Consider the following 57,671-nt stretch of genomic DNA (forward strand, 5'->3'; position numbering starts at 1 on the left):
CCGCGCAGGACGTCATGAATGCGTTCGACGGTGCCGTCGTCGTGCCACCACGTGAAGTACCAGTACACCGTCGGCCAGGGCGGGAAGTCCTTCGGTAGCTGCCGCCAGGCACACCCGGTGCGGACCACGTAGAAGATCGCGTCGACGATCCGCCGCCGCGGATGCTTCTCCCGCCGACCGCCCTTCGGACCCACCCGGGCCGGCGGCAGCAACGGCTCCACCAGCGCCCACTGCCCGTCCGCCAGGTCTGACGGATACCCACCCCAAGGAACCACTCACGCAGAGCTCAACGAGCCCGCCGGCCCCGCGGCACGGCAGATCTCAAACGCGGTCTCAGGGAAATCCGTGAGCGGCGAAGGCGGTCAGGCGGGGACGGCGCGGTGGACCCGGGTGGTGGTGAAGACTGCGGCGGTCACGGCGATCGCGGTGAGGGCCAGCAGGCCGGCGGCGTAGGAGTGGTAGCTGCCGTACACGGCGCCCAGCGTCAGCGGCTGGACGAAACCGCCGAGGCCGCCTGCGGCGCCGACCACGCCGGTGACGGAACCGACCTGTTTGGCGGGGGCGAGTCGGGCGACCAGGGTGAACGTTGCGCCGCTTCCGGCGCCCAGGGCTGCGGCCATGGTCAGGAAGGCCATGGTGCCGAGCGGGGCCAGGGGCGGGGTGAAGCTCTGCAGCAGGGCACCGAACGCGGTGGCGGCGAGGGCCCAACTCAGTACCTGTACGGGGCCGGTGCGGTCCGACAGCCAGCCGCCGACCGGGCGCATCAGCACGGCGAGGAGGACGAAGCCCGCCATCCGGTTCGCGGCGTCGGCCTGTTGGAGTCCGTAGGCGGTCTTGAGGAAGGTCGGGAGGTAGACGGAGAAGGCGACGTAGCCGCCGAAGGTCACGGCGTAGAGCGCCGAGGCCCGCCAGGTGACGCGCAGTCGGAGGGCTTCGCCGAGGCGGCGGGCCAGGGGTTCGGTGGGCGCCGTGCGGTTCGGGGCGTCGCGCAGCAGGGCGAAGGCGAGGACGACGTAGACAGCGAGGGCGATCGCGGTGAGGACGAAGGGGGCGGCGATCCCGTGGCTCTTGACCAGATTCACGGTGGTCAGGGCGCTGATCGCGGTGCCGCCCATGCCGGCGCCGAAGATGCCGATGGCGGTGCCGCGTCGCTCCGGGGGGAACCAGGCGTTGACGAAGGGGACGCCGACGGCGAAGGCGGTGCCGCCGATACCGAGGAAGAAGCCGCCGATGAGCAGGGCGGTGAGCGAGGAGTGACCGACCAGGCCGAGGTACAGCACCGGCACGATGGTGGCGGCGGACACCAGCGGGAACATCAGCCGGCCGCCGTACCGGTCGGTGAGTGCGCCCACCGGGATGCGGCCCAGCGAGCCGACGATCACCGGGACGGCAACCAGCAGCGACTGCTGGAACGAGCTGAGGCCGAGGGAGTCCTTGAACCGGGTGCCGAGCGGGCTGATCAGCGCCCAGGCCCAGAAGTTGAGGGCGAATCCGAGGGTTGCCAGGGCCAGCATCAGCGTGCGCTGTCCGGAGGTCGGTGCGGCGGATCTGTTCCCGGTCGGACGGGTGGGCATGGCGGGGTCTCCGTTCATCGTGCGGGGAATCGGGTGACGGTGGGCAGGTGACGGTGAGCCAGGTGCCGGTGAATCAGGCGGAGGGAGGAGAGCCAAGAGGCCGATGCCGTCAGTCAATTCACCTCCGGGCCGGCTCCCGACGGCACGGGCGCGATGGTACGGGAAGGACCGGGTCCGGTAGGCGCGGCGGCGGTCGTCGCACAGGTCGGCGTGCGGACGGCACGCGCTGTCGGCGGGCCGTCGGCGGGCCGGCCGAGGGACGGTGGAGGTACTGGCGGTGCCCCCGCTGCCGCTCTGGTCAGCACGGCACAGCACGGCGCCCGGTGGCGCGACCTGGTGGTCGGCCACCGGGCGCAGGTGCCACGGCAGTTGGTCCCGGTCGGTCAGTCGGCGACGAGTTCCGCCGACCGGACCGTCCGGGTGCCGGGCGAGACCGCGAGGCGGACCACCGCGCCGGGCGGGAGGGCGTGGGCGTCGGCGGGGAGGGCCCAGGCGCGGGTGCGGTCGGTGTGGCCGGTGTCGACGGCGAGGAAGCGGGGAGCCTTCTCGCGTCGGCGGGGTTCCAGGCGGAGGATCTCGCCGGTGACGGTGTGCGGGGCGCGCCGTTCCAGGCCGGCGAGGGCGAGATAGTAGGCGGCGAGCGCGCCGAAGCCGGCGATCGCCACGGTCTCGCCGGTCAGCGGGCCCGGGTGCTCCAGGCCGTGGGACATCCAGCCGTGGGCGCTGGCGAAGTTGCCCGGCATCAGGGCGATGAACGCCAGGAACGCCGTCCAGCGGCTGAGGCGTCCGGCCACCGCGACGGCGAGTACGCCGATGCCGATCCAGCCGGCGCTCAGTACCAGGCCGGGGCGGCGCAGCGTGTCGGTCACGTCGGGCGCGGCCGCCCATTCGGGGCGGCGCAGGACGGCGAACAGGGCCAGGCCGACGGCCATCACGGCTGCGGCGCCCGCCAGTTGGAGCAGCTGGGCGGGGCGGGCGCCGAAGCCGGGGAGGAGCCGCGGGTAGCGGATGCGGACGGGGCGCCAGGCGCCGCCGTAGGAGGACCAGACCCGGCGTCGGTCGCCCGCGTCGAAGCCGAGCAGGCGGGAGGTGCGGGCGGTGACGCCGAGTGCGGTGCCGTAGGCGAGGTAGCGGTCCCAGACGGTGACGGCTGCGGGCGGCAGTTGGGCGAAGTCCTCGTGCGCGCGGAGCCAGGACTGGACTCCGGCCCAGTGGCCGGCGCGTTCGAGCCCGGCCGGGGTCGCCCGCTCGCCGAGGGCCAGCGCCAGCAGGAAGCCCAGCGGGAACACCGGTATGGCGCCGACCCCGAGGGCCGCGCGGAGGGCGTGCCCGCCGGTGACGACGCCCAGTGCGAGGAACACGCCGGGCGCGAAGAGGCCGCCGGACAGCACCGTGGCCAGCAGGGTGCCGAACCGTGCCCGGGAGAGGCCGAGTCGGCGGGCTTCGGCGACGGTCTCCCGGCGGAAGGCGGTGTTCCACGAGCTCGCGCGTTCCTCGGCGCGGAAGGCGATCGCGCCGATCGGGGCGCCGGAGCCGCCGGCCTGTTCGGCGATCCGGTCGAGGACCTGCTGTTCGTACGGGGTCAGGGCGGGGGCGGCCTTGCCGGTGAGGTGCACCGTGCTCTGCGCGGGGTCGTCGGCGGGCTGGCGGATCTCGACCAGGCCGCGCGCCGCGAGATCGAGCAGGGTGGCCGCGGCGGCGTGCTCGACGGAGCGCCACCCGTTCGCCAACAGGGCCACCACTGCCGGTCGTTCGGGGTCGTCGCCGAGTTCCTGCGTGGCGGGGCCGGGGCGGACGGTCCCGTTCCGGGTGGCGGCCAGGGCGATTGCGTAGACCGCGAGCCAGAGCACGATCAGTGCGGCGCCGGCCCAGTAGAGTCGGGTGTCGAGGCTCACGCGAGGTTGACCTGGGGCGCTTCCTGCGCGGCGGTGCCGGCCTCGAAGTATTCCTTTCGGGCGTGTCCGCCGCCGAAGCCGGAGACGATGTTTCCGGGGAAGCTCTCCAGGGCGGTGTGGTAGCTCTGGACGGCGCTGTTGTAGAACTGCCGGGCGTAGGCGATCTTGTCCTCGGCGGTGGCCAACTCGGCCTGCAGCTTGGAGAAATGCTGGTCCGCCTTGAGCTGCGGGTAGCTCTCGCCGAGGGCGAGCATTTTCCCGAGGGAGACGGACAGCAGATCCTCCGCGGCCGCCTTGTCGGCGATGCCGAGGCCGGCCTCCGCGGCCGCCCCGCGTGCGGCGACGACGGATTCCAGGGTGGTCCGCTCGTGCGAGGCGTATCCGCGGGCGCCCTCGACCAGGTTCGGTATCAGCTCGTGCCGGCGCTTCAGTTGGACCTCGATCTGCGCCCAGGACGCCTGCGTCTGATTCCGCAGGCGGATCAGCCGGTTGTACGTCCTGACGACCCACCACACGAGCGCTGCGACCAGCACGGCAAGGACGCCGCCGACGACGAGACCCACGATGTTCACCTCACGTTGTAGTGGCCTTGTGCCGGGCGGTTCCGGCAGGCCGGGGGAGATCCTAGAGCCCGCCGCCGTCGGACTGCCGCCGATTTCGGGTGGCGGCGATCGGGATCGGTTCGGAGGGGGGCCGGTCCATGTGATGACGGATCGTCAATTCTGGTTTTTTGCACCCTTGTTGGTGTGGAGTTGATATCCTTTTGTGCTGCCCCCTGCCATGCCCCGTGAACTGCCCGGATATGCGCAATGTGGTCGGCGGCCAATGTACTGTCAAGTCTTCTGTGTGCTACCCCCATTGATCCGGTGTCCGGGCCGCCGGAAGGATCCGCGGCTATGACTACGCGCGTAAACCTTCTGTCGCGACGGCTGGTCGCGCCCCTGCGGTGGGCGGCTCTGCTGTCGGTGCTGGTGTCGGTCGGAGTGTTCTTCGCCGGTGCCGGGGCGGCGCAGGCCGCGCCCGCCTGCGGGGTGCTGTCCACCGGTGCGGCGTCGCAGGCGACGGCTGCCGTGCGCTCGGCCTGCGGGCTGATCGGCACTCCGTACTCGTGGGGCGGCGGGCACGGGTCGCAGCCCGGGCCGACGTACGGGATCTGCGACTCGTCCAACGGCGCCCCGAACGACTGCAACGTCCGCGGGCTGGACTGCTCCGGCATGGTCCGCTACGCCTACTCGCTGGCGGTCGGTGCGGACGTCATCAACGGCACCACGCGGACCCAGTGGCCGACGTCCCGGGCGGTCGCCCGCTACTACCGGGGGGACGGGGCCGGGCCGCTGCTGCCCGGTGACCTGGTGTACTTCGGCGACACCGCTTCCACCATCCACCACGTGGCGATGTACCTGGGGCAGGGCTGGATCGTCGAGGCGCCCTACTCCGGCGGGTACGTCCAGGTGGCGGCGCTCTCCTCGCACGGCGACTACTACGGCGCGATCCGGCTGTACGGCTCCGGCAACACCACCCCGGCCCCGACCCCGCCGCCGGCCGGCGGCGGGCAGTACTGGGTGAACACCTTCTCCAACGCCCCGGTGTACGCCTCGCCGACCTCCACCAGCAGCACGGGAACGCTGTACCAGGGCACCAACTACGTGTACTGCAAGGCGTGGGGCCGTGAGGTGTCGAGCGGCAGCAGCTACAACCACTGGTGGCTGAGGACGGACCCGGACGTCGGGCCGAGCGGCCAGTGGGTGTCGGCGTTCTACCTCTCCGGCTGGGGCAACGACGTGGCCAAGGACAACAACGGCACGACCGTCCCGGACTGCGCGGGCGGCGGAAGCGCCCCGGCCCCCACCGGCAAGTACTGGGTGGACACCTTCGCCAACGTGCCGGTGTACGCCTCGCCGACCTCCACCGGCGCCACCGCCACCGGGACGCTGTACCAGGGCACCAACTACGTGTACTGCAAGGCGTGGGGCCGTGAGGTGTCGAGCGGCAGCAGCTACAACCACTGGTGGCTGAGGACGGACCCGGACGTCGGCCCGAAGGGCCAGTGGGTGTCGGCGTTCTACCTGTCCCACTGGGGCAACGACGCGGCCAAGGACAACAACGGCACGACCGTCCCCGACTGCTAGACCGCACGCAACCGGCCCCCGTCGGACGACGGGGGCCGGCGCGTCGGGCGGGGAATCAGGGACAGTTCTCGTCGATCTTGTACTGCAGGGCCCTCGGGTAGTCGTGCCGGCTGAGGCGGACGCGGGCCAGGATCGGGGCGTGGTTGAGCTGGTTGGTGGGGTCGGCGATGTCGGTGAGGAGGGCGTCGAGTTCGGCGTGGGTGCTGAGCTTGAAGCCGTGCATCTGGTCCTTCTCGGAGCCGAAGACGTGGGCCAGCTTCTCGTAGTGCCACGGGTGCAGGACGTTGTAGAAGTCGGCGCCGTCGGACGGCCTGCCCTTGTAGTAGCAGGGGCTGACCAGCATCTGCTCGATGCCGTAGAAGCCCTCGTTGTCGAGGACGAAGATCACCGGGCGCAGGTGGTGGCGGACGTGGGTGGACAGTTCCTGGCAGATCTCCTGGAACGAGCCGTCGCCGACGAACACCATCGGGCGCTTCAGCGGCTGCTGCCGGCCGAACGCCACGCCGGTGGCCGCGCCGACCGAGTAGCCGATGGACAGCCAGCTGTTCTGCGCCATGAATCCGGCCCGCTCGGTGATCCGCAGGTTCATCGAGCCGAGCAGCGAGAAGGCCGCGTCCGAGACCACGGTGAACGGCGAGGGGGCGTCCGGGATTCCGCCGGTGGCCTCGTGCTCCAGGAAGTGGTTGATGCGTTCGAAGAAGCCGTCGTAGGTCAGTTCGGTCTTCTTGTGGTGCCGGGCGCTGAGCGAGCCGAGGAACTCGGCGGTGGTGGCGGGGACGTCCAGGCCCGCCTTGTGGGCCAGCGCGAAGTGGTCGGCGGGGAACGTCCTTCCCGCCAGGGCGGTCTTCAACGCGGGGACGAAGTAACGGAGTTGGACGTCGGGGAAGTACATGGCGCCGACGCTGACGCCGCCGCGGGCCGCCACGATCCAGTCGTCGCCGATGGACTGCTCGCCGTTCAGGTTCTTGGACGTGGACCACGTGCCGAGGCCGATCCGGCAGCCCGCGTTCTTGAAGGTGTCGCGGATCTCCGGCAGGCTCGCCTTGCCGTTGTAGACGCCGGCGAACAGCGGGTGCAGTTCGGAGACCACGGACTTCGCGCCGACGGTGGTGCAGAACTGCATCTCGGTGGCCTCGACGAACTCCGCCAGTTCGTTCTCCAGCCGCTGGTGCAGCAGTTCCTCGCCGGCCCAGACGATCGGCGTCCGGTACTTGGTGATCAGCTCCACCGCTGCGGCCACGGCCTTGTCCAGGATGTCCTGGTTGCGCTTGGTGAACGGCCGCTCGTGCGCTCGGAGCCGACCCTGCGGGGGGTCGCACGGCGCGTGCCAGAGGTCCTCCATGACCTCCAGGTAGACCGGCTTGCGCTCGGTCAGGCAGGCGGTGATGGCGCTGTCGATCTGCGAGGGCGCCAGCCCCGGGTTGGAGAGCACCTGCGCGTCCACCGTGACCTGCCGGTAGACCTCCAGGTTGCTCTCCCGGCGCGGGCTCATGTGCGAGGTGAGCAGGCCCACCGCCTGGAAGTTGAGCCACTGCTCGTAGGACGGCGCGCCGTTGATCGCGATCAGCGGCACGTCCTCGACGTACGCCCCGCCGATGGTGTTGAGCAGGCTGAACGCGCCCACGCTGTACGTCACAGCGACGGCTGCGACACCCTGCTCGGGCTGGTCCGGGGCGGCGTCGGCGAGCCGGACCCGGGCGTAGGCGTCGGCGGCGTAGCCGGCGCCCATCTCGGTCGGGGTGCCGACCCAGCGCACCGAGGTGGTGTCCTGCATGACCGTCAGGAACGGGCCGAGCAGGTCGCCCGGCACGCCGAACACGTACTGGATGCCCAGCTGTTCGAGCCTGGTGGCCAGGTAACGACCCACGGTCCATTCGTTGTTGCTGCTCATCGGTGCAGTGCCTCCTGTTGGTTCTCCTGGCGGAGCTGGACTTCGGGCCGGAGCCGTCGTTCGGCCGCCGGCGCCGTCGCCGCGTGCACGGCGAGGGCGGCCCGGACGGCGGTCTCCACCGCGCCCTCGACCCAGGCGTGTTTGAGCGAGATGTGCTCGCCGGCGAAGTGCACGGGGCCTTCCGGCTTGCCCGCGTCGAGGTGGAAGCTGGTCATCTGGTGCGGGGTGTACACCGCCGCCTCGCCGAACGCGTACGGGTCGCGCAGCCAGCTCTGGGTCTGCCCGTAGCCGGTGTAGAACACCTCGATCCGGCGGCCGTGCACCGACTGGAGGTTGCGCAGCGCGAACACGTACCGCTCGTCGTCCTCCATGGAGTCCCAGCGCGCCGCGTCGTCGGACCAGCTGTAGCTGGCCAGCACCACGCCGCCGCCGTCGCCGTCGGGCACCGGGTGGGAGGGGTAGTACATGAACCGGTTCGGGTTGTCGGTGGTCGAGCCGCCGCCGAAGCAGTCGGTGGCGGGGCGGACGCTCGCCCGCAGCAGGGGGGTGTGGCGGTAGGCCTCGCGCTGGCCCTCGCTGATCCGGTGCTCGTCGACGCTGGCGTGGGCGCCGAGCAGCAGCTTCGGCACGCCCCGCGGCGGCCGGTGGCCGTTGTGGGCGGCGGCGACGGCGGCCTCGGCGTCCTCCTCACCGGTGCGCTGGTAGTAGTCGTACAGGCCGGGGGCGATGGCGTCGAGTTCGACCTTCCAGTCCGCCTCGGTGAACTCCCACCAGCGGCGGGAGAATTCGAGCAGCACCTTGGTGGCCTGGTCGTAGTGGGTCTCGATGATCGCCCGGCGCTTCTTGTAGGAGAACGGCGGCGCCACCTGGACGAAGCGCAGCGCCGAGAAGGGGATGGTGACGATCGCCAAGTCGCCCTTCCAGACGGTGGGTTCGGCGTTCGGCTGGTCCTCGGGGACGGTGTGGACGGCGACCTGCGGGCCGACCGGTCCGACGTCGCGGGCGTCGGCGCCGTCCCGGCGGGCGTCCCAGTACTCCAGGCGGATCATCCGCCGGCCCATCTGGATCTCGTCCCGGAGCTGCTCGGCGAGCGCCTCGGGCAGCATCCGGGTGCCGCCGGCGATCTCCCAGTAGGTGACGTTCGGGTTGATGTCGCTGCGGCCCAGGAAGGAGTGGAAGAAGGCCAGGTGCAGCCGGGAGGTCATGTTCTCGATGGTGCCGATCGCCTCGATGGCCTCGTCGCTGAAGCCCGCGTACTCGCGCAGGAAGCGGCCCATCGAGAAGCCGTCGAAGTCGTGGATCACCCGGGCCCAGCCGTCCAGCCACTCGGCGAACGGCTTGTTGACCCGCTGGTCGCCGTCGACGTCCGAGTAGTAGTCGCGGACCGGGTCCAGCGCCTGGCTGATCATCGTGGCGGCGGTGATCCGCGCCTCCTCGCCGGTGAGGTGGAAGCCCTCGTTGATGCCGGTCGGGTCTTCGGTGTACTCCTTGCGGCGGTTCTGGATCCGGTTGGTGCGGATCCAGGAGTTGTTGCGCTTGGCCGGCTCGCGGAACTCGGGGCTGTCGGCGCCGTACTTCCAGACCTTGCCGGTCTCGAAGGACTCGTAGACCACCGGCGGGACGGGCGCGTTCTGGTTGCCGGTGTCGGGGTCGATGTCGACGTTGAAGAACAGCCGCCGTTGCAGGCCGAGGCTGTCGATCAGGGCGAGGGTGAGCGGGTGGAAGCTGGGCAGTCGCATCGCCCCGGCCTCCGCGTACTGCTTCGGGTCGTGGAACGGCCCGTCGCCCTCGGCCGCGTCCTCGTCGGCGTGGAAGGTCTTGATCCGGCCGCCCACCCGGCTGCCGTTGGCCTCCAGGATGGTGACGTGGTGTCCGGCGTCCTTGAGCAGCTTGCCGGCGACCAGGCCCGCGATGCCCGCGCCGATGATCAGCACGTCCTTGCGGGCGCCGTTCGGCGGGAGGCCGTCCTTGATCAGGACGTCGAGGTAGCGCAGCTTCAGGTCTTCGTCGTTCGGGCCGACCAGCAGAAGTTCGCGCGCCAGCTGCCGGGAGGTGTGCCGGCGGGCGCTGTCGGTGTTCTTCACGGGGGCTCTCCTTCTCGAACGGGCGGTCAGGAGCCGACCGGCTGGTTGGGGAGGTCCTTGCCCTCGGCGAGCAGCCGCAGCGTGGAGACGGAGGGGGTGAAGGCGTAGAGCGCGCCCGTGGTGCGGACGAAGCGCGGCATGTCGACGGTGCCGTGGGTGCCGTCCGCGAGCCCGATGCCGGCCTGGCCGGCGAGGCCGACGACCTTGTCGAAGCCGTTCGGGGCGGGCGTGGAGCCGTCCGGTTTTCCGGGCGGGAACGTCGGGCTGTTGGACCAGTGCTGCTGGACCAGCTCGAACTGCTGCTCCAGCGAGGTGCCGTAGCAGACGAACATCAGCCCGCGGTCCTGGCCGTCGTCCGCGCCGCCCGGGAACTCCGGGCCGTACGGGATGCCCCGGCGCATCAGGCGGTGGCTCTTCGGCTTGTTGTCGCCGATGCCGGCGAAGGCGCGCGGGTGGGTGCGGCGGATGTGGGCGATCCACGGGGTGTGCTGCCCGGCCGGGTCGTTGGTGTAGTCGAAGTCGTTGCGGTCCGAGCCGAGGCCGGTTACGGCGCCGTTCGGCGGGGCGAGCGGCGTGCCGTCCTTGAACCGGCCGAACAGGCAGGCGCCGAGCCGGGTCGGGTCCATCGTCCCGGTGAACTGCTTGACGCCGTCCACCACGGCCTTGTTCCAGCCCGCGACGTCCTGGCGCAGGCGGCGCACCACCTGGAGCGAGCCGTTCTTCATCCACTCGGGGGCCTTGCGGTCGCCCTGCTCGCTCTTGTGGCCGAAGACGAACTCGCCGGGTTCGATCAGTTCGGTGCCGGCGTGGACGTCGCGGAAGCCCCGGTGCTCCGGGTCCTCCCGGTGGAAGTCCTTCACACCGGGCTGGGAGATGCCGTCCTTGTAGCCGAAGTGCTCGTGCCCCTTCAGCGCGCCCGTCAGGGTGCGGCCCCGGTCCACGTGGACGCGGCCGATCCGGTGCGCGGCCTCGACCGCGTCGAGGTTCCTCAGCTTCTCCTGCAGCAGCTCGTCGGTGTCCGCGGCGACGATCAGGACGGCGTGCACCGCCCGGTCGCCCGTTCCGGCGCCGAACAGCCACTGCTCGGGGTCACTGTCTCCGGTGTCGCCGAGCGCCCGGGCCCGGGCGGCGGCGCCCTCGCGGAAGGCGACGAAGGCGCCGAGGTCCTGCTCGACCTGGTCGGGCTTGTCGGCGACCGCCATCAGGCCCTCGAAGGTGAGCGACACCCCGCAGCGGACGACGGCGAGGTCCGGGTCGCGGCCGAAGGCCCGGCGGGCCAGCGAGAACTGCTCGTTGAAGTCCTCGGTCTCGCTGGTCGTCGCCACGGTGTTGAGGATCGCGGAGAGCCACCCGCGGCCGCCGGCGGCGTCCGGGAAGTGCAGGTAGCGGAAGTCCATGAAGTCCTTGTTGAACGCCGCCAGGACGTTGCCCTGGATGTCGGTGTTCGTCCGCAGCCCAGGCTGCGGGAGCTGCTCGATGACGGGTACGCCGGTGGGGCGGGCGGAGGTGGTGGTCACGCTCGGGCTCCTCGGGTGCAGGCAGCGCTGATCACATGATGCGGTCGGCTCGGCACTCAACGTAACTTTCCGGCCGAGGGCCCGGCCAATGGGCATCGGCCTTCCGAAGCCCCCGGGGCCCGTCCGGCGGACTGACGGTGTGTCATCGAACGAACGGCGGCGGACGGCGGCCCCGAACGCGTGCGAGGCCGCCGGCGGTGGCCGGCGACCTCGGGTTCTGGCGGGTGGCAGCAGTGGCTACGGGTGGAAGGCGATCTCCGGGTTCTGCGGGGTCGGGCCGGCGAGGATCGGCTGGGAAATGCCCTTCAGCTGGAGGTCGAAGAAGGCCGCGACGTATTGGCGGGTCAGCTGGACGCTGCGGGCGGCGGTGAGGGTGGTGCCGGGAGGCTGGGGGATGCCGAGCGGTTCGGCGAGGGCCGGGAGGTCGGTGAAGGTGCCGTGGTTGGAACCGTCGACGGTGAGCCAGCGCTTCCAGCCGTCGAGGTGCGCCCAGCTCTCCGTCCAGCTGGGGTCCTCGTCCCCGGCGTCCAGGTGGTGGCTGATCATCAGGAACGGCCTGCCGCCGAGCCCGGTGGCGGGGACGGGGACCGCCATGGTGCCGTCCAGGTTGACGCCGGCCCGGACGCGCGGGTCGGACAGCATGGTCGGGACGGCCGCCGCGCCGCCGACGGAGTGCCCGGCCATGCCGATGCGGTCGCGGTCGATCAGGTGGGCGTAGCGCCACGCCGGGTGCCCGGGGGCGGTCAGCCGGTCGAGGACGAAGGAGACGTCCTTCGCCCGGCTCTCGTCCACGGCCACTTTCTGCGCGTCGCTGGGCGGAATGTCGCAGGCGGCGCAGGTGGTGGTGTGGCCGTCGGGGAAGGTGGTGCCGGCGTTCTCGTAGGTGTGGTCGACGAGTGCGACGACGTAGCCGTGGCTGGTCAAGTCCTCGGCGAGGGCGGTCAGTTCGGTGCGTGGCATGGTGAAGCCGGGGGAGAGGACGACCAGCGGGAAGCGGCCGTGCTCGGGGGTCGCGTCGGTGCGGGACCAGGTCCGGGTGTCGACGACCGTCTCGGTGGGGATGGTGTTGCCGGGCACCTTCAGGTCGAGCATGAGGCGTGCGGCTTCGGGTGTCATGTACGGTGCGGGGCCGCCGGTGCCGGCCTTGGCGGGGTAGTACATCGACACCATGAGCTGGCGAGGTCCGGCGGACGGCACCCACGGGTCGGTGCGCTGCTGGTCGACCAGGTGCAGGATCTGCCGCCCGACGGCGAACGGCCCGGTCGGGCGCGGGAGTTCGAGCTGAACGCTCGCCTGGACGGTGGCGGAGGCGGCGGGTGCGGGCGCGGCCAGTGCGGGCACGGCGGTGGCGACGGCGGACAGCGGCAGGGCGAGCAGCAGGGCTGCCGTCGCGGCGGTGCGGGGGATTCGGATCATGTTCCGTACCGTAGGTCGCTGGTACGGAAGTTGACGTCGCGTCAGAGGCGTAGGGGATCGTACGGAGAAGGCGCCGTGGTTGCGGGGGTCGTTCCCTAGGGGTCGTCGGGGGCCGCCGGGCTCGACGGCCCGGCGGCCCGGGGCGGCGGCTAGGGCTGGAAGGTGATCTCCGGGTTCTGCGGGGTGGGGCCGTCGAGGATCGGTTGGGGGCGGCCCTTCAGCTGGAGGTCGAAGAACGCCGTGACGTACTCGCGGGTCAGCTGGACGCCGCGCTCGGGGCTGATCGTGGTGGTGGGCGGGTGCGGCAGGCCGAGCGGTTCGGTGAGGACCGGGACGTCGGTGAAGGTGCTGTGGTCGGAGCCGGCGACGGTGAGCCAGCGCTTCCAGCCGTCGAGGTTGTTCCAGGCGTCCGTCCAGCTGGGGTCCTCGGGGCCGTCGAGCGGGTGGCCGATCATCAGCAGCGGCTTGCCCTTGAGGCCGGTGGCGGGGACGGCGAAGTCCATGGTGCCGTCCAGGTTCACGCCGGCCCGGACCCGGTCGTCGGTCAGCATGGTCGGCACGGTGGCGGCTCCGCCGACGGAGTGTCCGGCCATGCCGATGCGGCTGCGGTCGATCAGGTGGGCGTAGCGCCAGGCCGGGCGCCCGGGGCCGGTCAGCTGGTCGAGGACGAAGGAGACGTCCTTGGCCCGGCTCGCGTCCAGGCCCGCCCAGTCCTCCGGGGTCCGGAACTTGCCGCACATGACGCAGGTGGTGGTGTGGCCGTCGGGGAAGGTGGTGCCGGCGTTCTCGTAGGTGTGGTCGACGAGTGCGACGACGTAGCCGTGGCTGGTCAAGTCCTCGGCGAGGGCGGTCAGTTCGGTGCGTGGCATGGTGAAGCCGGGGGAGAGGACGACCAGCGGGAAGCGGCCGTGCTCGGGGGTCGCGTCGGTGCGGGACCAGGTCCGGGTGTCGACGACCGTCTCGGTGGGGATGGTGTTGCCGGGCACCTTCAGGTCGAGCATGAGGCGTGCGGCTTCGGGCGTCATGTACGGTGCGGGGCCGCCGGTGCCGGCCTTGGCGGGGTAGTACATCGACACCATGAGCTGGCGAGGTCCGGCGGACGGCACCCACGGGTCGGTGCGCTGCTGGTCGATCAGGTGCAGGATCTGCCGCCCGACGGCGAACGGCCCGGTCGGGCGCGGGAGTTCGATCTGAACGCTCGCCTGGACGGTGGCGGAGGCGGCGGGTGCGGGCGCGGCCAGCGCGGGCACGGCGGCGACGACGGACAGCGGCAGGGCGAGCAGGAGCGCTGCGGCCGCGGCGGTGCGACGGGTTCGGGTCATGTGTCGAACGGTAGGTCGCACACAGGGAGTTGACGTCCAGTCAGGGGTGTAGGGGTTTCCACCGAGAAGGCGCCGGTGCCGAGGGGACCGTCCCCTAGGGGAGGCTCGGGGGCGGGGCGGGCTGCCCGCCCCCGGGGCGGAGGGACCCGGGGGCGGGCAGCCCGGCAGGCGGCTCAGTCGAACTGGAACAGCGCGGTGTGGAGAGTGCCGTCGTTCAGGCCGAGGGTGAACAGTCGGCAGGTGCCGGCGTAGGCCCGGTCGGTCTTCCAGACGTAGGTGTAGCCGGTGGCGGCCGCGTCGTACTGGAGGGCGGCGTCCCCGGTGGCGGTGGTGGGTGCGGGCGGGTCGAGCGGCGCGCCGGTGGTGCAGTCGACGCGCTGCGCGATCGGGTAGTCCCGGGCGATGACGTTCGGGCCGAAGTCGCCGCCCAGGGTGAACTTGATCGGGACCGCCCGCCCGGCGTGCATCCGGTTGACGGCGGGCAGGTTGGCGACCGGCGGCCGGAAGCCGCTGAACGGGTACGCGTAGGTGTACCGGCCGGCGGCGCCGACGGCGCTGGTGCCGGCCGGCGTGGTCACCCGGACGTCGACGGTGCCGCCGGCGCCCGCGGGAACGGTCGCCTTCAGGGTGACGTCGTTGACGACCGTCACCCCGGTGGCCGGCGTGCTGCCGAATCGGACCGTCCTGGCGCCGGCCAGGTGGGTGCCGACGATGGTGACGGTGTTGCCGCCCGCGTCGGGCCCGTGGCCGGCGCGCACCCCCGTCACCGTGGGCGCGACGGGGGCGACGGCCAGGCTGTACGGGCTGCTCCCGGTGGCGACCGTGCGGGTGACGGTGTCGGTGGCGGTGTCGATCACCGACAGGGTGTTCGCGTGGCTGTTGGCCACGTACGCGACACCGCCGGCCGGGTCGGCCAGCACGCCCACGGGGGTGTCGCCGACCGGGACGGTGCCGGTCACGGCGCCGCGCTCGGTGTCGATCACCGAGACGGTGGCGTCGTACTGGTTCGTCACATAGGCGTGCGCACCGTCCGGGGCGATCGAGATGCTCCCGGGCCCGGTCCCGACGGGGATGGCGCTGCTGACCTCGTTGGTGGCGGTGTCGATCACCGTGACGTTGTCGGTGCCGAAGTTCGCGCTGTAGACCCGGCTGCCGTCGGGGGAGACCGCCACGGCGGCCGGCATGAAGATCCGGCTGTCGGTGATCGACTCGACGAGGTTGTTGGTGGTGGTGTCGATCACCGAGACGGAGCCGCCGATGAGGTTGGCGACGTACGCGTGCGCCCCGTCGGGGGCCACGGCGATGCCGAACGGCTGGCTGCCGACCGTCACGGTGGTGGTGACCGTCCGGGTGGCGGTGTCGATGACGTCGACGCCGCCCGCTCGCGCGCTGAGGTAGTGCCCGACGTAGGCGTGGGCGCCGTCGGGGGAGAACGTCACCGGTCCGGGCAGTCGGCCGACCGCGATCGTCGAGGCGACGGTGGCGGTGGCGGTGTCGATCACGGAGATCGTGCTGCTGCCGTTGTTGACGACGTACGCCTGAGTGCCGTCCGGGGAGACCGCCACCGCCTGCGGGTAGGTGCCGACCGGGATGGTCGCGACGGGCGCGGCGGACTGCGGGTCGTACGCGGTGACCGTGTTCTCGCGCGAGTTGGCGATGTAGACCAGCCGGTGCGCCGCCGCTCCGGTGTCCGCGTGCGCAGCCGACACCGGCACGACCACGGTGAGCGCTCCGAGCGCGCCGGCCGCCGAGACGACCGCCGCACGGTGCCGCAGCCGTCGGAGACGGCCCGGTGCTCCGGTCCGTCCGTTGGGGACCGCTGTCATGTGACTCCACCTCTCTGTCGGCGCCGACCGGGGATCTGCCCGTCGGACGCCGTGGGGGCTGTGGGGGTGTGGGATGCAGGGGAGCCCGGGAGAAGCCTGGCCGACCGGAGCGCGTCGCACCAGGGCGCGCGGCGGCGCTGCCGTGTCATGCGCCCGGCGCACAACCTCGGCGCGGCGTCGCTCAAGTCGCTTGGGAAATTGGCGAGTTGGCTTCGCGCAGGAGATGCGGCGGACCCTGTGGCGGCCACCGCGGGAGGGCTGACCGGCGGAGGGAGGTCCGAAGTGCCGGGCGTCGCGCGCGGGTTCGCGGGTGCGCGGCGGGCCGGGGGTGAACTCGATCGAAGGCGCACCACTCTGGCGCAGTTGTTGACGGTGCGCAATCATGGATGGTCACCGGAGGGCACGAAACGATCGGGTGGCCGCCGGGCCGTGCGCAGGGCCGCGCCGGGCCGGTGGGCCATGCCTGCTGCCCTCCATGCGGAAGTGCCGGTTCTTTCCCTCGGAGTTGACACTTCCGCTGCTTCTGCATTACTTCGTGCCTGCCATCCCCCGGGCGGGCGGGACGACCGTGGTGCGGTGGGGGAAAGGTGGCGTCCAAGCAAACTGTCCGTATGCGTATGAGTCGGCCGTGCAGGGCTGTGGCCTTGGTCTATTCCAAGGCGGGCGCGGCGGTCGGCGGTCTCCGGGACGTCATGCAAGTGTTTGCAGAAATTCGCTGAAATGCCGTTCGCGGCCATTGACGTGACTGAACGTCAACTCATACGGTCTGGCGTTGTCGTACTGGGCGGTAGCGAACCCGGGCGAATGCGCCGGGCAGGTGCGGAGCGATGTCGATCGGTCGTCGGCGGGCGCCTTCGGCATGCCCGCGGCGGCGGGACCGCCGCATCGGGAACACCGCAACGAGAACGTCGGAAGGAGAGCGGGGTGAGCATGGCAGCGGAAGCCGGAACGGGCAGCGGCGCCAGATTCACCGTGCTCGGCCTGCTGGCGATCGCCGACCGCCGGGAGACGGCGGTACTCCAACCCTCCAAGCCCGCCTCGCTGTTGGCGGCACTGCTGACCAGGCCGAACGCGGTCGTGCCGGTGGAGTCGCTGCAACGGGCGATCTGGGGCGAGGAGATCCCGGCGACCGCCAAAGCGGCCCTGCACTCGTGCGTGCTGCGACTGCGGCGGCTGTTCGCCAAGTACGGGATCTCCGGCAGCACCATCGAGGCGCTGCCCGGCGGCTACCGGATGACCGTCGACACCCGCACCCTCGACCTGCTGGAGTTCCGCGACCTGCTCGCACGGGCCGACCGGGAGGCCGAACCGGCCACCGAACTCGCCCTGCTGCGCGCCGCGTTGGAACTCTGGCAGTCACCGGTGCTGGGCAACGTGCACTCCGACGTGCTGCACCGCGAGGAGGTGCCGCGGCTCTCCGAGGAGTGGCTGCGGACCGTCGAGCGGATCTACGACATCGAACTCGCCCTCGGGCGATGTCGCGAAGCACTGGCCGAACTCTGGTCACTGGCCCGGTCCCACCCCGCCCACGAGCGGTTCTGGGAACAGCTGATCGAAGCCCTGTACCGGACCGGCCGACGCGCCGACGCGCTCGCCGAGTACCGGCGGGTCCGCGACCACCTGCGCGACGAACTCGGCGTCGAGCCGGGACCGGCCCTGCAACGCCTCGAACTCGCCGTACTGCGCGGCGAATCGCCGACCCGCACCGCCGCGCCGGCCGTTCGGGACCTGCCCCGGCGGGCCGCGGCCGTCGAACTCCGGCCCGCGGCCGACCCGGCCGGCGACCCGGCCGACTCCACCACCGGAGACGTCGTCCTGGCCGGCCTGGTGCAGGCCGGGCTGCTGGCCGAAGGCCCCTGCGGCCACTACCACGTGCACGAGCTGCTGCGCACCTTCACCCGTGCTGCGGCGAGCAGTTGGGCCCGCGCCCCGGGGGCGCAGGACCCGCCGCCGCCCGCATCCTGCGCCTGACCGCTCCCGTCCGTGCGGCCCCGAGCCGCTCCGTTCGCGTACCACTGAGGTGTGAGGGACATGCCCCCGTTCGACGAGATCGCCGACAGCCGCCCGCGGATCCGGCGCGACGTGCTGTACACCCAGACCCCCGAGGGGGTGCTGTTCCACAACGCCCACGGCGGCTTCGGCGTCACCGCCAAGGACGCCTACCGCTTCGCCTCGCTGATCGTCCCGCACCTGAACGGCCGGCACACCGTCGCCGAGATCAGCCAGGGCTTCGGCGAGCACCACCGCACCATGTTCACCGAGCTGGTGCGCACCCTCTACACCCGCGGCTTCGCCCGCGACGCCGGCCCCGCCCCCGAAGGCCCCTCGCCGCTCACCCCCGAGGCCGCCGCCCGGTTCGGACCGCAGATCGAGTACGTCGACCACTACGTCGGCGACGCCGAGGAACGCTTCCACCGCTTCCGGCAGACCCGGGTCGCCGTCCTCGGCGACGACGAACTCGCCCGCTGGAGCGTGCTCAGCCTGCTCCGCAACGGCTGCGCCACCGTCGGCGTCCTCCCCGGGCTGACCGAACTCGCCGGCTACGCCGAGATCGAGACCGAGACCGCCGCCCTCACCAAGGCCGGCTGCCCCGCCGAGGTCGCCACCCTCACCCCCGCCGCCGCCGACCACGGACGGGCCGAACTCGACGGCTACGACGTCGTGCTGGTCACCGGACCGGAAGGCCCCCGCCGGATCGCCCGACTGCTGGAGGCCGGCCTCCCCGACGGCCGGCTGCTGCTGCCCGCGTGGACCATCGGCGCCAACGCCGTGATCGGCCCGCTGATGTCCGCCGACCGCACCGGCTGCTGGCTGTGCGCCGCCCTGCGCCTCGGCACCGGCGCCCGGGCCGGCGACGCCGCCGACCTGTGGAGCGACCTCGCCCCGCTCGCCCCGCTGAGCACCGGCAGCCGCCAACCGCACGGCCCGCTCGCCGCGATGCTCGGCAACCTGCTCGGCTACGAGGTCTTCCGGATCACCACCGGCGCCCTGCCCGCCGAAACCGACGGACGCCTCCTCGTCCAGGACCTCGACTCGCTCGACGTGGTCGGCGAACCCCTCCACCCGCACCCGCGCTGCGCCCGCTGCACCGCGGACGACCGGCCCGACCTCGCCGGCCTCGACCTCGCCGGCCTCGACCTCGCCGGGGCCGGACGCGAGGAGGACTTCTCCACCGAGGACGGCGCGTCCGAGGCCGCGCTCGCCGAACTCGACGACCGCGCCGTCCTGGTGGGCCCGCACGCCGGCGTGTTCGCCCGGTACGCGGACGACGACTGGCGGCAGACCCCGCTCAAGGCCGGCACCGTCACCCTGAACCTCGCCCCCGGCGTGCAGCGCACCGTCTCCGCCGGCGACGTCCACCACGTCGCGGGCGCCCGACTGCGCGCCCTGTACCGGGCCGCCGAGGTCTACGCCGAGCACGCCGTGCCGCCCCGGACCGCCACCGCAGCGGACGCCGAACTCGCCCGCGTCCGGCCTGAGTTGCTCGGAACCGCCAGCGGCCTCCCGGCCGGCACCGTCCGCGACTGGAGCCCCGCCACCTCGCTGCTGACCGGCGAACGGGCGCTCGTCCCCGTCGCCGCGCTGCGCACCTTCGGCCCGCACAACCGCGACCGCGCCTTCGAAGCCACGTCGGCCGGCACCGGCGCCGGCGGCACCCTCGCCGAAGCCGCCGCACGCGGCCTGCGCACCGCCCTCGGATACGACGCGCTGCGCCGCACCCTGCGCGGCCGACTCGCCGCCCGGGAACTGCCGTTGGAGATCCTCGCGCAGGACGCGCAGCTCACCTTCCTGGGCCGCTCGGCGCAGAACCACGCCCTGGAGCCGGAACTGCTGCGCCTCGGCGACGCCGACGAGCCGCTGCCGGTGGTGCTGGCCCGGGCCGCCGACCCGGCCGCCGGCGGGTACCGGTGGGCGCTCGGCAGCGGCCTGAGCCTGCGGGACGCGGTGCTGGAGGCCGTCCGCGACCTGCTCACCGCGGTGCAGCTGGACCGCGACCCGGCCGCCGCGACGCAGGGCGGCACCGACACCGGCGACCCGCTGATCGGCGAACTGGACCCGAGCACGCTGACCCCCGCCGGGACGGCCGGGGCGACCCTCGGCGAGAACCTGGAGTGGCCGCAGGTGCTGGAGCGGCTGCGCGCCTCCGGCCGGGACGTCCTGCTCGCCCCGTGCGGCCCGGCCGACCTGCGGGCCGGCCGGATCGACGTGGTCAAGGTGCTGCTCACGGACGGGACTTCGGATGCCTGAGGACGTCCTGGACCGCCCGCCCGGCATGCTGGACGCCCCCGTGGGCGTGGCGTACGCGGGCCCCTGGGGCGAGTTCTTCGCAACGCTGGCCGCCGAACTGACGGATCGTCAGGTCCGGTCGGCGGAGCTGGCGGCGCTCGGGGCCCGGGACGAGCTGACGGCAACGGACGGGCCGACGGCGCCGGAAGCGCAGCCGGCGCGGGAGGCGCAGGCGGCGGGGGAGGAGCCGGCGCGGCGCGGTGCGTGGCCGGTGCCGGTGCACCTGTACGGCCACCACGCCACCGTCGGGCCGGACAGCCCGCCGGGAGGCGGCGACGCGTCGCCGTGCCCGCGCTGCCTGGCGCGGCGTTGGCAGGCGGTGCGCTCCGGGCAACTGCGCGACGCCCTGGAGCTCGGGTCCGGCACCCGGGCGGCGGGCCGTCCGCCGTTCGCGGTGCCGTTCCTGACCGACGCGCTGGCCGCGCTGCTGGCGGCCCGCGCCGAGGGCGGCCCGCGAGAGCTGAACGGGCTGCCGGTGGTGCACCTGCTGGACCTGGAGACGCTGCGGGTAAGCGGTTTCCCGTTGCTCCCGGACGCGGAGTGCCCGCGCTGCGAACACCGCGTCGACGACAGCGCGGAGGCCGCCCGGATCGAGCCGGTGAGCCGTCCCAAGCGGGCGGCCGACGACTTCCGGCTGCGGCCGGTGGAGGACTACGGGCTGTCGCTGCCGGCGTTCGTCAACCCGGTGGCGGGGATGCTCGGGCCGTCGGTGGTGCCGGACCTGGTGTCCGCGTCCACCTCCTCCACGGTGGGCTGCTTCACCATGCGCTCCGGCGACTACCTGCGGGAGTGCTTCTGGGGCGGCCACACGGCGAGCTACCGGGCCAGTACCGAGGTCGGCCTGCTGGAGGGGCTGGAGCGGTTCGCCGGGATGCGGGCGCGCGGCAAGCGGACCACCGTGGTCGCCGCCTACGACGAACTCGGCGAGCAGGCGCTCGACCCCCGGACCTGCGGCCTGTACACCGAGGAGTTCCACCGGACCACCGGCATCCGCCCGTTCGAGCCGAGCACGCCGATCCCGTGGGTGTGGGGCTGGTCGCTGCGCGACGAACGGCCGCTGCTGGTCCCGGAGATCCTGGCGTACTACCACGCGCCCGGCGGGCTCACCAACCGCTTCGTGCAGGAGAGTTCCAACGGCTGCGCGTCCGGCGGCAGCCTGGAGGAGGCGATCTGTTTCGGCCTGATGGAGGCCGTCGAACGGGACGCCTTCCTGATCGCCTGGTACGGACAGCTCGCGCTGCCCGAACTCGACGGACGCAGCAGCAGCCGCCCGCAGACCAGGGCGATGGTCGACCGGCTGGAGATGTACGGCTACCGCGCCCGGTTCTTCGACACCCGGATCAGCTTCCCGATCCCGGTGGTGACCGCCGTCGCCGAACGCATCGACGGCGGACCGGGCCGGCTCTGCTTCGGGGCCGGTGCGAGCCTGGACCCGGAGGCCGCGCTCTGGGCCGGCCTGTGCGAGATCGCCACCGACGCCGTCAACCTGCGCAGCCGCACCGCCCGCGAGGAGCGCCGACTGCGGGCGATGGCCGAGGACTTCGACCAGGTGCGGGTGCTGCACGACCACCCGCTGGTGTACGGGCTGCCCGAGATGGCGCCCTACGCCGACTTCCTGCTGAAGCGTCAGGACGCGCCCGCGCCGCTCGCCCGGCTCGCGGACGGTTCGATCGCACCGTCCGACGACCTGCGGGAGGACCTGCGGCGGTGCGTCGACGCGATCGCCTCGGCCGGGTTCGACGTGGTGGTGGTCGACCAGACCATGCCCGAGCAGCGGGCGTCCGGCCTGTACACCGCCTCGGTGCTGGTGCCCGGGCTGCTGCCGATCGACTTCGGCTGGCAGCGCCAGCGGGCCCTGACCATGCCCCGGCTGCGGACCGCGCCCCGCGAGGCCGGCCTGCGCCCGCACGACCTGCGGACGGACCAGCTCAACCCCGCACCGCACCCCTTCCCCTGAGCCTGCACCCCGCCGGTGAGCGAACCGGCGGGCGTGCCGGGCGGCACACGAGAGGAACGACCATGGGCTACGCCCGCACGTACGCGTCCGCGGTGCTGTGGCGGGGCCGGGTTCCGATGGAGCCCGCCGACTTCGTGCCCGACTGGGCCGACCGCCCGCGCAAGGACAAGTACTTCCCCGCCGCGCCGCACTTCCCGCTGCCGGACTGCCCGCCCGGCCCCGCCGCCGCCGTCGGGCGCGGCCTGTTCGGGCCGCGTGGCGAGGACGGCTTCACGCTGCCGCTGCTCGGCGGCATGCTGCGGGACTCCTACGGCCTGACGGGCCGCCGCCTCGGCGTGCAGGCCAACTCGGACCTCGGCACACTGCCGCGCTACCCGCACGCGAACTTCTCCCGGGGCACCGCCTCCGGCGGCGGCCTGTACCCGATCGGCATCCACTGGGTGAGCGGACCGAGCGGCCCGCTGACCCCGGGCGTGCACCACTACTCCACCCCGCACCACTCGATGCGGCGGCTGCTGACCGGCGACGTGACGCCCGACGTCCGGGCCGCGCTCGGCGGGCGCGCCGACGACTGCGACCAATTCCTGGTGCTGACCGTCAAGTTCTGGCAGAACGCCTTCAAGTACAACAGCTTCGCCTACCACGTCGTCACCATGGACCTGGGCGCGCTGCTGGAGACCTGGCGGATCTGGGCCGGCGCGCAGGGCCTGCGCCTGGACGCCGCGCTCTGGTTCGACGAGGAGCGGCTCGGCCGACTGCTCGGCCTGGGCGCCGAGGAGGAGGGCGTGTTCGCCGTCGTCCCGCTGCGCTGGGCGGGCGCGCCCACCGAGTCGCTGGCCGCCGAGTCGCAGTCCGCGGAACCGCTGTCCGCGAAAGCGCTTTCCGCGGAACCGACCGGGGCCGTCGTCCGGGCGGTCGATCAGGAGCGGTCGCGGACCGTCATCGGGTTCGAGACCGTCCGGCGCATTCACCGGGCGACCCTGGAAGGCGCGGCCGAGCGGCCCGCCGAAGGGGTGTTGGACACGGCGCTGGCCGAGGCCTGGGACCGGCTCCGGGCGGCGGCCGAACCCGCCCGGCCGGTCGGCGAGCCGGTCACACTGCCCGAGCCGCAGCAGACGCCGATGGGCGTGCGGGAGGCGCTGCGGTCGCGGCGCAGCAGCTTCGGACGGTTCACCGGCAATCCGCCGATGACCGCCGGGCAGCTGTCCACCGCGCTCGCCGCCGCCGCCTCGGCCGGACGGCTGGCGGACTGCCAGGAAGGCCCGCAGGAGCGGTCGTTGACGCGGCTGCACGTCTTCGTCAACCACGTCGCGGGCATCCCGGCCGGCGCGTACGCGTACGAGCCCGACGGGCGCACCCTGCGGCCGGTGAAGGCGGGCCCGCAGGGCTGGTTCCTGCAGCGGAACTACTTCCTGGACAACTACAACCTGGAGCAGGCCGGTGCGCTGATCCTGGTCAGCGCCCCCACCCCGGCCGTGCTGGACGCCGTCGGGGACCGCGGCCTGCGCCTGGTGAACGCCGCCGTCGGCGCGACCTCGCAGGCGCTGTACACGGTTGCCCCGGCGGCCGGGCTGGCCTGCGGGGTGGCGCTCGGCTTCGACTCCGTCTCCTACACCGAGCACCTGGGCCTCGTCGACGGCGAGGAACTGCCGCTGCTGATCATGATGATCGGTCAGGAGCACCGCAGCCCGGCCGACTTCGACCACGCGATCGCCTGACCGGCGGAGGAACGTTGACCACCACAGTGACTGCGGCGAGCGCGGCGCCCACCGGCCGGGCGTCCGTCCTCGGACCCCGCTTCATGCTGCGCGCCGGCGGACTGCCCGTCGAGGCCGTGCACGGCCTGCGCTCGGACGAAGTCTTCGGCTGGGCCGAGGAGTTGGCCGCCGAGGAGGAGCGGCTGGCCGACCTCGGCGCCCGGCTCGGCGACCCGCTGTCGGCGCTCGTCAAACTCGCGCCGGACGCCGAGGGCCGCCGCCGGGTGCTGGACCTGCGGCGCAGGGTGTTCAACAACCGGCTGCCCGACCGGCCCGCCGAGGCCCTCGACCTGGTCGCCGGTCTCGACCCGGACACCGCCGAACTGCTCGCCCAGTGGCTGCCCGCCCGGCAGCGCCTGGCCGAGCTGCGGGCCACCGGCGGGCCCGCCTTCGACCGCGAACTCGTCCGCACCCGCGCCGAGTTGCGTCGCCTGGCGAACCTGGACGAGCTGCGCCTCGGCCTGCTGCTCGCCTCGCCGTCGCTGGAGGCCCGGCTCGACGGCATCGGCGCACCGAGCGCCGCGCCCGACAAGCGGACCCGCAAGATGGAACGCTCGCTGCTGTCGTACCTGTACCGGACGGCGTGCAAGACCAGCCCGTTCAGCACCTTCACGCCGGTGGCCGTCGGCACGTTCGCGGCGGCGGCGGACGGGCCGGAGGCGATCGGCGCCTTTGGCGAGGCGGCGGACGGGTCGGAGGCGGCAGCCGGCATGCTCGGGGAAGCGGTGCACGGGCCGGAGGTGGTGCTCGGCGGCGGGCGCTTCGGCCACCCGCGGCTGAACGTGGTGGTGCTGGCCCGGCTCGCCGAGCTGGTCGCCGCCGATCCGGCGCGCCGCGCGGACCTGCCGGTGACCCCCGCCTCCGGCATGGAGCTGACCGAGGACCGGGTCCGCTACGTGCGGCGCTCGGTGACGGCGGGCGACGCCGGCGCGGCGGTGAGCTTCGACGCAGCCCGCGACCGGCTGTTCTTCCTGCGCCTGAGCGGCGTGCTGGAACGCCTGTTGGAGCTGTTCCGGCAGCGGCCGCAGCTGCGGTTCGGCGAGCTGGCGGCCGAACTCGCCGCGCAGCTCGGCGCGGACGGCGACGCGGGCGAGGCGGAGCGGTACCTGGCCGCGCTGCTGGACGTCGGCATCCTGCAACTGCCGTTGCTGGCCACCGACGTGCACACCGGCGACCCGCTGCGGTCCTTCCAGCGGGCGCTGCGCTCGCTGGAGCGGCCCTGGGCGGGCGCGGTCGCCGACCGGCTGGCCGGGCCGATCGCCGCGCTGGAGCGCTACCCGGCCGGCGACGTCCCCGCCCGGCGGGCGCTGCTGGCCGAGATTCGCGCCGAACTGGAGTCGATCCAACTGGAGTTGGGGGAGGAGCGGGCAGCCGTCCCGCAGACTCTGCTGTACGAGGACGTCGCCGCCGGCCAGGTGGCGGCCGACCCGGGGCTGTGGGCCCGGCTGGCGGCCGAGCCGCTGGCCGAACTCGCCAGGATTCTCCCGGTGTTCGACCTGGGATTGGCCCAACGGCTCACCCTGAAGGGCTTCTTTCTGGCCCGGCACGGCCGCGGCGGCCGCAGCGACGACCTGCTGCAACTGGTGCACGACTTCCACGAGGACATCTTCAACCAGTACTTGCAGTTCACCGCCGCCAAGTCGGGCGAGGCCGAACACGGCGGCTACCCGGCGGAGGAGAACTGGCTCGGCCAGCCGCAGATCACCGCTCTCGACCGGGCCCGCGCCGAACTGGCCCGCCGGATGCGCGACCTGGCCGAGCAACTGCCGGACGACGCGGAGGAGGTGACGCTCACCGGCGCCGACCTGGACGCGGTGGCCGCCGAACTCGGCACCGGCGTCGGCGGGTTCGCGCCGCACAGCCACTTCGTCCAGCTGTCCGCGCGCGGCGCCGAGCCGCTGGTGGTGCTCAACCACTCGTACGGCGGGCTGTGCTTCCCGTTCACCCGGTTCACGCACTGCTTCGACGACGACCGGGCCGCCCTGCCGGCCGGGCTGCGCTCCACGCTGCGCGCGGTGGCGCCGGAAGGCGCGGTGCTGGCCGAGGTCACCGCCGGGGCGGCCACCACCAACCTGAACCTGCACGCGCGGCTCACCGACTACGAGTTGGTGTGCCCGGGCGAGACCAGCACCGCGCCCGAGGACGCGCAGATCCACCTGGACGACCTGTACGTCGAGCACGACCCGGCCGCCGACCGGCTGGTGCTGCGCTCGCGTCGCCTCGGCGTCGAGGTCGTCCCGGTCTACCTCGGCTACCTGGTGCCGATGGTGCTGCCGGAGATCCCGCGCAGCCTGCTGCTGTTCTCGCCGACCTCGCGGGTGACGCCCGAACTGTGGCGCGGCGTGCCCGCCGCCGCCGCGGAGACCGGGGTCTCCCGCCGTCCGAGGGTCCGCTACGGCAGCCTGGTGCTGCACCGGCGCAGCTGGACCGTCACCGCCGCGGCACTGCCGCAACTCCCGCCGGGAGTACCCGAGTCGGAGCGATACCTGGAGTGGCAGCGCTGGCGTCGCCGGCACGGTCTGCCGGTCCGGGTGTTCGCCCGGGCGTACCCCGAGGGGACCGGCGTCCCCCTCGGGGGCGCCAAACCCCAGTACGTGGACTTCGCGAGCCCGCTGACCCCGACCGCGCTGGACGGGCTGCTGTCCGGCGGGGTCGGGCGGCTGGTGCTGGAGGAGATGCTGCCCGGCGAGGACGCGCTGCACGTCCGCTCCGCGCACGGGCACCACGTCGCCGAACTCGCCCTGGAAGTACTGCCGTTGGGGCAGCGCGGGGGTTCGGCCGAGCAAGCGATCGAGACCGGGCGAGGAGAGCCGAACCATGACTGACCTGCCGTCGTCCCCGCGCACCCCGGGCGACTGGCTCGCGCTGCACGTCTTCTACGCAGCGAGCCCGCGTCCGCTGCTGCTGCAGTGCGTGCGCCCACTGGTCGCCGAACTCGCCGAAGAGGGCCTGCTCGCCGGGTACTTCTTCATCAACTACTGGGTGGAGGGCCCGCACCTGCGGCTGCGGCTGCGACCCGCCACGCCCGAGGCGGCCGAGCAGGTGCGCGAGCGCGCCGAGACCGCCGTCGCCGAGTTCCTGCGCCGCCGCCCCGCGCTCTACCAGGTCGAGGACAGCTTCTTCGCGGAGCTCTACAACACCATGTTCGAGCTGGAGTTCAGCTCCGACGAACGGGCCGAACTGGTCGGCCCGGACGGGAAGATGAAGCTGCGGGAGAACAACACCTTCAGCCGCGAGGCCTATCAGCCCGAGTACGGCAAGTACGGCGGCCCGGCCGGGATCGAGCTCGCCGAGTGGCACTTCCAGCACTCCAGCGACCTGGTGATCGAAGCCACCCGCAGCATGAACCTGCACCTGCGCACCGTGGTGCTCGGCCTGGCCACCCAGCTGATGATGACCATGACGGCCTGCTTCCTCCCCGACGAGGACGACCTGCTGGCCTTCCTCGACCGCTACCACGCGTTCTGGAACCGCTCGTTCGCCGGCACCAACTACACGGCGCAGCAGGGCTACGACCGCGCCTACGCCAGCATGGGCGACACCCTGCCGGCCAGGTACCGGGCCATCCGCACCGCGATCGCCGACCGGGCGACCGACCGGCTGCCCGCCGTGCTCCGCGGCTGGGCCGACCACTGCCTCGAACTGCGCGACCGCGCAGCCGAGTCGGCGCGCCGCGGCGAGTTGGTCTTCCGCTCCTGGGACGGCACCCGCGACCTGACCGTCACCGACCCGGCCGAGGCGCTGCCGATGCTGCTGTTCCCGTACGCGCACATGACCAACAACCGGCTGTCGGTGACCGTCCGCGACGAGGCGTTCCTCTCGTACATCCTGGCCCGCGCCCTGCGCGAGCCGCAGCCCACGGCGGCGACGTGAGCAGCCACCGGCTTCTGGAGCTGCGGCCGGCGATCCGCCCCGACCTGCGGATCGCCCGGCCGCTGCGGCGCGGCGCCGCCGTCGTCCACCTGGTGCACGACCCGGTCGGCGGACGGCAGTTGGAGATCGGGCCGAAGGAACACTTCATCATCGCCCGGCTCGACGGCACCCGGACCCTGGCCGAGGTCGGCGAGGAGTACGCGCAGCACTTCCGGGCCCGGCTCGGCGAACCGCAGTGGCAGCAGATGATGGGCCTGCTGTACACCCGCGGCCTGCTCGTCGACGCCCCCGTCCCGGTGCCGCCGAAGCCCGCCGCCCCGCCCCGCTCCGGCCTGCTGAGCGGCCGCGCCAAGCTGGTCGCCGACGCGCCCGCGCTGCTCGACGCCCTGCACCACGCCACCGGCTTCGCCCGCCGCCGCGCCGTCCTGGCGCCGCTGCTGGCCCTGGTCGCCGCGCTGCTGGTCGCCGTCGCCGTCCAACTCCCCACCCTGATCGACGAAACCGGGCGGCTGGCCGACAACCCCGTCGCCCTGTTCGCCGCCGGGACCCTGCTGTGGACCAGCCTCGCGCTGCACGAACTCGCCCACGGCCTGGTCGGCCGCGCCTACGGCGGCCGGATCGGCGAGATCGGCCTGCGCTGGCGGCTGCCGATGACCTACCTGTACTGCGAGGTCGAGGACGTCCGGTTCTTCGCCCGCCGCCGCGACCAGATCGTCACCGCCGCCGCCGGCGCGATCGCCAACCTGGTCTTCCTGCTGCCGTTCTACCCCGCCTGGGCGCTGCTGCCCGCACACGCACAGGCCCGGCCGTTCCTCGGCGGACTGCTGCTGCTCGGCACCGCCGTCGCCCTCGGCAACCTGCTGCCGCTGCCCCCGCTGGACGGCTACAAGGCCCTCGGCTACGCCCTGGACACCCTCCAACTCGCCACCGAGAGCCGCAGGTTCGCCGCCGTCGCGGTCCGCGCCGCGATCCGCCGCGACCGCACCGAACTGCGCCGCTACCCCAGGCGGCTTCGCCTGGTCCACGGCGGCTACGCGCTCGGCTGCGCCGCCCTGGCGGCCGGCCTGCTCGCCGCCGCGAGCGCCCTGCTGGCGGCCTGGTTCGGCCCGCTCGCCGGCTGGCTGCCGGCCGCGGCCGTGGCGGCGGCGCTGCTGCTGTGGGCGGCGGGACGGGCCCTGCGGGCCCTGCGGGAGAGACCGAGCGAGTCGTACAACAGCGCGGGTGACGTGATGTCGGCAAGGAGAGAGCACTGATGAGCACAGGTGAAAGCCGCCCCGACGCGGCCGTGGCGCTGGACGGCGTCCGCAAGCGCTACGGCACCGTCCAGGCACTCGACGGAGTGTCACTGACGGTCGAACGCGGCGAGTTCTTCGGCATCCTCGGCCCCAACGGCGCCGGCAAGACCACCCTGGTGGAGATCGTCGAGGGCCTGCGCACCCCCGACTCCGGCACCGTCAGCGTGCTCGGCGAAACCCCCTGGCCGCGCAACACCGCACTGCTGCGCCGCCTCGGCATCCAGACCCAGAGCTCGGCGTTCTTCACCCGGCTGACCGCCCGCGAACACCTGGAGACCGTCGCCGCGCTCTACTGCCTGGAGCGGCCCGCCGCGCTGCGCGCCCTCGACCTGGTCGACCTCGGCGAACAGGCCGACCGCCGCATCGACCAGCTCTCCGGCGGCCAGCGCCAACGCCTGGCACTCGCCACCGCGCTGATCCACGAACCCGAACTGATCTTCCTGGACGAGCCGACCGCCGCCCTCGACCCGGCCGCCCGCCGCTCGCTCTGGGAGGTGCTGCGCACCCTCAAGGGCGACGGCCGCACCATCGTCTACACCACCCACCACCTCGACGAGGCCGAAGCGCTGTGCGACCGGGTGGCGATCGTCGCCCGCGGCGCCGTGCTCGCCGTCGACAGCCCCCGACACCTGATCAAGTCGCTGTCCGCGCCCACCACCCTGCGCGTCCCCGCCTACCGGCTCGGCGTCGACGACGTCCGCGACCTGCCCGGCGTCGAGAGCGCCCGCGTCGAGGGCGGCGAACTGGTGGTCTCCACCCACACCGCCAACCAGGTGCTGCTCGCCCTCGGCGACCTGGTCGACCTGGAGGAGATCACCACCCGCACGGCGACCCTCGAGGACGCCTACCTCGAACTGACCGCAACCGCGACGGAGCACCGACCGTGAACGCCTACACCGCTGTGACCAGGGCCAGCTACCTCGCCTACCTGCGCGACCGCACCTCGGTGATCTTCACCTTCGCGTTCCCGCTGGTCTTCCTGATCGTCTTCGGGATGATCTTCCAGGGCCAGGCGGTCGACGGCGGCCTGTCCTACATCAACTACATCGCCCCGGGCGTGCTCTCCTGGGGCATCGGCAACGCCGCCCTGTTCGGCGTCGCCTTCACCCTGATGCACTGGCGCCGCGACGACCTGCTGCGGCTGATCTGGCGCACCCCCACCCCGCTGCCCACCGTGCTCGGCGCCCGCTACGCCGTCGCCCTCGGCACCGGCCTGGTCCAGGCCCTGCTGTTCACCGCCGTCGCGCTCGCCGCGTTCGGCCTGCACCTGTCCGGCTCCTGGCCGCTCGCGCTGCCCGTGCTGGTCTTCGGCATCACCGCCTTCGCCGCGCTCGGACTGGTCGTCGGCACCCTCGCCAACACCCCCGAGGCGGTCGCCGCGATCGCCAACTGCGTGATGGTCCCGATGGCGTTCCTGTCCGGCGCGTTCTACCCCATCGACCTGATGCCCGGCTGGCTCCAGGGACTCTCCCGGGCCCTGCCGCTGCGCTACTTCGACGAAGGCGTCACCGACGCCGTCGGCGGCCGCGGCGGCGTCGCCCTGCCGTTCCTCGACTGCGCCGCCCTCACCGGCTTCACCCTGCTCTTCGCGCTGGTCGCCGCCAAGACCTTCCGCTGGAGCAACCGCAACTGACCCACCGCCCGACCCCTGCACCCCTCGCTGACCTGCCCACCCCCGGCCCGACCGGCCGGGGTCTCCCCGGAGGCACCCGATGACCACCCCCGCCGAGGCCTCGTTCGAAACGGCCCGGGACCGGCTGGAGCGGCGACTCGCCGAACGCGCCGCCACCGACGGCCGCCCCGCACCCGCGGTCGCCGTCCTCGGCGGCACCGACCTGCTGCGCCCCGAACCCGCCGCCGCCGCCCGCCGCCGCGCCCGCGCCACCGTCCACCTCACCGCCCAGACCGTGCTGATCGGCCCCTGGGGCGCCGACCCCGACGGCCCGGCGGCGTGCGGCACCTGCCTCGCCATGCGCTGGCAGCGCCTGCGCAGCCGCACCGAACGCGAAGCCCTGGAGACCGGCCGCACCCGCACCCTGGCCGGCCCCGGCCTGCCCCCGCTGCCCGACCACGCCGTGGACGCCGTCTGGGCGCTGCACCGGCTCACCGCCGACGCCCCGCCGAAAGAGCTGCCGCAGGTCTCCCGGCTCGACCTGGAGACCCTGCGGGTGCAGACCGTCCCGCTGCTCGCCGAACCGCTCTGCCCGTCCTGCGCGGGCAGCGGCGGTGCGGACGGTGACGGCGCGTCCGCCGTCGAACAGCCCGTGCTGCCGCTGCACTCCCGCCTCAAGCCCGCCCCCGACCGCCGCCGACTGCGCCCCGCCGACGGGTACGACCTGCCCGAGGCCGCGCTCGCCAACCCGGTCTGCGGCGTGCTCGGCGCGGGCACCTGGTCCGACGTGGTCTCGCCGACCACCGCCCCCGTCGCCGGCTCCGTCTTCATGCGCGGCTACGCCGGACTCACCGACGTCACCTGGAGCGGCCAGGCCAACTCCTTCCGCGCCAGCCGCTCGCTCGCCTTCCTGGAAGGCCTGGAACGCTACGCGGGCACCCACCGGCGCTCCAACACCCCCATGCTGACGGACAGTTACCACAACCTCGGGGACGCCGCGCTCGACCCGCGGCAGTGCGGCCTGTACAGCGAACGCACCTACCGCGAAGACCCGATGCTCGGCCCGTTCGACCCCGACCGGCCGATCCCCTGGGTGCAGGGCTGGTCCCTGCGCGACCAGAAGCCCGTCCTGGTGCCCGCCCGGCTCTGCTACTACAGCGCCGGCATCGCCGCCGACAACTTCGTCTTCGAATGCTCCAACGGCTGCGCCATCGGCAGCTGCCTCGAAGAGGCCATCCTGTACGGCCTGCTGGAACTCGTCGAACGGGACGCCTTCCTGCTCGGCTGGTACGGCAACGCCCCGCTGCCCGAGATCGACCTCACCGCCAGCACCGGCCCCGCGCTGCGCGCCATGCTCGACCGGGCCGCGCTGCTCGGCTACGACGTGCACGCCTTCGACAACCGGATCGACCTGGCCGTCCCCGTGGTCACCGCCCTCGCGGTACGCCGCGACGGCGGCCCCGGCACCCTCGCGTTCGCCGCGTCCGCCGGCTTCGACCCCGAGGACACCGTCGAATCCGCGGTCTCCGAGATCCTCACCTACATCCCGCACCTGCCCGGCCAGGTCCGCGAACGGCCCGCCGAACTCGCCGCGATGGCCGAGAACTTCGACCTGGTGCGCCGCCTGCCCGACCACGCCGCACTGTTCGGCCTGCCGCAGATGGCCCGGCACGCCCGCAGCTACCTGGAACCCGCCGCCCCCGCCCGGCCCGCCGCCGAGCTGTACGCCGACTGGGCCGCCGACTGCCCGCGCGGCACCGACCTGCTCGACGACCTGCTGTTCGTCCGGGACCGGTTCACCGACGCCGGGTACGACGTCGTCGTGGTCGACCAGACCTCGCCCGAACAGCGCCGCCTCGGCCTGCACACCGTCAGCACCCTGGTGCCCGGACTGCTCCCCATCGACTTCGGCTGGACCCGCCAACGCGCCCTTCAACTGCCGCGCCTGCGCACCGCGTTGCGCCGCGCGGGGCTGCGCGACAGCGACCTCGCCGAGGACGAACTGCGGCTCGTCCCGCACCCGTTCCCGTAGGCGCCCGTCCTGTCCTGTCCTGTCCCGTCCTGTCCTGTCCCGTCCTGTCCGGTCCGGGCCGGGCCGGTCGGGAACGGCCGACGGCCCCCCGCCCGTGAGGGAGGAGGGCCGCCGGACGACTGCGCCGCAGGCTCAGGCGGTGCAGGAGGTGGTGCTGGTGGTGCTGGAGCAGGTGCTGGTGCTCGAGCAGGAGGTCGAGGAGCCCAGCATGACCTCGGAGGTGTCCGAGTAGTCGCTGATCTCGAAGGTCTCCGACTCGAGGTTCAGGATCTCCTGGGCCAGCGACGCGAGCGAAGTGTCAGCCATGGCACTTCTCCTTTCGGTGCAGGGGGGGGCGGTTCGGCCGTGACAGCCGGACCGGGACGGAAGGAGCCGGCGGTGTTTCCTGCGAACCACCGCCGCGCACACGTCAGTTCTATCGAGAGCCGCTGGCAGCACCCGGCGAACCCTACTGACAAGTCACTGACAACCCGTCGCCGCGCACCAGGAGCCCGCCCGATGACCACCGTCCCGTCCGCCGACGACCTCGCCCGGGCCGCCGAGCTCTACCTCGACCTGCACCGCCACCCCGAACTCTCCGGCGCCGAGGAACGCACCGCCGCCCGCTTCGCCGACCGGCTGGCCGAGGCCGGGTACCGGGTGACGCGCGGCATCGGCGGCCACGGTGTCGCGGGCGTCCTGCGCAACGGTCCCGGGCCGGTGGTGCTGCTGCGCGCCGAACTCGACGCCCTGCCGGTCGCCGAACGCACCGGCCTGCCGTACGCCAGCACCGCCACCGGCCGCACCCCCGACGGCCGCCGGGTACCGGTGATGCACGCCTGCGGCCACGACGTCCACCTCGCCTGCGCCGCCGGGGCAGCCGCCGCACTCGCCGCCGACCGGGACGCCTGGCGCGGCACCGTGCTGGTGGTCGGGCAGCCCGCCGAGGAGACCCTGTCGGGGGCGCGGGCGATGCTGGAGGACGGCCTCTACCGGCGGTTCGAGCCGCCGTCGGTGGCGCTCGCCCAGCACACCGCGCCGCTGCCCGCCGGCATGGTCGCCCACGGCCGGGGCCCGGTGACGGCCGGCAGCCGCACCCTGCGGGTGGTGATCCACGGCCGCGGCGGCCACGCCGCCGCACCCCACCTGGCCGTCGACCCGGTGGTGGCGGCCGCCGCCGTCGTGCTGCGGCTCCAGACGATCGTGGCCCAGGAGACCTCGCCCGCCGAGCAGTTGGTGGTCACCGTCGGCTCGCTGGAGGCCGGCGGCCAGGGCAACGTGATCCCCGACCGGGCGGTGCTGACGGTCACCGTCCGCGGCTTCGGCGAGGAATCCCTGGAGCGGGCCTGCACCGCCGTGCGGCGCATCGTCCGCGGCGAGGCCACCGCCTCCGGCTGCCCCCGCGAGCCCGAGTTCGAGGAACTCTCCCGCTCCGGCGTCAACACCCCCGACCCGGGCCTCGCCGCACAACTGCGCACCGCACACCAGGAGTTGTTCGGCGCGGCCCGGGTCGCCGAGTGGCCGCCCGCGCTCGCCGCCGAGGACTTCCCGCTGTTCGGCCCGGCCGGCGAGCACCTGCACGGGGTGCCCGGCATTCGCACCGCGTACTGGATGCTCGGCATGGTCGGCCCCGACCAGTGGGCCGCCGCGCCCGGCGCCGGTGCCGCGCAGAAACTCGCCGCGCTGCCCGCCAACCACTCGCCCGAGTTCCGCCCCCAGGTCGGCGCGACCCTGCGCACCGGCATCGCCGCCCTGCACACGGCGGCCATGGCGAGCCTCGGCAGGCCGTAGCCGGCAGCGGTCGGGCGCTACGGGCGGCCGAGCCAGTCGCGCAGGCGGCGGCGGATGCCGACGGCCGGGCGGCGGGCCTCGCGGTGGTCGGCCTCGCGGTGGTCGGCCTCGCGGTGACGGGTGTCATGGTGACGGGTCTCGCGGCGATCGGCTTCGCGGCGGCGGGCTTCGAGGCGGCGGGTCTCGCGGCGATCGGCTTCGCGGCGGCGGGCTTCGCGGCGGGCTTCGCGGTGGTGGGCGAGGGCAGCGCGCAGGGCCGCGACGTCGTGGGTGCCGGGCAGGGGCGGGGCCGGCTCGCCGTGCCGGGCGGCGCGGGAGCTGTCGAGCAGGTGCTGGTGCAGTGCGTTCACCCGCCCACCCTGGGCCAGGGACGGCCCGGCAGTCGCGTCGTTTGACGGCCCCCGTCAAACGACCGGAGGGTCTTTCCGGCCGACGCGGCACCATGGACGGGTGAGCGTGACCATCGACATCACCGGCCTGCCGCCCGAGCGGATCGTCTTCCGCCCCTCGCCGCTGGCCGAACTCGGCAATGCCCTGCACGCGTTGGCCGAGCCCGCCCATCACACCGGACTGCACGCCTGGACGACGGCGACCACCGCCGCGCTCGCGCCGGACCTCGCCGACCGGCTGCTGGAGGCCGAGTTCATGTGGGGGGCGACCCGCTCCGACTTCCTGCTGCCGGCCAGCCCCCGGGAGACGCTCGCCGAGGAGCTCGACGACCTCGACCGGATGGACGACGAGAAGTTCGTCGGCGCGGCCCTGGAGATCTCCTGCAGCTCCAGCCACTACCCCAAGGGCCTGCCGTCGCCGCTGGTCGACCCCCGGTCCCGGCGGCGCGCCCTGGACCTCGCCGCGGCCCGCGGCCCGCGCCAGGCGGCGTTCGTGGAACGGATGCTCGGCGACCCCGCCGGCGCCCGGGCCTGGATCCGACGCCTGCTGGAGGACTGCGACCGGGCGTTCTTCGCCGACACCTGGCAGCGGGTCCGCGAGGGGCTCGCCGCCGACGCCCGGGACAAGACCGAACTCCTGCGCCGCAAGGGCCTGGCGGCGGCGCTCACGGCGGCGTCCCCGGCGCTCGGCCTGGCGGAGGACGAGCACGGCAGCCGCATCGTCGTCGACAAGCTGGTGCACGGCCGCACCTGGGCGGACACCGCCGTCACCCTGCTGCCGAGCGTCTTCGGCCGGCCGCACCTGTTCACCCTGTACGCGCCGGGCTGGCAGCCCGTGATCCAGTACCCGGCCGCCGCCCACGAACTCGGGCACACCGGTTCGGCGGAGACGATCGTGCGGCGGCTGGAGGCGCTCACCCACCCGGTGCGGATCAGCATGTGCCGCCACCTCGCGCGCGGCGCGTACTCGACCAACGAGCTCGCCGACGCGTCCGGCATCACCGCCCCGGAGGCCTCCCGGCACCTCGCCGTGCTGAGGAAGGCCGGGCTGGTCGCCACCCGGCGGCGCGGCCGCTACCTGCTCCACCAGCTCGACCTTCCGGTGGTCGCGCGGATCGGCGGCGACTTCCTGGAGTCGGTGCTGCGCTGACCCGGGCGTTCCTCGGCTCCGCGCCGCGCACGGGGGCCGAGCCCGCGACCGCCGACCGGCCCAGGACCGTCGACCGACCTGCCACTGCCGACCGGCCCGCGACCGCAGACCGGCCCGTCGGGCGTCGCCGGCGGGTGGCGTACCCTGTGGCGCGTCGATGAAGCATGATCACCAGTGGGGGACCGTTCGTGAGTACCGTTCAGCCCGTGCGCGCGTCCCTACGGATACTGCGGGACAACCGCCGTCTGCTGGTGTTCCCGCTGCTGAGCGGTGTCGCCCTGGTGCTGGTCGTCGGCGGCGTCGTGGTGCCGACGGCCGTCCGGGATTGGGCCGAGCCGTCGCCGTCCGCCTCCGACGTGTTCACCGTGGGCGCCGGCTACCTCCTGGCGGGCTTCGTCCTCACCCTCTGCAGCGGTGCGATGATCTGTGCGGTCGACGACGTGCTGCGGGGCGGGCCCGCCCGGATCGGCGCGAGCTTCCTGCGGGCGGTGCGGCACTGGCGGCCGCTGCTGGCGTGGAGCCTGCTCAACACGACGGTGCTGCTGGCCATCCGGCAGCTGGAGCGGGTCCCGGTGGTCGGCTGGATCATGAAGGAGCTGTTCAGCGCCGGATGGGCCCTCGCCACATACCTGGCGCTGCCGGCCATGATGGTCGACGGCCTCGGGGTGGCGGAGAGCACCCGACGGTCGGCGCGGATGCTGCGCGAGACCTTCACCCGGCAGGTGTACGGCTCGTGGTGGATCGTGCTGCCGGTGCTCCTCTCGATGGTCGGCGGATTCGTGGCGTTCATGCTCGGGGTGGAGTCGAACCGCCCGGGGCCCGCCATAACCGGTGGAGCGGTCGCCGCCCTGGTCCTGACGGGCGCCCTCCTGGTCGGGGCCACGGTCTCCGCGATCTTCCGCACCACGCTCTACCGGGACGCCTCGATCGCGGCCTGACGCCCACGGCGGCGCCGCGAACCCCGGCGACGGACCCGGTACCCGTCCGGTCCGGCCGGGCGCCCGTCCGGTCCGGCGCCCGTCCGGTCCGGCCGGGCACCCGCCGCCCTCGTCGCTTTCCGTCCGGCGGGCACCGACCAGCGGTTCGTTCCCGAGTTTTGGGTCAACCGGCAACAGGCCGTGGGCCGTTGTGCTCAGATGGAGGCCGGTGCGGGCGAACGAGGAGGCAGCGTGAGCGAGTTCAGGCTCGACTGGCCGTGGGCGGTGGACGGGACGACGCCCGGCGCGGAGCTGCTGCGGGTGGTGGCCGAGGCGCGGACGGCGGGGGAGCGGGAGGCGGGGCTGCGGGCGCTGTCGCAGGCCGCGGCCGGGGCCGACCCGGCGGCGGTCGAGCGGTACGCGATCGGGCTGGCGATCGCCGGGCAGTACACCGACTCGCTGCGGTTCTGGCGGATCCTGCTCTCCCACCTCCCCGGGGAGACCCGGCTGCGGCTGAACACCGCGACCTGCCTGCTCAAGGCCGGCCGCGGCGAGGAGTGCGCCCACGAGCTCGCCGAGTGCGACCGCCGCTGCCGCCCCGAGGACCCGCTGCGCCCGCTGGTGGAACGCCGGGTCGCCGAACTCGCCCGGGCCCGTGCCGCGGTGGACCGCGAGTGGCAGCTGCTGGACCTGCGCGCCGAGGCCCACCGCGAACTCGTGGCGCAGGGCCGCGCCCGGGTCGGCGACCTCAAGGACCTCTGCCGGGTGCTCGGCGCCCTCACCAAGCGCCCCGGCGGCGGCGACGACCCGGCCGAGATGCTCGCCGTGGCCCGGCGGATCCGCGCCGAGGCGCCGCACGACACCGAGGGCCGCGAACTCCTGGTCTGGTCCCTGCTGTTGGCCGACCGGAAGGACGAACTCGACCAGGCCCTGCGGGAACTGGAGCAGGTCGCCCCCGACTCGCCCGTCCTGGAGGGCTTCCGCTCCCAGGTCACCGACCCGCAATTCCGCCGCCAGTCGGATGAGTTGAAGCAGCGCTGGGACGACCTGGCCGGCCGGGCCGGACGCGGCGAGCCGGGCGCGGAGGACGAGCTGCGGCGCGAACTGGCCGCCCACCCGAAGAGCGAACAGCTGCGGGTGGCCCTGCTGTTCGCGGTCTACGGCCGGGCCGCCTCCGGCCGCGGCGACTACGCGGAGGCCCGACAGCTGGCCCTCGACCTCGCCGACGACCCGGGCGCCGGCCACCACACCCACTTCCACGTCGCCCAGTTCCTCTGGGGCCTCGGCGAACACGCCCGGGCCCGACGGGAGTTCGCGCTCGCCCTGACCACCTCCAGGAACGAGGAGGACCGGGAGAGCGTCCGCCTCGCGATGCGCACCGTCGGCGCGGACGCCGGGGAGCCCCGTGGGTGAGCGGGAGCGGCGGGTCGCCGCCCTCCTGCTCGGGGCCGAGGACCTCCAGCGGGCCCAGCAACTGCTGTTCCAGCACGCCCAGTACCTCGACCTCGACCTGCTCGGCGAGGAACTCCTCGCCGTCCAGCGGCAGTTCGAGGCCGACGGGCAACCCCGCGCGGCCGCGCTGGCCGGCTTCCACCTGACCCTGGTGCAGGACCGGCGCGACGCCCTGCGGGCCGCCGACGAGCTCCGCACCCGGGAACCCGCCGACACCTGGCAGCACATCGAACGGCAGGCCGAGGAGCTGATCGCGGCCGGCGCCCCGGACGCCGCCCTCGACCTCGTCCGGGACGCGGCCCGCACCCTCGCGGCCGACTCCTACGCCGCCGGCCGCCTGCTCGGCGTGCAGTGGCTGATCGCCGAAGCGCTGCACCACGCCGGCCGCTCCCGGGAGGGCCTGGAACTGCTCGACTCGCTGGACCTCGACCTGACCCACCCCGCCGACACCCTGGTGCGCACCCGCCTGCACCACCTGCGCGGCCGGATGTACCGGGCCCAGGCCGCGTACGAGCACGCCCGCGCCGAATTCGCCCGGGCCCTCGACGCCGCCCGGGCGGTCGGCTCGGTGCCCGACGAGCTGACGGTCCGCCTGGCGCTCGCCGAGTCGTACCTGGACGCGGGCCGCAGCCGCGACGCCGTGCGCGAACTGCGCCGGCTGGTGGCCCGCGCCGGCTCCTGGGGCGCCGGCGTCGAGGACCGGGCGACGGCACTGGGCCGACTGGGCACCGCGTACCGGGCCGCCGGCGACCCTGCCGCAGCCCGCGCCTGCCACCGCCGGGTGCTGAAACTCACCGGCGACGCCGGCCCGAGGAGCCCCGCACGCTGCGCGCCGCAGAGGCCTGGATCGGTCTCGGCGACCTCGCCGCCGACGCCGGCGACTTCAGCGAGGCCGGCGAGGCGTACGCGCAGGCCCTGCTGAAGGCGATGACCGTCGACCGCGACGCCACCGCGTACGGCATGCGCCTGGTCGCCTCCCGGGTCTCCCGGCTGCCCACCCCCGAGGCCGACCTGCTGCTGCGCACCGCCGACGTCTTCCGCGCCGCCTTCCCCGACACCGAACGCCACTGGGCCGCCCACCTCCCGTTCCGCCTCGCCGACGCCGAGCGCCGGGCGCACAGCGGCGACCACGACGGCGCAGTGTCCGCGCTGCGCGCCCTGCACGCGGAGAGCCCGCACCGCCCGGCCGACCTCGCCGACCGCCTGCAGATCGACGAACGCCTCGCCCGGGCCCTGCTGCGCCGCGACGCGCCCGGCGACCGGCAGGCCGCGTTCGACCTCGTCCGGCAGCGCCACGCCGCCCTGCTGGCGCACCCCGACCGGTCGGACACGCCCACCCTGACCGCCCGTCACCGCTCCTGCTACGCGCTGATGATCGGACTGCTGCTCGACCACGGGCCGCACCTCACCCTCCCCGCCGGCGCGGACGCCCGGGAACTCGCCTTCGACCTGCACGAGGAGTACCGCGCCCGCACCGACACCGCCCTGCACGCGACCGGCGGCGCCGTCCACCCCGCGACCCTGAACCGGCTGCGCGCCCACCTCGCCGCCGACCCCGACGCCCGACACTGCGCCTACGTCTCGTACTTCCACGGCGAACACACCACCGTCGCGTTCGTCCTGCACGCCGACACCGGCCGCCTCACCGCCCACCGCACCCCGCTCGGCGAACACGCCGTCCGCGACGCCGCGCAGCGCCTGCGCCACACCTTCGACGGCGACCCCGACGCGTTCCCGCCACTGCCCCCGCTGCCCGTCCGCCGCCCCTGGCGGCGCGACCTCGCCTTCTTCGACGACCTCGCACCCCACCTGCTGGCCTTCCTGCCCGACGTCACCGGACGCGAACTCCTCTGCCTCGCCGCCGAACCGGCCCTCCAGGCCCTCCCGCTCCCCGCGCTGCCCCTGCCCACCCGCCCCGACGAACCCCCGCAGGTGCTCGCGCACCGGCACGCCGTCGTCCACGTCTCCCACGCGACCGCGCTGCTGCGCACCGCCGCGCGCGAGCACCCCGGCACCCGGGACGCCGACGCCGCCGTCTTCGTGGCCGGGGTCGCCGCCCGCGAGGACGCCGACCCCCAACGACTCGAAGGCGACGCCGAGTTCGTCACCAGGCCCGGCCTTCGCAGGTCCGAACTGCGGGGCGTCGCCGCCACCCCGCACACCGTCCTGACCGGCCTCGCGGGCGCACGCGTCGCCCACCTCTCCGGGCACGGCTGGTACGACCGGATCGAACCCCTCGACTCCGGACTCCTCCTCGCCCACGCCGGGCAACGCCCCAGCAAGTACCCCCTCACCGTCGACATCGGCACCCGCCTGCGACACCTCCTGACGGCCCGCCAGATCCTCGACGCCGGCCTGCGCCCGGACCTGCTCACCCTGCGCGCCTGCTCGACGGCCCGCCAGGACCTGCACAGCACCGGCGACCTCCAGGGCCTGGCCCGCCTGCTCCAGACCTCCGGCGCCCGCACCGTCCTCGCCACCCTCTGGGACGTCGACGACACCAGCTCCCGTCGCCTGTACGCCGACTTCCACCGGCGCCTCGCCACCGAACCCCCGTGGCGGGCGCTGCTCCAGGCCCAGTGCGCCATGCTCGACCACCCCGCCGAACCCTGGGAACGGCACCCCTACCACTGGGCCGCGACCATCCTGCTCGGAGACTGGAGAACCCGATGACCCCGCCCGACCCCGACCGCCTCACCGACCGCCAGGTCCTGCTCGCCCTCCAGGAACTCACCGAGGACCTCACCGCCGCCGCGGCCACCGCCGCCACCGCCGCCCTCGACCACGAGGAGGCCGCCCGCCTCCTCACCGCCTTCCTCCACCACAACGGGCAGGCCGCCACCGCCCCCCTCGACGAGGCCGGCGCCCGCGCCGCCGCCCGCCGCCTGCTCGCCACCCTCACCGAAGAACCCGCCTGCGCCGACACCGCCGCCGACCTCCTCGCCGACCCGCCCGCCGACTCCCGCCTCGGCGGCGAACTCGCCCTGACCGGCGTCGTCGTCCTCGCCGCCGTCGTCGCGTGGCTCCAGACCAAGGTGGACATCCGCTTCAAACGGATCGACGGCCGCACCGAGTTCGAGTTCCGCCTCCTCAAGCAGGCCACCGACGGCACCACCCTGCGCACCCTCGCCGCCGCCGTCGCTCGCCTGCTGGGCGCAGGACGCGACTGACCGCCCGCCACCGGGAATTCACCGGCCCGGACCGTGACCGAACCGTCGCGGCCCCGGCGAACCCACCCGGTCGGCGTTCCGCGGCAGCGGCGAACCCGCCCTCACCCGCGAGGAGTTGACTCAGCACCTCGACTTCTCCCGAAACGCCGTCAGCGCCGCCCGGCACGCAGCCGCCGCGGCGCGCCTCGGCAGACCCTGGCAGGGGCGGTGGTGAGTGGCTCCGTGCGCCGGGTGCACGCCCGTGCGCCGCCGAGTTCCTCTTGTGAACTGCTTCTTCTGCACGGGAGGTTGGGGTCTCCAAAGTCGTCTGCGGAAGGGATTTGGTGACCATGGCGGACTCCGGAAAGCCGATGCCGGGCGAGTTGATGACGCGCGAGTACGTGGCGTCGCTGGCGCGGCAGGCGTACCTGTGGGGCTGGGCGCTGGAGAACGTGCACAACCGCAACGTCCTGTTCGAGCAGGTCCCGGAGCCGGGCCTGGCCGGCGGGGTGATGCCGGTCGCGCCGCCCGGACAGCTGGCGATGCTGCACGACTACGTCTCCCCGGATGAGCGGCAGGTCGCCTGCCCCAACCAGGACGTCGTGTACGGAATGGGCCTGGTCACGGTCGCCAGCGGCCCGGCGGTGCTCCAGGTCCCCGACTTCGGCGACCGGTTCTGGGTGTACCAGATCGTCGACCAGCGCACCGAGTCCTACGCGCCGCTGGGCAAGATGTACGGCAGCGCGCCGGGCCTGTACCTGCTGGCCCCGACCGGCTGGGACGGCCAGGTGCCCGACGGGATCGCCGGGGTGTTCCGGTTCGACACGGCCGTCTCGGCGGTCATCCCGCGGGTGTTCATGTGGGACACCGACGCCGACCGGGCCGCGATCCAGCCGGTCATCAACCAGATCATGATGTACCCGCTGGCCGAGTTCACCGGCGAGTTGAAGACCACCGACTGGTCCCAGGCGCCGGTCCTGCCCCCGTTCGGCGGCGACAGCGGCGACGGCGAGACCCACTGGGTCGACCCGACCGTCTTCTTCGACGACCTGCCCGCCCTGCTCACCGAAGTGCCCGCCAGGCCGGGAGAGGAGGCGCTGTACGACTGGATCGGCTCCCTCGACGACCCGACCGTCGTCAAGGCCCACGGCGCGCTGCTGCGCGACACCGCGGTCGTCGCGGAGAAGGACCTGATCGGCCCGCTCTTCCAGTTCCGCAACATCGGGGTGCCGGCGGGCAACCACTGGACCACCCAGCACGACGGAGCCCAGTTCGGCACCGACTACCTGTCCCGCACCGCCATGGCCAAGGCCAACATCTTCGTCAACTCCCCCAACGAAACCGCCTACTTCTACCTCGACCTCGACGAAGCGGGCGACCGCCTCGACGGCGACCGCGCCTACACCGTCACCTTCGCCGCCGACCGACTCCCGCCCGTGCAGGGGTTCTGGTCGCTCACCCTCTACAACCAGCACCACTTCTTCTCGCCCAACTCCCTCAACCGGTACTCCCTGGGCACCAAGAACACCGACCTGGTCTACAACCCCGACGGCTCCCTCACCCTGCGCATCCAGGCCGACCAGCCCGCCGACGCGGCCACCAACTGGCTGCCCGCCCCCGCCGGCGAGGTCTTCTCCCTCTACATCCGCGCCTACTGGCCGGAGCCCGCCGTCCTCGACGGCTCGTGGACCCCGCCCCCGGCCGTTCCGACCGCCGCTGCCTGACGCTCAGGCGAGGCGGACCGGTGCCCGGTCCTCTCCGCGGCGTCCGACCGGAAGGCGGACTCGTCGCCGTCCGGGCCCGTTTCGGGAGCGAAACGGGCAGTCGTCACGGTGTGGTCCGCTGCGGGGGACCGGGCGGTTCGTCGGGGCGGTGATCGCCGGTCAGGCGTCGGCGGTCGGGAGCTTCTCGAAGTCGCCGGGGGTGTACTGGCGGTCGAAGAAGGCCTCCTCGGGCCCGTAGAAGCGGACGATGGCGAACCAGCCGTGGCCGGGCACGGTCTTGATCCAGTTCGCGGCGCCGGCCGGGCGTGCGGGTCCGGTGTGGATGGTGATCGACCCGTCGGGATCGAAGGCGATGTCGTTCATGCCGTTGAGGGAGGAGAAGGTCTGGCCCTCGGCGTCGACCTCTGCGGCGGTGTCGGCGTCGTAGAGGGTCAGTGACCAGAACAGCTGGGCCGGAGGGTTGGGCGGCAGGGTGATCCGGTAGCTGTTCGCGCCGGTCAGCAGGTCGCCGTCGTGGTCACGGTAGGCGTTGGCGTACTTGGCGCCCGTGCCGACGACGGAACTCATCATGCCGGTGCTGATGGAGTAGTGGTTGACGAACATGTGGGCCTTGGCGTTGACGTCCGTGTGCCCGGTCGTGCGGTCGCGGAACTCCTCGTCCAGCAGGGTGTGCCAGAAGTCGTCCTGGAGGGTCTTGGCGTGGGCCACCCACTGCCGGTCCGGCCACCACAGCGCGTACGGCTCGCGGTCGTACTCGGCGGCCAGGGTCTTGGCCGTCTTCCACCCGGTCTGCGCGGCCAGGTCCAGCAGTTCGCGCTCACGCGGCGCGGGGTCGAACACCTGGCCCTTGCGGATGCCGAGCGCGGCCAGGACGCCGTGCATGTACGGGTCGGTCTGGTCGACCCGGTCGGCCTGGACGAACGCGTCGAGCGCGGTGAAGAACGAGCCGTCGCGCGGGAACAGGGCGTCGACGGGGACGTCCGAAGCGTGCGCGTACTCCATCGGCTTCGCCGCGCCGTGCAGCGGGTGCAGCTGGATGCCCTCGATGGACGCGACGCCGGGGGAGAGGTCGTCCACCGAGGTGAAGAAGCCGCGGAAGAGGAAGTAGATGCCGTCCGTCCGGCTGCGGTAGACGTAGAAGTCGTCCCACTCGCCCGGGATCTGTGGCTCCGCCCCGTCGGGGACGATCAGGTACCGGCCGCCCGCGCCGTGGTCGGGGCCGGGCAGGCCGATGTCGCCGAGGTACTGCACCCCGTCGATGACCGGCCCGGTCAGCGGCCGGTGCCAGAAGTCGTCCACCAGGCCCTGGATGCCCGCCGGGGCCTCCACCACCAGTGGACCCGTCGCGCTCAGGTCCGCGAACGCCATCCCGTAGATGACGTCGCAGTTCGGCGTGGTGATGACGGTGAGCGGCTTCAGCCGCTGCTCGAACACCGACATCACCTGGTACCCGGTCCCGAACGCACCCCCCAGCCCGTCCCGCATCGCGCACACGTTGACCGCGGGCAGCGCCCACAGGTACGCCTGCGCCGCACGCTGGAAGAACAACTCCTCCTTCAACGTGCGGGCGGTGGCGTCGGTGGGATAGCCGCCGTCGAACGGCAACGCGGCCAGCTTGCGGTAGTGGTCGAAGTCGGACGTCATCGGCAGGCACCTCCGGTGGGCGGGGAAAGCGCGGGACGGGCGGACGTCGCCGTCGCGCAGACAAGGCCTTCACCGCCCGGGCCGCACGGAAACGGCCGAATCAGGACGCAGCTCGCGATTCCGCGTCAACACCCGTTGACGGCAGCCGGGTGCAGACACATCGCGGGGGAGTGTCCGCCCGTGCCCGGACCGTGACCGATCGCCCACGCCGAGTGTCCGCCCGGTCGTAAGGTCTTCCCGTGACCGAGGCCGCCGCACCGCTCCCGCACGACACGACCGATCGGACGCTCCGCCAACTGATGGGCGAAAGCGTCTGGTCGGCGATGCTCGACGGCGCCCTGGTGCGCCGCCACCCGATCGGCTCCACCCTGCTCAGGCAGGGCGAGGAGGGGCAGCACGTGCTGGCGCTGGTCGGCGGCGTGGCCAAGGTGCTCCGACACGAACGCGGCGGCGAACTCACCCTGTTGGCGTTCCGCGGCCCCGGCGAACTGCTCGGCGAAGTGGCCGTGCTCGACGGCGGCGTCCGCTCGGCGAACGTGCTGTCCATCACCGACTGCACGGTCGCCGTGCTCGCCAAACCGACCTTCCTGCACTTCGTCGCCGCCCGCGGGCTGTACCCCGTCCTGGTCCGCTACGCCCTCGCCCGGCTGCGCGAGTCCGACCTCGCCCGGGCCGGCGGCGACATACTGCCCCGTCTCGCCGCCGCCCTGCTCACCCTCGCCGACCTGTCCGCCGCGCCGTCCGGCGAACCGGTCGAACTCGCCCTCACCCGCGAGGAGTTGGCCCAGCACCTCGGCGTCTCCCGGAACACTGTCAGCGCCGGCCTCGGCGACCTCGGGCCGTTCGGCGTGCAGCCCGCGCGCAAGCGCATCCTGCTGACCGACCTCCCGGCGCTGCGGGGGGTCGGTCGGCAGCTCTGACGTACGGGTGGACGGGGGAACAGCCGTTCGCGTGATGCCCGTCACGCGGCTATTGCACTGAGCGGGCACACCGCGCCGCGCGAACTCGGAAAGCTGGAGGCGCTTCGTCCGCACAAGGAGATTCCGAGGTGTCGTCATGACCCTGCACGATCCGATGCGTTCGTACGACCGGCCGCTGCCCCCGGCCAGCGCCCTGCCGCACAGCCGCAGCCGGCAACTGCCGCCCTACCGGGGCCTGGTGGCCGTCGATGCGAAGGACTTCACCGGACACGCCGCGATCGAGCACGGGGTGATCAGCCGGGCCGTGCCGGAACTCCTGGAACGCTCCTTCGAGCGCGCAGACCTGGCCCACGTCTGGGCCGACCGGCGCTTCCCCGCCTCCACCGGCGACGGCTACGTCTTCGGCTTCGACCCGGCCTGGATGCCGTTCCTCATCCACCCCTGGCTGCACACCCTGCAGGACGTGCTGACCGAGTTCAACGTCCACTCGGTGGGCGCCGTCCGCACCCGGCTGCGGGTCAGCCTGCACCTCGGCCCGCTGCCCGACACCGGCGACGAGTTCGACGGCAACGGCACCCCGCGCAACGACACCCACCGGCTGCTCGACTCCCGCCCCGTCAAGGCCGTGCTCGCCGCCTCCAGGGAGAGCATCACCCACGTCGCCGCGATCCTCTCCGACCGCTGCTACCAGGACGCCGTCGCCTCCGGCTACACCGGCCGCCACCCCGACCACTTCATCGAAGTCCCCGCCACCGTCGAGGGCAAGACCTTCGACCAGCGGGCCTGGCTGTACGTGCCGGCGCCCTCCGGCAACCTCTACGACCGCCGCATCCTGGGCGACCGGGTCGTCGACGAACACGAATCCGCGCGGTCCGCCGCGAACGCCGCCGCCCCGGACACCGCCCACCCGCAGGACCGGTCCGCACCGTCCCGCGTCGTCCAGCGGGCCGACCGGGGAATCATCAACACCGGTACCGTGCACGGCGGTCAGAGCGTCACCAACAGCGGCCGGGACACCGTCGGCGGCGACTGGACCGGCGGCGACCGGTTCGACGGCGACCGGTTCGACGGGGACTACGTCGGTGGGGACCGCCTCGACATCGCCGGGGACTACGTCGGCGGCAACAAGGCCGGCACCGTGCACGGGAACCAGGGCGACACCGTGCGCGGCGACAAGCGGGAGAAGCGGCGGTGAGCGGGCCCGACGCCGGCCCGGCCGTCGGGGCGGACGGTGGTCCGTCCCGGCCGGCCGAAGTCCCGCTCCCGGAAGAGGACGAGGACGATCCCGCCGACCGGTTCACGGATCAACTCCTCGGCAACGGACGGCCGTTCGTCATCTACGCCCCGAACGGCAACATCAACACCGGTGCCGTCCACGGCGGCCAGCGGGTGGAGAACAACAGCGCCGAGGCCGGCCCGGGAACCCGCCGGGTCGAGGCGCACGAAGGGCCGATCGCAGCGGAGGAGATCCTCGGAGCGCGGTTCGGATTCGCCGAACCGGCCTGGTTCCGGCACGCGTTGACCGAACTCGACACCCGGGTCCTGTTCCTCACCGGCGAGCCCGGCAGTGGCCGCCGCACCGCCGCACTGAACCTGCTGTACCGGCACAGCGGCCACAGCCTCGACCTGCGCGCCCTCGACAGCGGCGTGGACCTGTCCTCCTGGCGACCCGCCCACGCCGGGGTGCGGGGCTACCTGGTGCACGGACTGCTGCCCCAACACCCGTTCACCCCAGGGGTCCTGGCGAATCTGCGCGGCAAGCTCAAGGCCGCCGACGCGCGCATGGTCGTCGTTCTGCCCAACGAACCGACCACGCTCCGCAGCCTCACCCGTGACCTGCACGTCGAACCGATCCGCTGCACCCCGCCCGCGCCCGCAGAGGTCTTCGAGGCCCGACTGGCGGCCGCCGTCCCGGACGGGCAGCGCCGCGAACAACTGGACCGACCGGAGATCCGCCGGCTGCTCGGCGACGACCTGACGCCCGCCCAGGTCGTCGAGCTGGTCGCCGAACTGGTCGGCAGCGGGGCCGGCGGGCCCGACCTCGAAGCCCTGCGCCAGCGGCTCAGCTACCTCGCCGAGGACGAAGTCCCGGACTTGCTCGACCGGCTTCGCGACGACCCCGACGGACTGGCCTTCCTACTGGCCATCAGCGTCTTCGAGGGACTCGACCACCGGATTGTCCAGGACGAAGCCGTGCGGCTGGTCGCGCTGGCCGACGGGCGACTCGACGCCGTCCTGACCGGCGGAGACGAAGACACCGGGCGCAGCACCCGGCCCAACCCGAAGTTCGTGCTGCGCCGCCCGCTCGCCGAACTGCTCCGGATGGTCCGCGCGGAGTGCCGACCGCCGGAGATCCGCACCGCCTCCGGGTTCACCTACACGGTCGAACCCGTGCACTTCACCCGGCACCGGCAGGGCGAGACCGTGCTGCGCCACGTGTGGCGGCAGTACGGCGGGTCGTCCGCCCTGCTCACCGAGTGGATGGACACCACCTCCGCGCGGGACAGCGACCTGGCCGAGCCGGTCGGCCGGGTGATGGGCCTGGCCGCGGGCTGGGGCGGCGGCCGCCGGGCGCTGCGTCACATCGAGAAGCTGGGCGGCTCCGACCGGGCCCACAGCCGCAGCGCCGCCGCCTATGCGTTCGGCATCGCCGCGCAGGACCCGGTGCTCGCGAGTGAGGTCAAGCACCGTCTGGACCGGTGGAGTCACCTGATCAGCACGGATCGGCGGTGGACCGTCGCGCGGACCTGCGGGACCGACTTCGGCCTGGCCCGCCCGGACTTGGCGCTCGTTCTGCTGAGGCGCAGCTACCACGGTCAGGACGGCGACGAGGCCGGTGTGGCCAACGAGGTGCGTCGGGCGCTGTTCGGGCTCTTCACGGGCGGCAGCCAGGAGCCGGTGTTCCGGGCCGTCACCGCCTGGGCCCAGGGCTCCGACCAGGACGCCGAACTCGCCCTGCAGGTCTTCCCCCAGCTGATGCTCCAGGACGCGTCCTGGTTCCAGCAGCAGCTGGCCAACCGCACCGAACACGCCGCAGCGGCCCTGGACCTGGTCCGCCGACTCCTCGACGACGAGGCTCGCTTCGGCGCCATCTGCCGCTCCGTGCTCGCCTGGTGCCGCACCGCGGCGTGGGACGACCGGCTCCGCCCGGCCGTGGAGACGCTCCTCTCCGCCCTTGCGCAGGACATGCGGCACGGCGTCCTCGCCCTGTTCGTCGAGATCGACCGCTACGACGGCGACCTGGCGGGCCGCCACATCGCCCGGCACGCCCTGGAGAGCTGGCGTCGGGGAACTCCTGGCACCGGCAACCCCGCACACCCGTACGGAGGATCCGATGTTCACTGATCACGACCCGCCGCTGTACGTCCGGGCACCGCACCCGTTGTGGTGGGAGGTGCTGCGCCACAGCTGGTCCGCGCCGCGCAACCGGGCGCTGGTGCTGCGCGACCGCAGCGGGGGCTTCCACCGGGCCGGGGCTGGGCAGGGTGCGCCGGGCCCGGCGGGCGGGAGGTACGCCGGGTCACCGGCCGCCCGCCTGCGGCTGCGCGACTGCGACCAGGCGTTCCACGTCCAGCTCGACCAGCGCAGCGGAACCCGCACCGTCGGCCTGCCGACCGGTCGCGGCACCGAGTCGACCGACGTCCGGGTGCTGTGGTGGGCGGACGATCCCGCTCAGGTGGTTCGCAGCGGGACCCTGTACGGCTGGCACCCGGTCCGCAAGGAACTCGAACGGTGTCTGGGCGTGATCGGCGGCGAGTACGCGAACGTCGGCAAGCGGATCACCGGCGACGTGCTGCTCCAGTACCTCGGCGGACCCCGCCGCCTGCCGGACCACGGGCTCGCCTTCCGTGTCACGGAGATCCTCACCCGCGAGGACGCGGAGGAGCTTCGGCTCGGCGAACCGGCGGAAGGCGGTGCGCCGTATCCGTGGACCGACACCCGGGAGGAGTACGAGTTCTGCAAGCAGGCCGTCCAGGAGGGCCCCGTCTCGCTGGCCGCGCTCTGGCTGGTGCGCCACCCGGAGCAGGTCAGTCAGGTGCTGGACTGGGCGGTCGGCCACGCCGATCTGATTCGCGGCGAGACCACCTGGCAGGACCAACTGGCGCTGCTGCTGGGCAAACTGACGGCGCAGGAACAGCAGGAACTCTCCCTGCTGCTGCGCGACCGGCTGTCCGCGCTGGGCCGCCCGGTCCCCGGTCCGACGGCGACGCCGACCGGGCGGCCGGCCGGTCGGACCACCGGCCCGCCGTACGCCGGGGAGCCCGGCGGCGGCTGGACGGCGAGCGGTGCGAATGGCATGAGGAGCGCGAACGGTGCGAACGGCCGGCCGGTCGGCGATCGGCTGAACGGGGTGCCACGGTGACGCGGTTACCGGTCCGGCACCGGACGACCTCGGCGGCACTGCGCCGACGGCGGGAGACGGGACGTCCGGGGGCGGCGGGTCGCAGTGCGCGGGCGGTGGCGGCGATGGAGCGCCTGACGGCCGCGAACAGTGCGGAGATCAGCCGTGCCGATGCGAAGGCCGCGGTGCTGCTGGGCTTCACGGGCGCGGCGTTCGGGGCGTTCCTCCCGCTGAGCCGGGGCGCCGAGGGCGGCGGGCCGCAGGTGCTGTGGTGGGCGACGGCGCTGAGTGCGCTGCTGGCGGTCGGGTGCTTCGTGGCCGCGATCGTTCCGCGTCGGCGGCGGGGCCGGGCGCGGCAGGTCGACGCGCCCGGCTATTTCGAGCACATCACTGCGGCGGGCGGGGTCGAGCGGCTCGGCGGGGAGTTCGAGGCGTCCGGGCGTGATCCGGGGCGGGCGCTGCTGGCCTCGCTGATCGGGACCAGCGCGATCATCCGTGCGAAGTATCGGTGGATCGAGGCGGGGACGGTGTTGCTGCTGCTCGCCCTGGTGCAGTTCGGTGCGGTGCTGCGGCCGGTCTGACATGCCGCAGCCCCGGCCGGTGGCGGGCCGGGGCTGCGGTCGGCGGGGTCGGCGGGGTCGGCGGGGTGGTCAGGCGGCGGCGGGGGCCGGGAGGTCCAGGCCGCGGGTGGTGACCAGGTGGGCGGTGCCGTCGACGAGGCGGTAGGAGAGGCCGACGAGAGCGGTGCGGCCGGCGGCGACCGCGTCGGCGAGGATGCGGGAGCGCTCCATGAGGAGGGTCACGGTGTGCCTTATGTGCTCGTCGATGAAGTAGGAGTTGTCGGTGTGGCCGGCGGCGTTCGCGGCGAGGACGCTCGGGGTGACCCGCTCGATCACGTCGCGGACGAAGCCCTCGCCGGTGGCGCCGGCGGCGACCGCCTCGCGGGTGGCGGCGACCGCGCCGCAGGAGTCGTGGCCGAGGACCACGACCAGCGGGGTGCCCAGCAGGCTCACGCCGTACTCGATGCTGCCGAGCACCTCCGGGCCCAGCACGTGGCCCGCGGTGCGGACCACGAACAGGTCACCGAGGCCCTGGTCGAAGATGATCTCGGCGGCGAGTCGGGAGTCCGAACAGCCGAACATTACGGCGAACGGGGCCTGCGCGGGTGCGGTCTGGGCGCGGCGGGCGGCGTCCTGGTTCGGGTGCGCCGGGCTGCCGGCAACGAACCTGCCGTTGCCCGCCAGCAGCATCTCGAAGGCTTCCGTGGGAGTGAGGTGCTCGGCGTCTGTCATGACCGCAGACTACGTCCCCCACCTATCGGGAGGCTCGTGCGGGCCACCTCCTGGACTCATTCGCGGCGTTCGCAAATCGGGGTGAAACAGTCGAAAAGGGGCGGAATTGTTCGGATATCGGCGCGCCGGAAGCGATAATTATGCACGGAATGCGCCATCGGTGCGGACATCGCCGATCCCGTCGTCCGTTCCCTCGGCGGCGTTGACGCCCGACCGCGGCGGGGCGCGCTCAGTAGCAGCGGTACTCGCGGTAGCCCTGGTCCGTGTAGCCGAAGCTGTTGTGGAACACCACGTTGTAGTGGCCGTAGCGGTAGCCGTTGCCGCCGGTGAAGGTGTACGACAGCGTCTGGATGAAGGCGCCGTTGCCGTAGAAGTTGGTGTACGAGCCCGGGCAGCCCATGCCGGTCAGATCGGCGATCGGCTCGGCGAAGGCGGTGCCGGCCAGTCCGAGGGTCAGGGCGCCGCCGAGGGCGAGGACGGATGCGGCCTTTGCGGCACGGCGGATGAGCATGGGGGCTCCTTGGGGTGTTGGGGCCTCTGTTGCGGGATGTGCCGATCCTGCCGACGTTGAATTGATCGCGTCAATGGTATGGACCAATTCGGCCTGGAGGATGGCTGGATCCGAGCCCGGCGGGCGGTGGCGTTCCTCGGCCTCGGGCCGGCCGGCCGCGAACCGGCCGCGAACCGGCCGCGAACCGGCCGTGAACCGGCCGCGGTCCCGGGTCGGCCGGTCCAGAATCGACCATGGCCCCGGAACGACTCGACCGGCCTCGGTGCGGTTCGACCGGCCTCGGAGCGAAAGGCGGACAGGGTGGTGGACGGCTGGGAGTGGGACGAGACGCTGTTCGCAGGCGCCGCCGAGCACTACGCGCGCGGCCGGCTCCCGTACGCGCCCGGGTTGCCGGAGGCGCTCGCCCGGGCGCTGCGACTCGACGGCACCGGACGGCTGTTGGACCTCGGATGCGGCCCCGGGACGCTCGCCCTGGGCCTGGCCGGACTCTTCGGCGAGGTGGTCGGCGTGGACCCGGACGCCGGCATGATCGCCGAGGTGGCGCGGACCGCCGAGCGCGCCGGACTCGCCGACAAGGCGCGCTGGTTGCAGGCCCGCGCCGAACAACTGCCGCCCGGGCTGGGGACGTTCACCGTCGCCACGTTCGGCAACTCGTTCCACTGGATGGACCGCGAGCAGGTCGCCGACGCCGTCCGCACGCTGCTCCGCCCCGGCGGCGCGGCCGTCCATCTCTCCGACTGGAAGGCCGAACCGCGCACCGCCGCCGGCCTCCCGCATCCGCCGCTGCCGCAGGACGCGATCGACGCCCTGGTCCGCGCGCACCTGGGGCCCGTCCGCCGGGCCGGGCGCGGCCTGCTGCCGCACGGCACCCCGGGCGGCGAGTCGGAGATCTTCGCCCGCGCCGGGTTCACGGGCCCCGAACGCCTGATCGTCCCCGGCGGGGCCGTCCTGGAGCGCACCGAGGACGACGCCGTCGCCGGCGTCCTCTCGCTCTCCTCCTCCGCCCCGCACCTGTTCGGCCCCCGACTCCCCGCCTTCGAGGCCGACCTGCGCCGCCTGCTCCGCGAGGCATCCCCGTCGGGCCGCTTCGCCGTCCGGCTGCCGAGCACCGAGGCGGTGATCTGGCGGACCGTCTGATGGATCGTCAATTATCTGGCTCAGAGCTCGAGTTGACGATGGTTGACCAGGTATCGAGCCCGCCCCCGCAGTCGGCGTGAGCGCCGTCGACCCCCGCCGACGGGGTGGTCGACGGGGGTCCGGCGGTGCGGTGGCCGGGGCCGGCCCGGCGCGGGGCGGGCTCGGCGTTCCGGGTGGGCGGGGATCAGCCGGCGACGGCGACGCCGTACGCCCAGAGGTAGTTGACCTGGTTCCGCTCGGTGGCGTTCGGGTACGGGTTGGTGCACGAGGTGCCGGGGCCGCCGCCGGACATCAGCTCGCTGCACGGGCCGGAGTAGTGGTCGGGCAGGCCGAGCACGTGGCCGGTCTCGTGGGCGGTGACGCGCACCGAGCTGTACTGCTGGTTCTGCGCGTAGTCGAGGAAGATGTAGCCGCGGCCGTGGCCGTCGGTGGAGGCGTAGGAGCCGCGGGAGTCGTTGCCCTCGTAGTAGCGGAAGTCGGCGTTGCTGCCGGAGCGGAGCTGGACCGAGCTGACGGAGGAGTTCCAGATCTGCGCGGCCTGGGCTATGACGTTGCGGAAGGTCGGGGCCTGGCTGGCGTCGTACGTCACGGCGACGGTCAGCAGGTAGGGGTTGGCGGCCTGCTTGGCCCGGGCCGACTTCATCACGGCCTCGAAGAACGCCTTGTTGTTGGCGTCCTCGGAGGACTTGGCGGCGGTGCTCGCGGACGGCGTGTAGCCCTGGGTGGTGGCTGCGGCGGCGGGCACGGCGGCGGTGCCGGCCGCGAGGACCAGCCCGAGGGCGGCGGCGAGCACAGTCATGGAGCGGTTCATGTGGGGACTCCATTTCGCGGGTCCCGGGGCCGTGGGGAGGTCGCCCGGGACGCGGTGACAACGTGTTCCACCGAGCTTGGGGCCGGGCGGGCCGGGCGCGGAGATGGCAAACGGCGATAGCCCGGGCCAATACCCTTGCGCAACCCTCGACTTGACGGTCCACAGGTCCGAACTTGACATGCTCTTGGCGGATCGTGGGTGCCTGGCTATGCTCCCGTGGTGGAGCTCGACGTCCGACACCTGCGGGTGCTGTGCGCGATCGCGGACACCGGCAGCGTCCGGAAGGCCGCCCGCCGACTCGGCATGACCCAGCCGTCGCTGACCACCCAACTGCACCGCATCGAACGGACCGTCGGCGGACGGCTGTTCATCCGCGAACAGACCGGCACCCGCCCCACCGCCCTCGGCCACTCGGTCCTCTCCCGGGCCCGACCCGTCATCACCGAGATGGACGCCCTGGTCGCCGCCGCCCGCGCCGAAGCCGTCGGACCCGGCCGCCGCCGACTGCGGATCGGCAGCGTCGGCAGCCGCGCGGTCGCCGCCTGGCTGCGCCGCATCCACGACCGGCTGCCGGAGACCGACACCACCATCCACATCGACATCTCGGCCATCGCCCTGATCCACCTGGTCGCCGCCGAACAGCTCGACATCGCCTTCGTCCACGAGAGCGAGGGCTTTCCGCTGCACGTGCCGGCCGGCACAGAACAGCGGGTACTGGTCGCCCGCGAACCCCAGTTCGTCGCCCTCGCCGAGACCCACCCCGCCGCCGGCCGACCCGTCGTCAGCCTCGCCGACCTCGCCCACGACACCTGGATGGTCGACCCGACCGCCGACCACGAGTACGCCGCCCTGCGCCGGGTCTTCGCCGAGGCCGGACTCGACCCGCACGTCGTCCAGGTCCGGGACAACGCCACCGCCGCCGAACTCGTCGCCTCCGGCGAAGCCGTCCGCCCCTGCCAACCCACCTCGCCGCCCGGCCCCGGTACCGTCCTCCGCCCCGTCCACGGCGACCCCCTCGCCGTCCGGCTGCTGCTCACCTGGCGCCCCGACACCGTCGGCGGCCCCGCAATCGACGGCCTCTGGGTCGACCTCTGCCGCGCCTACCTCGACCTGGCCAGCGTCAACCCCGCCTACCGGGCCTGGCTGCGCCGCCACAACCGTTCCCTGCACACCCTCCTCGCGCCGACGGGGCCGCCGGCCTGAACTCCCGGTCAGCCCACCGGCCCACCGGCCACCTGCCCGGCACGGTGCGGCGGGCCGGGCGCCGTCAGGCGGGTTCGCGGTAGAGCGTGGCGGTGGCGGCGGTGAGGGTGGCGGCGAGGACCAGGGCCCAGGGGAGGCGGCCGTGGAGGACGAGGAGGGCGCCGGGGACGGTGCCGGCGGTCATGGTGAGGGCGGCGAGGATGCGGCGGCGCTGGTGGGGGGAGTGGCGGCCGGACAGGCGGGTGTCGGCGGCCAGACCGGTGAGGGTCATGGTCAGGACGGTGGTGGTGAGGTCGGGGACGCCGAGGCTGCGGACGGTGGCGTTGCGCAGGCCCATGGCGACGGCGAGCAGCGCGATCACGCCGTACTGGAGCGCGCCGCCGGTGCCGAACGCGAAGGCCACGGCGGCGGCTGCCAGATGGAGCACGGTCTCGGCGGCGAGCGCCGGCCGCAGGCGGCCGATGGTGAGGCGTCCGGCGAGGGCCGCGCCGACCAGGAACGCGCCGAGCGAGGTGAGGGAGCCGAGGACGGAGAACCCGGGAGCGCCCGCCAGCGCGAAGCCGATGATGACCACGTTGCCGGTCATGTTGGCGGCGAACACGTGGGACAGCCCGAGGTAGCTGACGGCGTCGATCAGGCCGCTGACCGCTGTCAGCCCGAAGAGCGCGAGGGCCAGCGGGTCGCCGTCCTCGGTGGTCGCGCCGATCGGCCGGGGCGGCGAGGGCGGCGGAACGGCGGCGGTCGAGGGCACGGCTCCTCCGGGGGCGGGGTGCGGACGGCGATTCAGTAGCCTGCCAGAGCGGCACCGCGTCGCGGCGGAACCCGCCGACACGTCCGACCGAAACGCTGGGCGCGGGCGGCATCCGTGTGCATGCTGGTGGGGTCGCACGGAACCGGTCTTCGGCGTACGGGGAATGACGATGAATCAGCAGCGGACGCCCGGGGTGCAGCTGAACCGTCGCGGCCTGCTGACCGCCGCCGCGGTCGGCCTGGCGGCGGCCGGGAGCCCGGCGGTGGCCGCAGGCAGCCCGGCTGCGGAGGCGGGGAGCCCGGCGGCCGCTGCCGATGTCGCCGCCGGTCCGCCGGGCGGGGCGCGGGATCCGGAGACGTTCGGGCCGGCGGCCGTGCGGCCGGGGGACCCGCGGTACGACAGTCTGCTGAGGGGCGACAACCACCGTTTCGTCGGGCACCCGGACGAGGTGCGGGTGGTCGGCAGTACCGCGCAGGTGGTGCAGGCCGTGCAGGACGCCGTCCGCGACGGGCGGCGGATCGGGGTGCGCAGCGGCGGCCACTGTTTCGAGAACTTCACCGCCGACCCGGAGATCCGGCTGCTGCTCGACCTGTCGCAGCTGGACGCGGTCGGCTACGACCCGGCGCGCCGGGCGTTCGAGGTACAGCCCGGCGCCACCCTGGGGCGGGTGTACCGGACGCTGTTCAAGGGCTGGGGCGTGACGATCCCGGCCGGCGGCTGCCCGGAGGTCGGCGCGGGCGGCCACCTGGTCGGCGGCGGGTACGGCCCGCTCTCCCGGCGGTACGGCTCGGTGGTGGACCACCTGTACGGCGTCGAAGTGGTGGTGGTCGACCGCGACGGCACCGCCCGCGCGGTGGTCGCCACCCGTGAGCCGGACGACCCCAACCGGGAGCTGTGGTGGGCGCACACCGGCGGTGGCGGCGGCAACTTCGGCGTGGTCACCCGGTACTGGCTGCGCGCGCCCGAGGCCGACGCCGACGCGGGGGCCCGGACAGTCCCACCCGACCCGAGCAAACTGCTGCCGCCGGGCCCGGCCGAGATGCTGGAGGCCGTGGTGGAGTGGACCTGGGACCCGGCGAAGACCACCGAGCAGGCCGTCACCACCCTGATCCGCAACTTCTGCACCTGGCACGAGCAGCACAGCGACCCGGGCTCGCCCTCCACCGCCCTGTACGCGATCCTCCAGCTCGCCCACCAGGACGCCGGCACCTTCTCCATGGTGGTCCAGATCGACGCCGGCGTCCCGCACGCCGCCGACCTGGTCGAGGAGTTCGTCGCCCACGTGAACGCCGGAACCGGCCTCGACCCGGACGGCGGCAGCGCCACCGCGCCCTGGCTGTACGTGATGACCTGGCCCGGCAACGGCGAGTCCGGCAACATCGTCACCCGCCGCTACAAAGGCAAGGCAGGCTACCTGAAACGCTCCTTCACCAACACCCAACTGTCCACCATCTACCGGCACTTGACGAACGGAACCGGAAACGCCGCTTGCGGGATGCTGATCGTCGGCTACGGCGGCCGAGTCCGCGCGGTGCGGCCGGACGCGACGGCGGTGGCCCAGCGGGACGTGGTGATGAAGGCCGTCTACCACAGCGTCTGGACCGACGAGCAGGACGACGGCGCCAACCTGAGCTGGGTGCGCGAGCTGTACCGCGAGGTGTACGCGGACACCGGCGGGGTGCCGGTCCCCGGCGAGGTGAGCGACGGGTCCTACATCAACTACCCCGACGTCGACCTCGCCGACCCGGCGTGGAACACCTCCGGCGTCCCCTGGCACACCCTGTACTACAAGGACAACTACCCACGCCTGCAACGCGTCAAGGCCCACTGGGACCCGCGCGACGTCTTCCGGCACGCCCTCTCGATCGAACTGCCGCACTGACCTGCCGGGCAGGCCCATGTCGAACATCCGCAGGATGAAGGGGCAGATGAAGGGGGGGCGTGGTGTGCTGTGAACGAATGGGCAAGCAGCAGTGCGTGCCTGACGCGCCGGCGGAGCCCGGTGTGCGAGGTGCCGGGTTCTCAGGTATCGGCGGATTCGC

General features: G+C 73.4%; 44 protein-coding genes. 27 read left to right on the forward strand and 17 right to left on the reverse strand.

The genetic code is table 11. The features are described 5' to 3' along the window. From ACIQF6_RS34210 to ACIQF6_RS34225, 4 genes are all read right to left on the reverse strand, one after another. The coding region (locus tag ACIQF6_RS34210; protein ID WP_400902232.1) for a transposase at window positions 1–275 on the reverse strand (275 nt) is incomplete at its 3' end. Between the two features lie 87 nt (window positions 276–362). Further along, on the reverse strand, window positions 363–1,574 hold the full coding sequence (locus ACIQF6_RS34215; RefSeq protein ID WP_400902235.1) for an MFS transporter: 1,212 nt from the start codon (window positions 1,572–1,574) through the stop codon (window positions 363–365). A 383-nt stretch (window positions 1,575–1,957) separates the two neighbouring features. Further along, window positions 1,958–3,469 carry a DUF2207 family protein gene (locus tag ACIQF6_RS34220; protein WP_400902238.1) on the reverse strand — a complete coding sequence of 504 codons (1,512 nt, stop codon included), beginning with the start codon at window positions 3,467–3,469 and terminating at the stop codon, window positions 1,958–1,960. Next, entirely contained in the window at window positions 3,466–4,032 is a 567-nt protein-coding gene (locus ACIQF6_RS34225; protein ID WP_400902241.1) for a LemA family protein, read from the reverse strand. The genes ACIQF6_RS34220 and ACIQF6_RS34225 overlap by 4 nt, the downstream gene beginning before the upstream one ends. A gap of 333 nt (window positions 4,033–4,365) precedes the next feature. Between ACIQF6_RS34225 and ACIQF6_RS34230 the strand changes: the two genes are divergently transcribed. Beyond that, window positions 4,366–5,598 (forward strand): C40 family peptidase, encoded by a 1,233-nt coding sequence (locus tag ACIQF6_RS34230; RefSeq protein WP_400902244.1) that lies wholly within the window; start codon window positions 4,366–4,368, stop codon window positions 5,596–5,598. A 55-nt stretch (window positions 5,599–5,653) separates the two neighbouring features. Here ACIQF6_RS34230 and ACIQF6_RS34235 read toward each other — a convergent pair whose 3' ends face one another. The 6 genes from ACIQF6_RS34235 to ACIQF6_RS34260 all read right to left on the reverse strand — a co-directional run bounded on the left by ACIQF6_RS34235 (window position 5,654) and on the right by ACIQF6_RS34260 (window position 15,654). Further along, window positions 5,654–7,489, reverse strand: a complete 1,836-nt coding sequence (locus ACIQF6_RS34235; protein ID WP_400902247.1) for an alpha-keto acid decarboxylase family protein — start codon at window positions 7,487–7,489, stop codon at window positions 5,654–5,656. Further along, entirely contained in the window at window positions 7,486–9,573 is a 2,088-nt protein-coding gene (locus ACIQF6_RS34240; RefSeq protein WP_400902250.1) for a flavin monoamine oxidase family protein, read from the reverse strand. Before ACIQF6_RS34240 ends, ACIQF6_RS34235 begins: the two co-directional genes overlap by 4 nt. 26 nt (window positions 9,574–9,599) lie before the next feature. Next, window positions 9,600–11,090, reverse strand: coding sequence for a Dyp-type peroxidase (locus tag ACIQF6_RS34245; protein ID WP_400902253.1), 1,491 nt, complete (start codon window positions 11,088–11,090; stop codon window positions 9,600–9,602). Between the two features lie 237 nt (window positions 11,091–11,327). After that, window positions 11,328–12,506, reverse strand: coding sequence for an alpha/beta hydrolase family protein (locus ACIQF6_RS34250; RefSeq protein WP_400902255.1), 1,179 nt, complete (start codon window positions 12,504–12,506; stop codon window positions 11,328–11,330). A 149-nt stretch (window positions 12,507–12,655) separates the two neighbouring features. Beyond that, window positions 12,656–13,828, reverse strand: a complete 1,173-nt coding sequence (locus ACIQF6_RS34255) for an alpha/beta hydrolase family protein (protein WP_400902257.1) — start codon at window positions 13,826–13,828, stop codon at window positions 12,656–12,658. 173 nt (window positions 13,829–14,001) lie between these two features. Beyond that, window positions 14,002–15,654, reverse strand: a complete 1,653-nt coding sequence (locus ACIQF6_RS34260) for a PxKF domain-containing protein (RefSeq protein WP_400902259.1) — start codon at window positions 15,652–15,654, stop codon at window positions 14,002–14,004. Between the two features lie 930 nt (window positions 15,655–16,584). Between ACIQF6_RS34260 and ACIQF6_RS34265 the strand changes: the two genes are divergently transcribed. The 10 genes from ACIQF6_RS34265 (at window position 16,585) to ACIQF6_RS34310 (ending at window position 32,467) form a co-directional block, all read left to right on the forward strand. Further along, window positions 16,585–17,625: a BTAD domain-containing putative transcriptional regulator gene (locus tag ACIQF6_RS34265; protein WP_400902411.1), complete on the forward strand. Its 1,041-nt coding sequence runs from the start codon at window positions 16,585–16,587 to the stop codon at window positions 17,623–17,625. 60 nt (window positions 17,626–17,685) lie between these two features. After that, window positions 17,686–19,902: a TOMM precursor leader peptide-binding protein gene (locus tag ACIQF6_RS34270; protein ID WP_400902261.1), complete on the forward strand. Its 2,217-nt coding sequence runs from the start codon at window positions 17,686–17,688 to the stop codon at window positions 19,900–19,902. Continuing rightward, on the forward strand, window positions 19,895–21,898 hold the full coding sequence (locus ACIQF6_RS34275; RefSeq protein ID WP_400902265.1) for a TOMM precursor leader peptide-binding protein: 2,004 nt from the start codon (window positions 19,895–19,897) through the stop codon (window positions 21,896–21,898). Before ACIQF6_RS34270 ends, ACIQF6_RS34275 begins: the two co-directional genes overlap by 8 nt. Before the next feature lie 62 nt (window positions 21,899–21,960). Beyond that, complete coding sequence (locus ACIQF6_RS34280) at window positions 21,961–23,616, forward strand: nitroreductase family protein (protein ID WP_400902268.1); 1,656 nt, start codon at window positions 21,961–21,963, stop codon at window positions 23,614–23,616. Between the two features lie 83 nt (window positions 23,617–23,699). Continuing rightward, window positions 23,700–26,480, forward strand: a complete 2,781-nt coding sequence (locus tag ACIQF6_RS34285; RefSeq protein WP_400902414.1) for a lantibiotic dehydratase — start codon at window positions 23,700–23,702, stop codon at window positions 26,478–26,480. Further along, window positions 26,473–27,528, forward strand: a complete 1,056-nt coding sequence (locus ACIQF6_RS34290) for a lantibiotic dehydratase C-terminal domain-containing protein (protein WP_400902271.1) — start codon at window positions 26,473–26,475, stop codon at window positions 27,526–27,528. The genes ACIQF6_RS34285 and ACIQF6_RS34290 overlap by 8 nt, the downstream gene beginning before the upstream one ends. After that, window positions 27,525–28,781 (forward strand): peptidase M50, encoded by a 1,257-nt coding sequence (locus ACIQF6_RS34295; RefSeq protein WP_400902274.1) that lies wholly within the window; start codon window positions 27,525–27,527, stop codon window positions 28,779–28,781. Before ACIQF6_RS34290 ends, ACIQF6_RS34295 begins: the two co-directional genes overlap by 4 nt. Further along, entirely contained in the window at window positions 28,781–29,710 is a 930-nt protein-coding gene (locus ACIQF6_RS34300; RefSeq protein ID WP_400902277.1) for an ABC transporter ATP-binding protein, read from the forward strand. Before ACIQF6_RS34295 ends, ACIQF6_RS34300 begins: the two co-directional genes overlap by 1 nt. Next, the gene (locus tag ACIQF6_RS34305) at window positions 29,707–30,456 is read left to right on the forward strand and encodes an ABC transporter permease (RefSeq protein WP_400902280.1); all 750 of its coding nucleotides are present in this window, start codon (window positions 29,707–29,709) and stop codon (window positions 30,454–30,456) included. The genes ACIQF6_RS34300 and ACIQF6_RS34305 overlap by 4 nt, the downstream gene beginning before the upstream one ends. Window positions 30,457–30,535: 79 nt before the next feature. Then, the gene (locus tag ACIQF6_RS34310) at window positions 30,536–32,467 is read left to right on the forward strand and encodes a TOMM precursor leader peptide-binding protein (protein ID WP_400902283.1); all 1,932 of its coding nucleotides are present in this window, start codon (window positions 30,536–30,538) and stop codon (window positions 32,465–32,467) included. A 132-nt stretch (window positions 32,468–32,599) separates the two neighbouring features. On the opposite strand, the gene ACIQF6_RS34315 is transcribed toward ACIQF6_RS34310, so the two are convergent. Continuing rightward, window positions 32,600–32,773, reverse strand: coding sequence for a thiazolylpeptide-type bacteriocin (locus tag ACIQF6_RS34315; RefSeq protein ID WP_073810233.1), 174 nt, complete (start codon window positions 32,771–32,773; stop codon window positions 32,600–32,602). Window positions 32,774–32,965: 192 nt separating this feature from the next. Between ACIQF6_RS34315 and ACIQF6_RS34320 the strand changes: the two genes are divergently transcribed. After that, complete coding sequence (locus ACIQF6_RS34320) at window positions 32,966–34,237, forward strand: amidohydrolase (RefSeq protein WP_400902288.1); 1,272 nt, start codon at window positions 32,966–32,968, stop codon at window positions 34,235–34,237. A 17-nt stretch (window positions 34,238–34,254) separates the two neighbouring features. On the opposite strand, the gene ACIQF6_RS34325 is transcribed toward ACIQF6_RS34320, so the two are convergent. Then, a complete protein-coding gene (locus tag ACIQF6_RS34325) occupies window positions 34,255–34,587 on the reverse strand; it encodes a hypothetical protein (protein WP_400902290.1) in 333 nt (110 codons plus the stop codon). A gap of 100 nt (window positions 34,588–34,687) precedes the next feature. Between ACIQF6_RS34325 and ACIQF6_RS34330 the strand changes: the two genes are divergently transcribed. The 7 genes from ACIQF6_RS34330 (at window position 34,688) to ACIQF6_RS34360 (ending at window position 43,018) form a co-directional block, all read left to right on the forward strand. Then, the gene (locus ACIQF6_RS34330) at window positions 34,688–35,776 is read left to right on the forward strand and encodes a DUF5937 family protein (protein WP_400902293.1); all 1,089 of its coding nucleotides are present in this window, start codon (window positions 34,688–34,690) and stop codon (window positions 35,774–35,776) included. 206 nt (window positions 35,777–35,982) lie between these two features. Then, window positions 35,983–36,714, forward strand: coding sequence for a DUF6159 family protein (locus tag ACIQF6_RS34335; RefSeq protein ID WP_400902296.1), 732 nt, complete (start codon window positions 35,983–35,985; stop codon window positions 36,712–36,714). Window positions 36,715–36,945: 231 nt separating this feature from the next. Then, window positions 36,946–38,106, forward strand: a complete 1,161-nt coding sequence (locus ACIQF6_RS34340) for a type IV pilus biogenesis/stability protein PilW (protein WP_400902299.1) — start codon at window positions 36,946–36,948, stop codon at window positions 38,104–38,106. Next, window positions 38,099–39,067, forward strand: a complete 969-nt coding sequence (locus ACIQF6_RS34345) for a hypothetical protein (RefSeq protein ID WP_400902301.1) — start codon at window positions 38,099–38,101, stop codon at window positions 39,065–39,067. The genes ACIQF6_RS34340 and ACIQF6_RS34345 overlap by 8 nt, the downstream gene beginning before the upstream one ends. 5 nt (window positions 39,068–39,072) lie before the next feature. Then, a complete protein-coding gene (locus ACIQF6_RS34350; protein WP_400902304.1) occupies window positions 39,073–40,818 on the forward strand; it encodes a CHAT domain-containing protein in 1,746 nt (581 codons plus the stop codon). Further along, entirely contained in the window at window positions 40,815–41,315 is a 501-nt protein-coding gene (locus ACIQF6_RS34355; RefSeq protein ID WP_400902307.1) for a hypothetical protein, read from the forward strand. The genes ACIQF6_RS34350 and ACIQF6_RS34355 overlap by 4 nt, the downstream gene beginning before the upstream one ends. Before the next feature lie 329 nt (window positions 41,316–41,644). Beyond that, a complete protein-coding gene (locus ACIQF6_RS34360) occupies window positions 41,645–43,018 on the forward strand; it encodes a DUF1214 domain-containing protein (RefSeq protein ID WP_400902310.1) in 1,374 nt (457 codons plus the stop codon). A 159-nt stretch (window positions 43,019–43,177) separates the two neighbouring features. Here the strand turns inward: ACIQF6_RS34360 and ACIQF6_RS34365 are convergent, their stop codons facing one another. Beyond that, window positions 43,178–44,662, reverse strand: coding sequence for a DUF1214 domain-containing protein (locus ACIQF6_RS34365; protein WP_400902313.1), 1,485 nt, complete (start codon window positions 44,660–44,662; stop codon window positions 43,178–43,180). Between the two features lie 239 nt (window positions 44,663–44,901). Between ACIQF6_RS34365 and ACIQF6_RS34370 the strand changes: the two genes are divergently transcribed. The 5 genes from ACIQF6_RS34370 to ACIQF6_RS34390 all read left to right on the forward strand — a co-directional run bounded on the left by ACIQF6_RS34370 (window position 44,902) and on the right by ACIQF6_RS34390 (window position 50,505). Continuing rightward, window positions 44,902–45,582 carry a Crp/Fnr family transcriptional regulator gene (locus ACIQF6_RS34370; protein ID WP_400902316.1) on the forward strand — a complete coding sequence of 227 codons (681 nt, stop codon included), beginning with the start codon at window positions 44,902–44,904 and terminating at the stop codon, window positions 45,580–45,582. A gap of 154 nt (window positions 45,583–45,736) precedes the next feature. Next, on the forward strand, window positions 45,737–46,777 hold the full coding sequence (locus tag ACIQF6_RS34375) for a hypothetical protein (protein ID WP_400902417.1): 1,041 nt from the start codon (window positions 45,737–45,739) through the stop codon (window positions 46,775–46,777). Then, window positions 46,774–48,927: a hypothetical protein gene (locus ACIQF6_RS34380; RefSeq protein ID WP_400902319.1), complete on the forward strand. Its 2,154-nt coding sequence runs from the start codon at window positions 46,774–46,776 to the stop codon at window positions 48,925–48,927. The genes ACIQF6_RS34375 and ACIQF6_RS34380 overlap by 4 nt, the downstream gene beginning before the upstream one ends. Further along, window positions 48,917–49,945 (forward strand): hypothetical protein, encoded by a 1,029-nt coding sequence (locus tag ACIQF6_RS34385; RefSeq protein WP_400902321.1) that lies wholly within the window; start codon window positions 48,917–48,919, stop codon window positions 49,943–49,945. Before ACIQF6_RS34380 ends, ACIQF6_RS34385 begins: the two co-directional genes overlap by 11 nt. Before the next feature lie 104 nt (window positions 49,946–50,049). Next, window positions 50,050–50,505 carry a Pycsar system effector family protein gene (locus ACIQF6_RS34390; RefSeq protein WP_400902324.1) on the forward strand — a complete coding sequence of 152 codons (456 nt, stop codon included), beginning with the start codon at window positions 50,050–50,052 and terminating at the stop codon, window positions 50,503–50,505. A 69-nt stretch (window positions 50,506–50,574) separates the two neighbouring features. Here the strand turns inward: ACIQF6_RS34390 and ACIQF6_RS34395 are convergent, their stop codons facing one another. Beyond that, the gene (locus tag ACIQF6_RS34395) at window positions 50,575–51,216 is read right to left on the reverse strand and encodes a carbonic anhydrase (protein ID WP_400902327.1); all 642 of its coding nucleotides are present in this window, start codon (window positions 51,214–51,216) and stop codon (window positions 50,575–50,577) included. Between the two features lie 229 nt (window positions 51,217–51,445). Continuing rightward, window positions 51,446–51,727, reverse strand: coding sequence for a hypothetical protein (locus ACIQF6_RS34400; RefSeq protein WP_400902330.1), 282 nt, complete (start codon window positions 51,725–51,727; stop codon window positions 51,446–51,448). Window positions 51,728–52,027: 300 nt separating this feature from the next. Between ACIQF6_RS34400 and ACIQF6_RS34405 the strand changes: the two genes are divergently transcribed. Then, the gene (locus ACIQF6_RS34405; RefSeq protein WP_400902333.1) at window positions 52,028–52,864 is read left to right on the forward strand and encodes a class I SAM-dependent methyltransferase; all 837 of its coding nucleotides are present in this window, start codon (window positions 52,028–52,030) and stop codon (window positions 52,862–52,864) included. Between the two features lie 184 nt (window positions 52,865–53,048). Here ACIQF6_RS34405 and snpA read toward each other — a convergent pair whose 3' ends face one another. After that, the gene (snpA, locus tag ACIQF6_RS34410; protein WP_400902335.1) at window positions 53,049–53,675 is read right to left on the reverse strand and encodes a snapalysin; all 627 of its coding nucleotides are present in this window, start codon (window positions 53,673–53,675) and stop codon (window positions 53,049–53,051) included. Window positions 53,676–53,891: 216 nt separating this feature from the next. Between snpA and ACIQF6_RS34415 the strand changes: the two genes are divergently transcribed. Next, window positions 53,892–54,878, forward strand: coding sequence for a LysR family transcriptional regulator (locus ACIQF6_RS34415; protein WP_400902337.1), 987 nt, complete (start codon window positions 53,892–53,894; stop codon window positions 54,876–54,878). A 64-nt stretch (window positions 54,879–54,942) separates the two neighbouring features. Here ACIQF6_RS34415 and ACIQF6_RS34420 read toward each other — a convergent pair whose 3' ends face one another. Continuing rightward, window positions 54,943–55,629, reverse strand: a complete 687-nt coding sequence (locus ACIQF6_RS34420; RefSeq protein WP_400902339.1) for a YoaK family protein — start codon at window positions 55,627–55,629, stop codon at window positions 54,943–54,945. Between the two features lie 169 nt (window positions 55,630–55,798). On the opposite strand from ACIQF6_RS34420, the gene ACIQF6_RS34425 reads away from it, so the two are divergent. Then, a complete protein-coding gene (locus ACIQF6_RS34425; RefSeq protein WP_400902342.1) occupies window positions 55,799–57,511 on the forward strand; it encodes an FAD-binding oxidoreductase in 1,713 nt (570 codons plus the stop codon). The last annotated feature ends 160 nt before the right edge of the window (window positions 57,512–57,671 follow it).

It is taken from the genome of Kitasatospora sp. NPDC092948, from assembly GCF_044754805.1.
Classification (GTDB): domain Bacteria; phylum Actinomycetota; class Actinomycetes; order Streptomycetales; family Streptomycetaceae; genus Kitasatospora.

Excerpts from the sequence above, each read along its gene's own strand:
- ACIQF6_RS34230 (WP_400902244.1), top strand. The coding sequence starts at position 4,366 with ATGACTACGCGCGTAAACCTTCTGTCGCGACGGCTGGTCGCGCCCCTG.
- ACIQF6_RS34215 (WP_400902235.1), bottom strand. The coding sequence starts at position 1,574 with ATGCCCACCCGTCCGACCGGGAACAGATCCGCCGCACCGACCTCCGGA.
- ACIQF6_RS34285 (WP_400902414.1), top strand. The coding sequence starts at position 23,700 with ATGCTGCGCGCCGGCGGACTGCCCGTCGAGGCCGTGCACGGCCTGCGC.
- ACIQF6_RS34250 (WP_400902255.1), bottom strand. The coding sequence starts at position 12,506 with ATGATCCGAATCCCCCGCACCGCCGCGACGGCAGCCCTGCTGCTCGCC.
- ACIQF6_RS34290 (WP_400902271.1), top strand. The coding sequence starts at position 26,473 with ATGACTGACCTGCCGTCGTCCCCGCGCACCCCGGGCGACTGGCTCGCG.
- ACIQF6_RS34260 (WP_400902259.1), bottom strand. The coding sequence starts at position 15,654 with ATGACAGCGGTCCCCAACGGACGGACCGGAGCACCGGGCCGTCTCCGA.
- ACIQF6_RS34390 (WP_400902324.1), top strand. The coding sequence starts at position 50,050 with ATGGAGCGCCTGACGGCCGCGAACAGTGCGGAGATCAGCCGTGCCGAT.
- ACIQF6_RS34255 (WP_400902257.1), bottom strand. The coding sequence starts at position 13,828 with ATGACCCGAACCCGTCGCACCGCCGCGGCCGCAGCGCTCCTGCTCGCC.
- ACIQF6_RS34365 (WP_400902313.1), bottom strand. The coding sequence starts at position 44,662 with ATGACGTCCGACTTCGACCACTACCGCAAGCTGGCCGCGTTGCCGTTC.
- ACIQF6_RS34235 (WP_400902247.1), bottom strand. The coding sequence starts at position 7,489 with ATGAGCAGCAACAACGAATGGACCGTGGGTCGTTACCTGGCCACCAGG.
- ACIQF6_RS34310 (WP_400902283.1), top strand. The coding sequence starts at position 30,536 with ATGACCACCCCCGCCGAGGCCTCGTTCGAAACGGCCCGGGACCGGCTG.
- ACIQF6_RS34395 (WP_400902327.1), bottom strand. The coding sequence starts at position 51,216 with ATGACAGACGCCGAGCACCTCACTCCCACGGAAGCCTTCGAGATGCTG.
- ACIQF6_RS34400 (WP_400902330.1), bottom strand. The coding sequence starts at position 51,727 with ATGCTCATCCGCCGTGCCGCAAAGGCCGCATCCGTCCTCGCCCTCGGC.
- ACIQF6_RS34315 (WP_073810233.1), bottom strand. The coding sequence starts at position 32,773 with ATGGCTGACACTTCGCTCGCGTCGCTGGCCCAGGAGATCCTGAACCTC.
- snpA (WP_400902335.1), bottom strand. The coding sequence starts at position 53,675 with ATGAACCGCTCCATGACTGTGCTCGCCGCCGCCCTCGGGCTGGTCCTC.
- ACIQF6_RS34385 (WP_400902321.1), top strand. The coding sequence starts at position 48,917 with ATGTTCACTGATCACGACCCGCCGCTGTACGTCCGGGCACCGCACCCG.
- ACIQF6_RS34375 (WP_400902417.1), top strand. The coding sequence starts at position 45,737 with ATGCGTTCGTACGACCGGCCGCTGCCCCCGGCCAGCGCCCTGCCGCAC.
- ACIQF6_RS34270 (WP_400902261.1), top strand. The coding sequence starts at position 17,686 with ATGCCCCCGTTCGACGAGATCGCCGACAGCCGCCCGCGGATCCGGCGC.
- ACIQF6_RS34320 (WP_400902288.1), top strand. The coding sequence starts at position 32,966 with ATGACCACCGTCCCGTCCGCCGACGACCTCGCCCGGGCCGCCGAGCTC.
- ACIQF6_RS34280 (WP_400902268.1), top strand. The coding sequence starts at position 21,961 with ATGGGCTACGCCCGCACGTACGCGTCCGCGGTGCTGTGGCGGGGCCGG.
- ACIQF6_RS34265 (WP_400902411.1), top strand. The coding sequence starts at position 16,585 with ATGGCAGCGGAAGCCGGAACGGGCAGCGGCGCCAGATTCACCGTGCTC.
- ACIQF6_RS34275 (WP_400902265.1), top strand. The coding sequence starts at position 19,895 with ATGCCTGAGGACGTCCTGGACCGCCCGCCCGGCATGCTGGACGCCCCC.
- ACIQF6_RS34355 (WP_400902307.1), top strand. The coding sequence starts at position 40,815 with ATGACCCCGCCCGACCCCGACCGCCTCACCGACCGCCAGGTCCTGCTC.
- ACIQF6_RS34350 (WP_400902304.1), top strand. The coding sequence starts at position 39,073 with ATGACCGTCGACCGCGACGCCACCGCGTACGGCATGCGCCTGGTCGCC.
- ACIQF6_RS34425 (WP_400902342.1), top strand. The coding sequence starts at position 55,799 with ATGAATCAGCAGCGGACGCCCGGGGTGCAGCTGAACCGTCGCGGCCTG.
- ACIQF6_RS34300 (WP_400902277.1), top strand. The coding sequence starts at position 28,781 with ATGAGCACAGGTGAAAGCCGCCCCGACGCGGCCGTGGCGCTGGACGGC.
- ACIQF6_RS34360 (WP_400902310.1), top strand. The coding sequence starts at position 41,645 with ATGGCGGACTCCGGAAAGCCGATGCCGGGCGAGTTGATGACGCGCGAG.